Origin of the sequence: Geothrix oryzisoli (assembly GCF_022808865.1) — a bacterium.
In the GTDB taxonomy this organism is placed as follows: Bacteria; Acidobacteriota; Holophagae; order Holophagales; family Holophagaceae; genus Geothrix; species Geothrix oryzisoli.
On the sequence record NZ_JAKZLB010000003.1, the window covers coordinates 125,077 to 177,278 of the forward strand.

65 protein-coding genes (2 of these 65 only partly in view) are annotated in these 52,202 nt (G+C 69.7%); 18 read left to right on the forward strand and 47 right to left on the reverse strand.

The annotated features are described in order from the left end of the window. The 6 genes from MLE43_RS08645 to rplU form a co-directional block, all read right to left on the reverse strand. Positions 1-982, reverse strand: the 5' portion of a protein-coding gene (locus tag MLE43_RS08645) for a Glu/Leu/Phe/Val family dehydrogenase (protein WP_243303252.1). 272 nt of this gene lie to the left of the window's left edge; 982 of the gene's 1,254 nt are visible here — the first part of the coding sequence; it begins with the start codon at positions 980-982; its stop codon lies beyond the left edge, outside the window. A 12-nt stretch (positions 983-994) separates the two neighbouring features. Then, positions 995-1,369, reverse strand: a complete 375-nt coding sequence (gene rsfS, locus MLE43_RS08650) for a ribosome silencing factor (RefSeq protein WP_243303253.1) — start codon at positions 1,367-1,369, stop codon at positions 995-997. A 17-nt stretch (positions 1,370-1,386) separates the two neighbouring features. Next, positions 1,387-2,001 carry a nicotinate (nicotinamide) nucleotide adenylyltransferase gene (gene nadD, locus MLE43_RS08655; protein WP_338029078.1) on the reverse strand — a complete coding sequence of 205 codons (615 nt, stop codon included), beginning with the start codon at positions 1,999-2,001 and terminating at the stop codon, positions 1,387-1,389. After that, a complete protein-coding gene (obgE, locus tag MLE43_RS08660; RefSeq protein ID WP_243303255.1) occupies positions 2,001-3,050 on the reverse strand; it encodes a GTPase ObgE in 1,050 nt (349 codons plus the stop codon). The genes nadD and obgE overlap by 1 nt, the downstream gene beginning before the upstream one ends. Positions 3,051-3,160: 110 nt before the next feature. Next, positions 3,161-3,421, reverse strand: coding sequence for a 50S ribosomal protein L27 (gene rpmA, locus MLE43_RS08665; protein ID WP_243303256.1), 261 nt, complete (start codon positions 3,419-3,421; stop codon positions 3,161-3,163). A 119-nt stretch (positions 3,422-3,540) separates the two neighbouring features. Beyond that, on the reverse strand, positions 3,541-3,852 hold the full coding sequence (rplU, locus tag MLE43_RS08670; protein ID WP_243303257.1) for a 50S ribosomal protein L21: 312 nt from the start codon (positions 3,850-3,852) through the stop codon (positions 3,541-3,543). A 186-nt stretch (positions 3,853-4,038) separates the two neighbouring features. Here rplU and MLE43_RS08675 point away from each other — a divergent pair, with 186 nt between their 5' ends. Next, positions 4,039-5,508 carry a menaquinone biosynthesis decarboxylase gene (locus MLE43_RS08675; protein WP_243303258.1) on the forward strand — a complete coding sequence of 490 codons (1,470 nt, stop codon included), beginning with the start codon at positions 4,039-4,041 and terminating at the stop codon, positions 5,506-5,508. A 246-nt stretch (positions 5,509-5,754) separates the two neighbouring features. On the opposite strand, the gene MLE43_RS08680 is transcribed toward MLE43_RS08675, so the two are convergent. From MLE43_RS08680 to MLE43_RS08735, 12 genes are all read right to left on the reverse strand, one after another. Then, positions 5,755-6,288, reverse strand: a complete 534-nt coding sequence (locus MLE43_RS08680) for an outer membrane beta-barrel protein (protein ID WP_243303259.1) — start codon at positions 6,286-6,288, stop codon at positions 5,755-5,757. A gap of 213 nt (positions 6,289-6,501) precedes the next feature. Further along, the gene (gene rplS, locus MLE43_RS08685) at positions 6,502-6,861 is read right to left on the reverse strand and encodes a 50S ribosomal protein L19 (protein WP_243303260.1); all 360 of its coding nucleotides are present in this window, start codon (positions 6,859-6,861) and stop codon (positions 6,502-6,504) included. 147 nt (positions 6,862-7,008) lie between these two features. Further along, complete coding sequence (locus MLE43_RS08690) at positions 7,009-7,563, reverse strand: outer membrane beta-barrel protein (protein WP_243303261.1); 555 nt, start codon at positions 7,561-7,563, stop codon at positions 7,009-7,011. A 145-nt stretch (positions 7,564-7,708) separates the two neighbouring features. Then, complete coding sequence (gene trmD / locus MLE43_RS08695; RefSeq protein WP_243303262.1) at positions 7,709-8,494, reverse strand: tRNA (guanosine(37)-N1)-methyltransferase TrmD; 786 nt, start codon at positions 8,492-8,494, stop codon at positions 7,709-7,711. Further along, entirely contained in the window at positions 8,494-9,096 is a 603-nt protein-coding gene (locus MLE43_RS08700; protein ID WP_243303263.1) for an exopolysaccharide biosynthesis protein, read from the reverse strand. The genes trmD and MLE43_RS08700 overlap by 1 nt, the downstream gene beginning before the upstream one ends. A 34-nt stretch (positions 9,097-9,130) precedes the next feature. Beyond that, positions 9,131-10,231, reverse strand: a complete 1,101-nt coding sequence (gene rlmN, locus MLE43_RS08705) for a dual-specificity RNA methyltransferase RlmN (protein ID WP_243303264.1) — start codon at positions 10,229-10,231, stop codon at positions 9,131-9,133. A 1-nt stretch (position 10,232) separates the two neighbouring features. Continuing rightward, positions 10,233-10,496, reverse strand: a complete 264-nt coding sequence (locus tag MLE43_RS08710) for a hypothetical protein (protein ID WP_243303265.1) — start codon at positions 10,494-10,496, stop codon at positions 10,233-10,235. A 34-nt stretch (positions 10,497-10,530) separates the two neighbouring features. Beyond that, positions 10,531-11,955 carry a mechanosensitive ion channel family protein gene (locus tag MLE43_RS08715; protein ID WP_243303266.1) on the reverse strand — a complete coding sequence of 475 codons (1,425 nt, stop codon included), beginning with the start codon at positions 11,953-11,955 and terminating at the stop codon, positions 10,531-10,533. 16 nt (positions 11,956-11,971) lie between these two features. Next, on the reverse strand, positions 11,972-12,529 hold the full coding sequence (locus MLE43_RS08720; RefSeq protein ID WP_243303268.1) for a thiamine phosphate synthase: 558 nt from the start codon (positions 12,527-12,529) through the stop codon (positions 11,972-11,974). Next, a complete protein-coding gene (locus MLE43_RS08725) occupies positions 12,526-13,515 on the reverse strand; it encodes an aldo/keto reductase (protein ID WP_243303269.1) in 990 nt (329 codons plus the stop codon). Before MLE43_RS08725 ends, MLE43_RS08720 begins: the two co-directional genes overlap by 4 nt. A gap of 68 nt (positions 13,516-13,583) precedes the next feature. Then, on the reverse strand, positions 13,584-14,513 hold the full coding sequence (locus MLE43_RS08730; RefSeq protein ID WP_243303270.1) for an outer membrane protein assembly factor BamD: 930 nt from the start codon (positions 14,511-14,513) through the stop codon (positions 13,584-13,586). Continuing rightward, complete coding sequence (locus MLE43_RS08735; RefSeq protein WP_243303271.1) at positions 14,510-15,511, reverse strand: alpha/beta hydrolase; 1,002 nt, start codon at positions 15,509-15,511, stop codon at positions 14,510-14,512. The genes MLE43_RS08730 and MLE43_RS08735 overlap by 4 nt, the downstream gene beginning before the upstream one ends. Before the next feature lie 85 nt (positions 15,512-15,596). Here MLE43_RS08735 and prfB point away from each other — a divergent pair, with 85 nt between their 5' ends. Continuing rightward, a complete protein-coding gene (gene prfB / locus MLE43_RS08740) occupies positions 15,597-16,703 on the forward strand; it encodes a peptide chain release factor 2 (RefSeq protein WP_243303272.1) in 1,107 nt (368 codons plus the stop codon). Between the two features lie 4 nt (positions 16,704-16,707). Here prfB and MLE43_RS08745 read toward each other — a convergent pair whose 3' ends face one another. The 9 genes from MLE43_RS08745 to MLE43_RS08785 form a co-directional block, all read right to left on the reverse strand. Next, a complete protein-coding gene (locus tag MLE43_RS08745) occupies positions 16,708-17,208 on the reverse strand; it encodes a DUF6677 family protein (RefSeq protein WP_243303273.1) in 501 nt (166 codons plus the stop codon). An 80-nt stretch (positions 17,209-17,288) separates the two neighbouring features. Continuing rightward, positions 17,289-19,373 carry a M1 family aminopeptidase gene (locus MLE43_RS08750; protein WP_243303275.1) on the reverse strand — a complete coding sequence of 695 codons (2,085 nt, stop codon included), beginning with the start codon at positions 19,371-19,373 and terminating at the stop codon, positions 17,289-17,291. A gap of 486 nt (positions 19,374-19,859) precedes the next feature. After that, positions 19,860-20,126 carry a 30S ribosomal protein S18 gene (rpsR, locus tag MLE43_RS08755; RefSeq protein ID WP_026853069.1) on the reverse strand — a complete coding sequence of 89 codons (267 nt, stop codon included), beginning with the start codon at positions 20,124-20,126 and terminating at the stop codon, positions 19,860-19,862. Further along, positions 20,123-20,512, reverse strand: a complete 390-nt coding sequence (gene rpsF, locus MLE43_RS08760) for a 30S ribosomal protein S6 (RefSeq protein ID WP_243303276.1) — start codon at positions 20,510-20,512, stop codon at positions 20,123-20,125. The genes rpsR and rpsF overlap by 4 nt, the downstream gene beginning before the upstream one ends. 201 nt (positions 20,513-20,713) lie before the next feature. Beyond that, the gene (locus tag MLE43_RS08765) at positions 20,714-21,829 is read right to left on the reverse strand and encodes a hypothetical protein (RefSeq protein WP_243303277.1); all 1,116 of its coding nucleotides are present in this window, start codon (positions 21,827-21,829) and stop codon (positions 20,714-20,716) included. A gap of 248 nt (positions 21,830-22,077) precedes the next feature. Beyond that, complete coding sequence (gene pth / locus MLE43_RS08770; protein ID WP_243303278.1) at positions 22,078-22,680, reverse strand: aminoacyl-tRNA hydrolase; 603 nt, start codon at positions 22,678-22,680, stop codon at positions 22,078-22,080. 55 nt (positions 22,681-22,735) lie between these two features. Further along, positions 22,736-23,338 (reverse strand): DUF6448 family protein, encoded by a 603-nt coding sequence (locus tag MLE43_RS08775; protein WP_243303279.1) that lies wholly within the window; start codon positions 23,336-23,338, stop codon positions 22,736-22,738. Positions 23,339-23,364: 26 nt separating this feature from the next. Further along, on the reverse strand, positions 23,365-23,958 hold the full coding sequence (locus MLE43_RS08780) for a TetR/AcrR family transcriptional regulator (protein WP_243303280.1): 594 nt from the start codon (positions 23,956-23,958) through the stop codon (positions 23,365-23,367). A gap of 95 nt (positions 23,959-24,053) precedes the next feature. Continuing rightward, the gene (locus MLE43_RS08785) at positions 24,054-24,701 is read right to left on the reverse strand and encodes a 50S ribosomal protein L25 (protein ID WP_243303283.1); all 648 of its coding nucleotides are present in this window, start codon (positions 24,699-24,701) and stop codon (positions 24,054-24,056) included. Positions 24,702-24,921: 220 nt separating this feature from the next. On the opposite strand from MLE43_RS08785, the gene ppk1 reads away from it, so the two are divergent. After that, positions 24,922-27,054, forward strand: coding sequence for a polyphosphate kinase 1 (gene ppk1 / locus MLE43_RS08790; RefSeq protein WP_243303284.1), 2,133 nt, complete (start codon positions 24,922-24,924; stop codon positions 27,052-27,054). 190 nt (positions 27,055-27,244) lie between these two features. Beyond that, positions 27,245-28,279, forward strand: coding sequence for an Mrp/NBP35 family ATP-binding protein (locus MLE43_RS08795; protein WP_243303285.1), 1,035 nt, complete (start codon positions 27,245-27,247; stop codon positions 28,277-28,279). A gap of 3 nt (positions 28,280-28,282) precedes the next feature. Here MLE43_RS08795 and MLE43_RS08800 read toward each other — a convergent pair whose 3' ends face one another. Both MLE43_RS08800 and MLE43_RS08805 read right to left on the reverse strand, forming a co-directional pair. Continuing rightward, positions 28,283-28,813, reverse strand: coding sequence for a TraB/TrbI/VirB10 family type IV secretion system protein (locus tag MLE43_RS08800; protein WP_243303287.1), 531 nt, complete (start codon positions 28,811-28,813; stop codon positions 28,283-28,285). 7 nt (positions 28,814-28,820) lie between these two features. After that, on the reverse strand, positions 28,821-29,825 hold the full coding sequence (locus tag MLE43_RS08805) for a PstS family phosphate ABC transporter substrate-binding protein (protein ID WP_243303289.1): 1,005 nt from the start codon (positions 29,823-29,825) through the stop codon (positions 28,821-28,823). A 96-nt stretch (positions 29,826-29,921) separates the two neighbouring features. Between MLE43_RS08805 and MLE43_RS08810 the strand changes: the two genes are divergently transcribed. The 3 genes from MLE43_RS08810 to MLE43_RS14865 are packed head-to-tail and all read left to right on the forward strand — an operon-like array spanning position 29,922 to position 33,438. Then, positions 29,922-30,365, forward strand: a complete 444-nt coding sequence (locus MLE43_RS08810; RefSeq protein WP_243303291.1) for a PaaI family thioesterase — start codon at positions 29,922-29,924, stop codon at positions 30,363-30,365. A 1-nt stretch (position 30,366) separates the two neighbouring features. Next, positions 30,367-31,410, forward strand: coding sequence for a potassium channel family protein (locus MLE43_RS08815; RefSeq protein WP_243303292.1), 1,044 nt, complete (start codon positions 30,367-30,369; stop codon positions 31,408-31,410). Between the two features lie 3 nt (positions 31,411-31,413). Further along, positions 31,414-33,438 (forward strand): cation:proton antiporter, encoded by a 2,025-nt coding sequence (locus MLE43_RS14865; protein WP_275976145.1) that lies wholly within the window; start codon positions 31,414-31,416, stop codon positions 33,436-33,438. Between the two features lie 9 nt (positions 33,439-33,447). On the opposite strand, the gene MLE43_RS08835 is transcribed toward MLE43_RS14865, so the two are convergent. Beyond that, positions 33,448-34,938: a M20/M25/M40 family metallo-hydrolase gene (locus MLE43_RS08835; protein ID WP_243303294.1), complete on the reverse strand. Its 1,491-nt coding sequence runs from the start codon at positions 34,936-34,938 to the stop codon at positions 33,448-33,450. A 103-nt stretch (positions 34,939-35,041) separates the two neighbouring features. Here MLE43_RS08835 and MLE43_RS08840 point away from each other — a divergent pair, with 103 nt between their 5' ends. The 11 genes from MLE43_RS08840 (at position 35,042) to MLE43_RS08890 (ending at position 42,054) form a co-directional block, all read left to right on the forward strand. Beyond that, the gene (locus MLE43_RS08840) at positions 35,042-35,431 is read left to right on the forward strand and encodes an ArsR/SmtB family transcription factor (RefSeq protein WP_243303295.1); all 390 of its coding nucleotides are present in this window, start codon (positions 35,042-35,044) and stop codon (positions 35,429-35,431) included. Further along, positions 35,428-35,769, forward strand: a complete 342-nt coding sequence (locus MLE43_RS08845; RefSeq protein ID WP_243303296.1) for a carboxymuconolactone decarboxylase family protein — start codon at positions 35,428-35,430, stop codon at positions 35,767-35,769. Before MLE43_RS08840 ends, MLE43_RS08845 begins: the two co-directional genes overlap by 4 nt. A gap of 8 nt (positions 35,770-35,777) precedes the next feature. Further along, the gene (gene arsB, locus MLE43_RS08850) at positions 35,778-36,872 is read left to right on the forward strand and encodes an ACR3 family arsenite efflux transporter (RefSeq protein ID WP_243303297.1); all 1,095 of its coding nucleotides are present in this window, start codon (positions 35,778-35,780) and stop codon (positions 36,870-36,872) included. Positions 36,873-36,875: 3 nt separating this feature from the next. After that, on the forward strand, positions 36,876-37,289 hold the full coding sequence (locus MLE43_RS08855) for a rhodanese-like domain-containing protein (protein WP_243303298.1): 414 nt from the start codon (positions 36,876-36,878) through the stop codon (positions 37,287-37,289). Further along, entirely contained in the window at positions 37,286-37,768 is a 483-nt protein-coding gene (locus MLE43_RS08860; RefSeq protein ID WP_243303299.1) for an arsinothricin resistance N-acetyltransferase ArsN1 family B, read from the forward strand. Before MLE43_RS08855 ends, MLE43_RS08860 begins: the two co-directional genes overlap by 4 nt. Positions 37,769-37,778: 10 nt before the next feature. After that, on the forward strand, positions 37,779-38,198 hold the full coding sequence (locus tag MLE43_RS08865; RefSeq protein ID WP_243303300.1) for an arsenate reductase ArsC: 420 nt from the start codon (positions 37,779-37,781) through the stop codon (positions 38,196-38,198). A 71-nt stretch (positions 38,199-38,269) separates the two neighbouring features. Continuing rightward, on the forward strand, positions 38,270-38,605 hold the full coding sequence (locus MLE43_RS08870) for an ArsR/SmtB family transcription factor (RefSeq protein ID WP_243303302.1): 336 nt from the start codon (positions 38,270-38,272) through the stop codon (positions 38,603-38,605). 68 nt (positions 38,606-38,673) lie between these two features. Next, on the forward strand, positions 38,674-39,525 hold the full coding sequence (arsM, locus tag MLE43_RS08875; RefSeq protein WP_243303303.1) for an arsenite methyltransferase: 852 nt from the start codon (positions 38,674-38,676) through the stop codon (positions 39,523-39,525). A 7-nt stretch (positions 39,526-39,532) separates the two neighbouring features. Continuing rightward, positions 39,533-40,606 (forward strand): permease, encoded by a 1,074-nt coding sequence (locus MLE43_RS08880; protein ID WP_243303305.1) that lies wholly within the window; start codon positions 39,533-39,535, stop codon positions 40,604-40,606. 143 nt (positions 40,607-40,749) lie between these two features. Beyond that, positions 40,750-40,980 (forward strand): thioredoxin family protein, encoded by a 231-nt coding sequence (locus MLE43_RS08885; protein WP_243303308.1) that lies wholly within the window; start codon positions 40,750-40,752, stop codon positions 40,978-40,980. Positions 40,981-41,007: 27 nt separating this feature from the next. Further along, entirely contained in the window at positions 41,008-42,054 is a 1,047-nt protein-coding gene (locus tag MLE43_RS08890; protein WP_243303309.1) for a prephenate dehydrogenase/arogenate dehydrogenase family protein, read from the forward strand. Here the strand turns inward: MLE43_RS08890 and MLE43_RS08895 are convergent. From MLE43_RS08895 to MLE43_RS08975, 17 genes are all read right to left on the reverse strand, one after another. Continuing rightward, positions 42,036-43,088: an RNA polymerase sigma factor gene (locus MLE43_RS08895; protein WP_243303311.1), complete on the reverse strand. Its 1,053-nt coding sequence runs from the start codon at positions 43,086-43,088 to the stop codon at positions 42,036-42,038. The genes MLE43_RS08890 and MLE43_RS08895 overlap by 19 nt on opposite strands. 62 nt (positions 43,089-43,150) lie before the next feature. After that, positions 43,151-43,630 carry a QcrA and Rieske domain-containing protein gene (locus tag MLE43_RS08900; protein WP_243303313.1) on the reverse strand — a complete coding sequence of 160 codons (480 nt, stop codon included), beginning with the start codon at positions 43,628-43,630 and terminating at the stop codon, positions 43,151-43,153. Then, positions 43,627-44,568: a metallophosphoesterase family protein gene (locus tag MLE43_RS08905; RefSeq protein WP_243303317.1), complete on the reverse strand. Its 942-nt coding sequence runs from the start codon at positions 44,566-44,568 to the stop codon at positions 43,627-43,629. The genes MLE43_RS08900 and MLE43_RS08905 overlap by 4 nt, the downstream gene beginning before the upstream one ends. 116 nt (positions 44,569-44,684) lie before the next feature. Next, a complete protein-coding gene (locus MLE43_RS08910; protein WP_243303319.1) occupies positions 44,685-45,386 on the reverse strand; it encodes a DUF2461 domain-containing protein in 702 nt (233 codons plus the stop codon). A gap of 228 nt (positions 45,387-45,614) precedes the next feature. Continuing rightward, positions 45,615-46,193, reverse strand: coding sequence for a Fe-Mn family superoxide dismutase (locus MLE43_RS08915; protein WP_243303322.1), 579 nt, complete (start codon positions 46,191-46,193; stop codon positions 45,615-45,617). 195 nt (positions 46,194-46,388) lie between these two features. Then, on the reverse strand, positions 46,389-46,832 hold the full coding sequence (locus MLE43_RS08920) for a Dps family protein (protein ID WP_243303324.1): 444 nt from the start codon (positions 46,830-46,832) through the stop codon (positions 46,389-46,391). A gap of 9 nt (positions 46,833-46,841) precedes the next feature. Continuing rightward, entirely contained in the window at positions 46,842-47,405 is a 564-nt protein-coding gene (locus MLE43_RS08925) for a DUF3501 family protein (protein ID WP_243303327.1), read from the reverse strand. Beyond that, positions 47,398-47,871 carry a rubrerythrin family protein gene (locus tag MLE43_RS08930; protein WP_243303328.1) on the reverse strand — a complete coding sequence of 158 codons (474 nt, stop codon included), beginning with the start codon at positions 47,869-47,871 and terminating at the stop codon, positions 47,398-47,400. Before MLE43_RS08930 ends, MLE43_RS08925 begins: the two co-directional genes overlap by 8 nt. Positions 47,872-48,038: 167 nt before the next feature. Further along, positions 48,039-48,518 carry a HugZ family pyridoxamine 5'-phosphate oxidase gene (locus tag MLE43_RS08935; protein ID WP_243303329.1) on the reverse strand — a complete coding sequence of 160 codons (480 nt, stop codon included), beginning with the start codon at positions 48,516-48,518 and terminating at the stop codon, positions 48,039-48,041. A 105-nt stretch (positions 48,519-48,623) separates the two neighbouring features. Continuing rightward, positions 48,624-49,382 carry a YdcF family protein gene (locus MLE43_RS08940; RefSeq protein ID WP_243303330.1) on the reverse strand — a complete coding sequence of 253 codons (759 nt, stop codon included), beginning with the start codon at positions 49,380-49,382 and terminating at the stop codon, positions 48,624-48,626. After that, positions 49,379-50,266 carry a class A beta-lactamase gene (gene bla, locus MLE43_RS08945; protein ID WP_243303331.1) on the reverse strand — a complete coding sequence of 296 codons (888 nt, stop codon included), beginning with the start codon at positions 50,264-50,266 and terminating at the stop codon, positions 49,379-49,381. The genes MLE43_RS08940 and bla overlap by 4 nt, the downstream gene beginning before the upstream one ends. Before the next feature lie 48 nt (positions 50,267-50,314). Next, a complete protein-coding gene (locus MLE43_RS08950) occupies positions 50,315-50,485 on the reverse strand; it encodes a hypothetical protein (RefSeq protein ID WP_243303333.1) in 171 nt (56 codons plus the stop codon). 51 nt (positions 50,486-50,536) lie between these two features. After that, the gene (locus MLE43_RS08955; protein ID WP_243303335.1) at positions 50,537-51,013 is read right to left on the reverse strand and encodes a YaiI/YqxD family protein; all 477 of its coding nucleotides are present in this window, start codon (positions 51,011-51,013) and stop codon (positions 50,537-50,539) included. Beyond that, on the reverse strand, positions 51,010-51,537 hold the full coding sequence (locus tag MLE43_RS08960) for an NADPH-dependent FMN reductase (protein WP_243303336.1): 528 nt from the start codon (positions 51,535-51,537) through the stop codon (positions 51,010-51,012). The genes MLE43_RS08955 and MLE43_RS08960 overlap by 4 nt, the downstream gene beginning before the upstream one ends. Further along, complete coding sequence (locus MLE43_RS08965; RefSeq protein WP_243303337.1) at positions 51,537-51,752, reverse strand: hypothetical protein; 216 nt, start codon at positions 51,750-51,752, stop codon at positions 51,537-51,539. Before MLE43_RS08965 ends, MLE43_RS08960 begins: the two co-directional genes overlap by 1 nt. 96 nt (positions 51,753-51,848) lie before the next feature. Beyond that, positions 51,849-52,196 (reverse strand): GIY-YIG nuclease family protein, encoded by a 348-nt coding sequence (locus MLE43_RS08970; RefSeq protein ID WP_243303338.1) that lies wholly within the window; start codon positions 52,194-52,196, stop codon positions 51,849-51,851. Next, positions 52,189-52,202: the 3' end of a DUF2239 family protein gene (locus tag MLE43_RS08975; protein ID WP_243303339.1), read on the reverse strand. It continues 601 nt past the right edge of the window; only the last 14 of its 615 coding nucleotides appear in the window; the start codon falls outside the window, past its right edge — the gene reads right to left on this strand; its stop codon occupies positions 52,189-52,191. The genes MLE43_RS08970 and MLE43_RS08975 overlap by 8 nt, the downstream gene beginning before the upstream one ends.

Below are 52,202 nucleotides of genomic sequence, written 5' to 3' on the forward strand. Positions count from 1 at the left end.
TGGGGTCGGCTTCGGGGGTGGTGGGGCCGTTGGCGCCCTCCACGATGACCTTGGCCCGCACCTGGGCGGCATTGGATTCGGTGATCTGGTTCTCCGAGGCCGCGGGCACGAGGATGTCCACCGGATGGGTCAGGAGGGTCGCGGGATCGAGCGGTTCCGCGCCCTTGAAGCCGACGACGGTGCGGGTTTCGGCCACGTGCTTGAGCAGGGCGTGGATGTCCAGGCCCCGGTCGTTCTTGATGGCGCCCTGGATGTCGCCGATGGCCACGATGCGGGCCCCGGCCTCATGCAGGAGGCGCGAGGCCTGGCTGCCCACGTTGCCGAAGCCCTGCACGGCCACCGTGGCGCCGGCCAGGGGCTTGCCCAGGCGCTGCATGGCCTCCCGGGCGGTGATGAGGATGCCGCGGCCCGTGGCCTCGTTGCGGCCGAGGCTGCCGCCGAGGCCCAGGGGCTTCCCGGTGACCACCGCGTTCTCGGTCTGGCGGACGTGCATGGAGTAGGTGTCCAGCACCCAGGCCATGGTCTGGGCGTCCGTGCCCATGTCGGGGGCCGGCACATCGCGGTCGGGACCGATGATGTCCATGATCTCGGCGATATAGCGGCGCGTGAGGCGCTCCTTCTCCCCCAGGCTCAGCTTGGTGGGATCGCACACGATGCCGCCCTTGCCGCCGCCGAAGGGCACATCCACCACGGCGCACTTCCAGGTCATCCAGGCGGCGAGGGCCTTCACTTCGTCGAGGGTCACGTTCATGTCGTAGCGGATGCCGCCCTTGGCGGGGCCGCGGGCGATGTTGTGCTGCACCCGGTAGCCGGTGAAGACCTCCCACTGACCGTTGTCCATGAGCACCGGCAGGCTCACGATCATCGACCGGCTGGGAGCCATGAAGACCTTGAAGAGCGCGTCATCCAGGCCGTACAGCTGGGAGGCGACCCGCAGGCGGGCCTGCATGGCTTCAAAGGCGTTGGTCTGGTCGGTCGGCATGGAGGTCATCTCCTACGGACGGGCGTCGGATGCGGGATGGGTCTCGGGGGGCAGCTCCAGCTCACGGCCGGCGCCCCAGAGCCCCTCGAGGTTGTAGTGGCGGCGGGTGTCCTCGTCCATGACGTGGACGACCAGGTTGCCGTAGTCGAGCAGCACCCAGTTGCCGTTGGCTTCGCCCTCGCGGGAGATGGGATGCTCGCCGGCCAGCTTGAGGGCGTCCTCGATGGACTCGGCGATGGCGCGGTTCTGGCGGTCGCTGCCCCCGCTCATGAAGGCGAACACATCCGTGAAGCTGGCGATGTCCTTCACGTCCACGAGTCGGATGCGGAAGGCTTTCTTGGACCGGGCGGCGTCGACGACGGTCGCGAGCCGGGAATCAAGGGTCATGCGGGCTCCAGAGCAGGCTAACGATACAGGTTTTCGGCGCGGATGGCAGCCAGAACTTGGGCTGGGATGCCGGCGGGATCCTCGGCAGGATCCGCCGCCAGGCGGTGCCGGAGGTCGGTGGAGGCGAGGTCGGTTTCGGTCGAGGGCAGCCAGACCAGCTCGCCGGGCCCCCCGGACCAGGCGGATACGACCTGGAGTCCCGGAATGCCTGGAACCTCGGTGGGGGCGCCGGGCCTCCGGCCCACGGCCAGGGAGGCCAGCTCGAGGATCCGCTCCGGGCGGCGCCAGGCGGCGAAGCCCGCCAGCTGGTCGCTGCCCATGACGAGGATCCAGGCCGTGCCGGGCTCAAGGGAGGCCAGCGTCTCCAAGGTGTCCACCGTGTAGCTGGTGCCGCCGCGCGCCACCTCCGCCCGCTCCACCTTGCAGCGGGCGTCGAAGGCACGGAGAGCCTCGGTCAGCAGGTGCAGGCGCGTCTCGGCCCCCGGGCCGCCCGGATCGGGCTTGTGGGGGCTGAGGGCCGTGGGCACGAAGCGCAGCTCGTCCAGGTCCAGGTGCTCCAGGGCGAGGCGCGCCAAGCGCAGGTGCCCCTCATGCGGAGGGTTGAAAGCCCCACCGAGCAGGCCGACGCGCACTACCAGACCTCGTCCTTGGGCACGGCTTCTTTCTGTCCGGCCAGGATCTTCAGGGCATCGTCGACCGCGAAGGCCAGCTCGCGGAGCCCTTCGCCCGTGACCCCCGAGATGAAGACGGGCTTCTGCCCCCGGTCGGCGCAGATGGCTTCGAAGGCGGTCCGGCGCGCCTCGTCCTGGAGGGCGTCGAGCTTGGTGCCCACCAGCCAGCGGGGCTTGGCGGCGAGCACGGGGCTGAAGGCCAGCACCTCGCCCTCGATGACCCGGACGGCCTCGGCGGGCTCGGTGATGGGATCCGACAGGTCCACCAGGTGCAGCAGCATGCGGGTGCGTTCCACATGGCGCAGGAACTGGATGCCCAGGCCCGCGCCGTCCGCGGCGCCTTCGATGAGGCCCGGGATGTCGGCGATGACCCAGCTGTCCATGATGTCGCCGCCGAAGCGGTCCAGGCTCACCACGCCGAGCTGGGGCTCCAGGGTGGTGAAGGGGTAGTCGGCGATCTTGGGCCGGGCGGCGCTGAGGCGGCTCACCAGGGTGCTCTTGCCGGCGTTGGGGAAGCCCACCAGGCCCACGTCCGCAATGAGTTTCAGCTCCAGGTCGAGGGCGCGCTCTTCGCCTTCCTCGCCGGGCTGGTGGTGGCGCGGGGTGCGGTTGGTGGAGCTCTTGAAGTTCGTGTTGCCCAGGCCGCCGCGGCCACCGCGGGCCACGCAGACGGATTCGCCGTCCGCCAGCAGCTCCGCCAGCACCTCGCCGGTCTCGCCATCCTTCACCACGGTGCCGAGGGGCACTTCCAGGGTGATGTCGAGGCCATCCTTGCCATGGCGCATGCAGCCCTCGCCCTGGCGGCCGCGCTCGGCGGCGAAGTCGCGCTTGTGGCGGTAGGGGTTGAGGGTGTTCAGGGCCCGATTGGCCCGGATGAAGATGGAGCCGCCCTTGCCGCCGTCGCCGCCGTCGGGCCCGCCCTCGGGGGCGAACTTCTCGCGGCGGAAGCTCATGGCGCCGGAACCCCCGTGACCGGCGGCGACGCGGAGCTGGACGTAGTCAAGGAACATGGTGGGGGGTCACTTCAGGAAAGGGGTGGAATAAGCACAGGCCGGGCTCCGCCCGGCCTGTGCGAGGGGGCCCCGGGGATGTGCGCGCAGCGCAGACCCCCCGGACAACATCAACCCTCGATGGGATCGATGTGGATGAAGCGGCCGGACTGGCCCTTGTCCTGGAACCGCACCTTGCCGTCGATCTTGGCAAAGAGGGTGTGGTCCTTGCCCATGCCGACGTTGATGCCGGCCTTGAACTTGGTGCCGCGCTGGCGGACGAGGATGGAACCGCCGGGGACGACTTCCCCGCCGAACTCCTTCACGCCGAGGCGCTGGGAATGGGAATCACGACCGTTGCGGCTGGAACCGACGCCTTTTTTATGAGCCATGGAAGAACCTCTTCAAAATCAGGATTCGTGAATGGGGGGAAGGATGCGGGTGCGGGCTTGGCCCGGGCGAGCATCGGGGGTCCGGGGGTGTGCGCGCAGCGCGGGATCCCCGGAGAGCATCATCCCTTGATGGCCTTGATGCGGACCTCGGTGTAACCCTGGCGGTGGCCCTGGGTGCGCTGGTAGGTGGTGGTCTTCTTCTTCTTGAAGATGATCACCTTCTTGGCGCGGTCGTGGGTGATGACCTCGGCCTCGACCTTGGCGCCCTTCACGATGGGCTGGCCCACCTTCAGGTCCCCGTCGTTGTCGATGAGCAGCACATCCTCGAAGGTCACGGCCTGCTTGGGATCCTTCTCCAGGAGCTCCACCCGGAGGATGTCGCCCTCGGCGACGCGGTACTGCTTCCCGCCGGTCTTGATGATTGCGAACATGGAAACCTCTTTGATTGGGGCGTGTGGGCGGCAGTCCATCGGACGCGCTTGGGGGGCCCACGGCCAGGGCAAGGCCCATCAGTATGCGGGGAAAGTCCTGTCGCCTCAAGGGAAATTCATGAAGCAAGGGGGATTGGGTTCCAGATACCGGCCCGGGGATGGGATGATCGGGGGCCGGAGATTCCCATGGGCCGTGACTTCCAGACCTTCCTGAAGCAGCTCGAGGCTGCGGGCGAGCTCCACCCCGTGGCCGCCGAAGTCGATCCATTCCTGGAGATGGGCGCCATCGCCGACCGGGTGTCCAAGCAGCCCGGGGGGGGGAGGGCCCTGCGCTTCGACCGGCCCAAGGGCAAGGCCATGCCCGTGGCCATGAATGCCTTCGGCAGCCTCAAGCGCATGGAGATGGCCCTGGGCGTGGATCGGGAGCCCCGGGGCCTGGATGCCATCGCCGACCGCATCGAGAAGCTGGTGCAGGAGGCCATGCCCAAGCCCGGCACGGGGTTGTTCGAGAAGCTGGCCAAGCTGCCCGTGCTGGCCGAGGTCTCCAACTGGATGCCGAAGACCGTACGCAAGGGGATCTGCCAGGAGGTGGTGCTCAAGGGCGACCAGGTGAGGCTCTCGGACCTGCCCGTGCTCACCACCTGGCCCGAGGACGGGGGCCCCTTCATCACGCTGGGCATGAGCCACACCCGCAACAAGCAGACGGGGCACCGCAACACGGGTCTCTACCGCCTGCAGGTTTTCGATGACCGGACGCTGGGCTTCCACACCCAGCTCCACCACGATGGGGCGCGGAACCGCCACGGCTACGGCCGGGACGAGCGCATGCCCGTGGCCGTGAGCTTCGGCGGCGACCCGGCCCTGACCTACGCCGCCACGGCGCCCCTGCCACCCTTCCTCAGCGAGGTGATGTTCGCGGGTTTCCTGCGGGGCGAAGGCATCGAGATGGTCCCCTGCGTGACCAACGACCTGGAGGTTCCGGCGGATTCGGAGATCGTCATCGAGGGCTACGTGAACCCCGGCGAGCTGCGCCGCGAGGGCCCCTTCGGCGACCACACCGGCTACTACTCCCTGGCAGACGACTATCCCGTGCTGCACGTGGAAGCCATCACCATGCGGAAGAACCCCGTCTTCCCCGCCACCATCGTGGGCCGCCCGCCCCAGGAGGACGCCTACCTGGGCCTGGCCACGGAGCGGATCTTCCTGCCCCTGCTCCGCATGGTGCTGCCGGAAATCCGCGACATGCACCTGCCCGCGGCCGGGGCCTTCCACAACCTGGTGATCCTCTCCATGAAGAAGGAGTATCCGGGTCACCCGCAGAAGGTCATGAACGCCATCTGGGGCACGGGCCAGATCATGTTCACCAAGGGCATCGTGGTGGTGGACGAGGACATCGATCCCCACGACCTGAACGAGGTGCTCTTCCGCCTCACCAGCAACGTGGACCCCAAGCGCGACCTGCTCTTCACCGAAGGCCCGCTCGATGTGCTGGACCACAGCGCCGACCGCTTCGCCTTCGGCAGCAAGGTGGGCCTCGACGCCACCCGCAAGAACCGCCCCTGGGATGGTTTCCCCCGCGAGTGGCCGCGCGACCTGGTCTTCCCGGAGGAGCTCCTCGATCGCATCGGCCAGCGGTGGAAGGACTACGGGCTCTGACCCGCGCGACGGCGGGACTTCCCCCAGAGCAAAGCGAAGCCCGGCTGGGCCGGGCTTCGCGCGGGGGTCCGGGGGGAGGCTCCACCTCCGCGAGCCTGAAGGGCGAGTGGAAGCCCCGTCCGCGTGGCGTCAGGTGGAGGCGCGCAGCGCGACCTTGGCTCCCGGAGAGTAAAGCGAAGCCCGGCTGGGCCGGGCTTTGCGCGGGGGTCCGGGGGTGTGCGCGTAGCGCGTAAACCCCGGAGAATATTAAAACCGGATGGTCACGCCCGCCTGGAGTCCGTCCGCGGTGAAGCCGGAGTCGACCTTGCTGTAGGTGTAGCGGAGTTCCGTGCCCACGGTGGCGTTCCACTGGTAGCCCACGCCGGCGGCCAGGCCCAGCTTGGTGGTGTTGGCGGTCACCTTCGTGAAGGCGTCCTTGGTCTCGAAGGACCAGCGCACCACGGCGAGGCCACCGGTGACATAAAGCCCCTCGGGCTTGCCGGCGATGAAGTAGAGGTAGTCGCCGCCCAGGCTCAGGTCCCAGGCGCTCTGCTTGAGGCTGCCGAAGGAGGCCTCGGGGAACACGCTGTAGTCCAGGCGGGGCCGCAGCATGTGGCCATCGCCCAGATCGAAGGTGCCGTGGACGCCGACGCCGGGTCCGGGCTTGCTGTCCACGAAGTCCTTCAGATCGCCCAAAGGGATGTTCACCAGGCCCTGCACGCCGTACCGGGGGGCTTCGGCCCGGAGGGATAGCGCAGCAGCAGCCAGGACAGCCAGGGTCAGTGGGGACGAGATCTTCATGGTTCCTCCGGAATGGCGCGCGGACCCAGGATGGGACGACCGGGCGCCCGGGGCCATGGTGCCACAAAAACCGGGTGCGCAGGCCTCGGCAAAACCCGTGAAAGCGAGACTAGAAATAAAGATCTAGTTCGAGTTAAACCTGTCCTGAACGAGATCTCCACCAACGAAGAAGGCGCCCGTCCGGGCGCCTTCTTCGTTGGTGGAGAATGGAATCTACTCGCCGTTCTCGGTGCGGCGCTCCTTGAGGCGGCCGGCCTTGCCGAGCTTCTCGCGCAGGAAGTAGAGCTTGGCGCGGCGGACCTTGCCGTGGCGCACGACTTCGAGCTTGTCGATGGTGGGGCTGTTGAGGGGGAAGATGCGCTCCACACCCACGCCGCTCGCGACCTTGCGGACGGTGAAGGAGGTGCGCATGCCGCCGCCCTTGATGCCGATGACGATGCCCTGGAAGAGCTGGATGCGCTCCTTCTCGCCTTCCTTCACCTTGACGTGCACCTTGACGGTGTCGCCGGGGGTGATGCGGGGCAGGTCGGACCGAAGCAGGCTCGCTTCAAGCTGGTCGATGATGTGGCTCATGTGGGCTCCTGGGCCAGCGGTCCCGGGCCGGAATCGGCGGACATGGCTCGATGTCCCCGGAGTCGGGGAGTCCATCAGTGTATCGGAAAAGGCTGGAAAGGAAAGGGGGCATTCCCGGAGGAAGCCCCCTTGCCCCTGAACCTCAGCCTAGAAGCGGAAGGTGGCGCCCACCTGGATCATGTCGAGGTCGCCTTCCCAGGCGCTGCTCTTCAGGTAGCGGACGTCAGCTCCGACCGTCTTGTTGAACTGGTAGCCCATGCCGGCGGCTAGGCCCAGCTTGGTGGTGGTCTCGCTGGTGGATGCGCTGGCGCCCAGGTAGGAGGTGCTCAGCTCGGCCTTCCACTTCACCAGCGCGAGGCCGCCGGTGACATAGAAACCCTGGGGCTTGCCTTCCACGAAGTACAGATAATCGGCGCCAAGCGCAATGTTGGAGAGCTTGTGGTTGGTCGAGTAGCCGCCCCAGCCCCAGGAGTACTCGGGGAACCAGGTGTAGTCCAGGCGGGGGCGGATCATGTGGCCGCTCTGGAGGTCGAAGGTGGCCTGGGCGCCGACGGTGAAGCCCACCTTGCTGTCCACCGCGTCCTTGAGGTCGCTCTGGGGGATGTTGAGGCCCGCCTGGAGCCCGAAGCGGGGGCCTTCCTGGGCGCTGAGGGCGGGGGCCACCAGCGCGGCGGCAGCCAGGATGAGTGCGCGGATCGTCATGAGATCTCCTTGAGGCCCATGGGGGGCCGGGGTTCATTGGGCGGATCCGGGGCCTCTGAGGCCGCGGTCGCCCGATGGGGCTAAATGTTACCTACGCATCTTGTATCTGGAGGTCTAGTCCGGATCCAAGAAAATCGACCTGGTTCTACTTCCAGCCCTTCCAGCCCTTGGGTTTGGACCGGTTCCAGTCCTCGGGATGCTCCACCTGCCAGGCGCACCACTGGGCGGGGCGATCCAGGGAGGGCAGGCGGTCCCGCAGGTAGGCGGTCCAGAGGTCCGGCCTCAGGCGCTTCGTCCGGGCCATGGCCTCCCGCAGGCGCCAGAGGCGGATGGCGCCGTGGTCGCCGCCCTGGAGGACCGCCGGCACGTCGAGGCCTTCGAAGGTCGCGGGCCGGGTGTAGTGGGGGTGGTCCAGCAGGCCCGTGGCGAAGCTGTCCGCCTCGGCGGAGGCCTGGTTGCCCAGGACGCCCGGCAGCCAGCGGCAGACCGCGTCGATGAGGTAGAGGGCGGGCAGCTCGCCGCCGCTGAGGACCGCCTCGCCCACACTCAGCTCCTCGTCCACGCAGTGGGCCACGGCGCGCTGGTCCAGGCCCTCGTAGCGCGTGCAGACCAGGATCAGCTGATCGAGGCGGGCCAGCTCCAGCACCTTGGCGTGGGTGAGCGGCGGGGCCGCAGGGCTGAAGTGGATGACGCGGCCGGCGCCTTCCCGGGGGACGGTGGCCAGGGTGTCCCGCAGCACCTCGGGCCGCAGCACCATGCCGGGTCCGCCGCCGAAGGGGGTGTCGTCCACATGGCCGAACGGGTTGCCCGCGAAGGGCCGGTAGCTGTGGGTGTGGAGGCCGTGGCCCAGCTCGCGGAAGGCCCGGCCCGTGATGCCGAGGCGCGCGGCCTCGAAGAACTCCGGGAAGAGGGTGAGGGCGTCGATGCGCATCACTTCACCATCGCGTGGAAGGCCCTCGTGAAGGTCCGGAGGATGAGGTCGAAGCTGAAGGCGAAGTACAGGGTGTTGGCCAGGGAGGCGATGGCGCCGATCCAGGCCCAGGTGGGGCGCTCCTCCAGCAGGGCCGCCCCCATGAGGCAGAGGGTGGCGGCGGGCAGCTGGTTGCCGAAGGGCAGGGGCACGGGGATGGCCAGCAGGAAGCCGGTCCAGGCGATGCAGGCCCCCGCCCAGCGGTGGTGGATAGGCCGGCGCCCGGCGCCGCGCCAGCGGAGGCGGTCCAGCTGGGTCTCCAGCCTGGCCAGGGCGTTTTTGATGCGGCCCTTGTGGATGGGCTGGGCCTGGATCCGCCGGGGCACCCAGGGGTGGGGCGTGCCCCAGGCCATCTGGACCCCGAGGGCCATGAGGCCGATGCCGCCCACGGGGGCCAGGCCGAGGTTGAGGCCGGGCACCAGGTTCGGCAGGGAAAGCAGGAGGGTCAGGAAGCCGTAGGTCTGCTCCCCGGCGGCATCCAGGAGTTCGCCGAGCGTGATCTCACCTTCCGCGTCCAGCAGGGCGTGGAGGGTCTCGAAGAAGGGTTTCGGCGCGGGCTGCACCTCACCAGGATGACGGGAAAAGAGCCCCCAGTCTTCAGGCCCCTGCCTTCGGTCCCCGGGCCTGCCCCTCCCGCACCAGCTGGCCACAGGCGCCGGCCACGTCCTGGCCCCGGCTCCGCCGGACGCTCACCGGCAGGCCCGTGTCCGACAGCAGGCGGCAGAGGGCGCCGACGCGGGCTTCGTCCGGGGGCTCGAAGCCGCTGCCCTCATGGGGATTGAAGGGGATCAGGTTCACCTTGGCGGGGAAGCGCCGGGCGAAGGCCGCCAGGCGCCGGCCATCCTCCAGGCTGTCGGTGACACCCTTCAGCAGCACGTACTCGAGGGTGATGCGCTCGCCGGATTGCAGGGGGAAGGTGGCCAGGGCCGCGGCCAGGGCATCGAGGTTCCAGACCCGGTTCACGGGCATGATGGCCGAGCGGTGGGCGTCCGTGGTGGCGTTGAGGCTGAGGGCCAGGCGCGGCCGCTTCGGGAAGGCGGCCAGCCGCTCGATGCCGCTCACCAGGCCGGAGGTGGACACGGTGATGCGCCGGGGCGGGATGGCCAGGCCTTTGGGATCCGTGAGGAGGGCGAAGGCGGCCATGAGGTGGTCGAGGTTGTGCAGCGGCTCCCCCATGCCCATGAACACCAGGTTCACGGGGCGGCCTTCGGGGTGGCCGTGGTGGTTCAGCATGGCCACCACCTGGCCCACGATCTCGGCGGCCGAGAGGTTCCGCACGATGCCCATCTGCCCCGTGGCGCAGAAGGTGCAGCCCATGGCGCAGCCCACCTGACTGGAGAGGCAGAGGGTCACCCGGTCGTTGTAGGGCATGAACACGCCTTCGATCTGCTTCCCGTCCGCGAGCTCGAACGCGTGCTTGGTGGATCCGTCCTCCGAGGCCTGGCTCTGGACAAGGGCGGGCCAGACCAGGTCCACCTCGGCCTCCAGGCGGGCCCGCAGGGCCTTGGACAGGCTGGAGAACTGCTCCCAGCGGGTCCAGCGCTGCCGGTAGAGGCCCTCGAAGAGCTGGCCGCCCCGCCAGGCGGGTTCGCCCAGCGCCGTCGCGAGCGCCTTCAGGCCCGCCGCCCCCAGGCCCGCGGCGTTGGGACGCCCGGCGGTGCCGGCCTCCGGGGCTGGCCGGTCCCAAAGCTGGGGCATCTCAGTCCATCCGGATCTTGAAGGACTTCATGAGGCGCTTGTCATCCTCGGAGAAGGGCTGTTCCGGCCCCTCCTGCGGAAAGGTCTCGTCGGACCCCTCCCCGCGCAGCCGGATGGGCGCCGCCTCCAGGATGAGCATGAGGCCGTAGCCCTGGGCCTGGATCTGGAAGGTGAGGTCACGGCAGTGATCGTCCTCGGCCAGGGCCTTCACCAGTGAATCGCCCAGTTCGCTGACCAGGTGATGCAGGTTCTCAGGCAGATCCATGGGGCCTCCGTCTTCCAGGATACCAGCGCCGTCCCTAGGCCAGGCTGAACCAGGCGCGGACCTGCCGGGCCCACTGGGCGCGGCGTGATTCCTTGGGCAGGCCCGCCTCCGCCTCGCCCTGGGCCCGCTGCTCCATCAGGTCCACCAGGCGCTCCAGGAGTTCCGGTTCGCGTCGGAGGGAGGTTTCGAAGGCCTCCTTGGGGACCTCCACGATCTCGGCTTCGGTGCGGGCCACCACGGTGGCATTCCGGGGGGCCCCGGTCAGCAGGCTGGCCTCGCCGAACCACTGGCCCGGGCCCAGCTCCGCCACGGGTTTCCAGAAGAGGCCGGTATAGGGTTCCAGGCGCTCCTCCGCCCGCACCACCTGGAGGGTGCCGCGATGGACGGCGAAGAGGGAATCGCCAGGCTCGCCTTCCCGGATGACGCCTTCCCCCGGCGCCAGGCTCCGCAGGCGGAGGCGCCCGCGGAGGTCTTCCGCCCAGTGTTCGGGAAGGCCCAGCTGGCGGACGAGATCGTGCATCAGCGCGGGGTCCGGGTTGGCCTCGGGCCGCACCACCAGCGGGCTGGGGCCATGGGGTCCCATGAGGCGGAAGCCCTCCCTGGGCAGGACCGTGGCGGCAAGACGGGTGGCCTGGAAGGTGGCCTGGCGCCCGTGCCGGAAGCCCAGGGCCCAGAAGCGCAGCTCCAGCACGGCGCCGCCCAGGTCGGAGCTGTGGACCACCACCTCGGGGCAGCGGTCCGGGGGATGGGGCAGGCCCGCCAGGGCGAGGGTGAGGGCCTCCAGAGCCCGGTGCAGGTCGGGACGGGGCTCGACGACGACCTTGGCCGTGCGGCGGTGGAAGCCCGAGGGCGCGTAGAGGTTCGTCACCACGGCCTGGGCGATGGCCCGGTTGGGCAATACGTCCATGTCGCCGTTCTCGGTGCGGAGCTGCACCGTGCGCCAGGTCATGGCCTCCACCTGCCCGATGAGGGTCTCGCGGCCCGGGCCGCCCCGCAGGTTCCCGGTGATCTCCACCCAGTCGCCCACCTGGAAGGCGGGGTCCAGATGCAGGGAGATGCCGGCGAACAGGTTCCCCAGGACCTCCTGCAGGCTGAGGCCCACCACGGCCGCCGCGATGGCGCCCGTGCCCAGCAGCTGGCCCAGGCTCACCTGCAGGACTTCGCGGAGGATGCCGCCGGCCGCCACCAGGTAGAGGGCCACCACGATGAGGTCCCGCGCGAAACCCGGGGTGGCGGTCTTCCGCTGGCTCAGCAGGGGATCGAGCAGCAGGAAGGAGACCAGACGCACCGCCCCGTAGGCGAGCAGGGCCCAAAGGACGAAACCCGCGACCCGATGGAGGGCCGGATGGGCGTTCAGGCGGGGCAGCACCAGGGCTGCCAGCAGCAGGAGCAGCCCGAGGAGGATCCAGGCCGCGATCCGGCGCGGCGCGCTGACCTTCTCCCTCAAGTCGCGGAACATGGGGGAGAGGATACGCCTATTCGAGGGCGCGGAAGGCCGCCACCGCCCGGCGGGGATCGCCCTCCCAGAAGGGCCGGATGGCGGCGATCCCCGCGAGGCGCGGGTGGCTCAGCGACCCGGCGTTCGACGGATCGACGCCGCCCAGCGCGAGGAGGCGCGGGCCCTCTGCGGGCAGCGTGTCCAGGAACCGCCGCAGGCGCCCGGCTCCCCAGGGGCCGCTCTTGCCGGGGCTGGGGAAGATGGGGGAGACGAGCAGCTGGTCCGTGTGGCACCGCCGGGCCCACTGGTTTTCGTCGTGCAGGGGGCGGGAGAGGGGGACCAGCCCCGGCTCCACCTCGGGATGGGCTTCCGGCGCGTGGAGGCCGCACCCCGCTGCGAAGGCCACATCCAGGCGGCCGGTCACCCAGAGGGGCACCCCCGGTGCGGTGTCCTGGCACCAGACCGCGGCCTCCAGCAGCGCCCGGGCCCCCAGCTGCTTCTCCCGGATGAGGAAGCCGTCCACGCCCGCGCGCAGCACGGCCGCCCAGCGGGAGCGGTCGAAGCCGAGGCCGGGGGTGAGGGCGAGGAGGATCATCCGAAGAGGCCCGAGAGCAGGGCGGGGTCCACCTTGGGGAGGCCCAGGACCGCGGCGTTCTCCACCACATGCTCCGGCCGCCCCATGCCGCAGAGGGCCACGGTCACCCCCGGGCAGGAACGGGGGAACTGGAGGGCGGCCTGCGCCGGGGTCGCGCCCCCCAGCGCCGCCACCAGGTCCGCGGGGAGCTGGGAGAGGATCCTGGCCTGCATGATCGAGGCGGATGTCTGCACGGAGAGCCCCGCGGCCCGGGCCGCCTGGAGGGGCGTCATCCGCTCGCCCCTGAACGCCTGGGTGGGGGCCAGGAAGGCTTCGGGCAGGGCGAGGTTCAGGGGCAGCTGGATCCAGCGGAAGTGGTGGCCGGCCCCCCCGACGGCTTCCGCGGCCAGGAGCAGGCGCTCGAGGCTGAGATGGCCGGGCTGTCCCGGGGGCACCCGGAATCCGTTCCAGGTGGCCACGCCGTAGGCGCCGATCTTCCCGGCTGCGACGAACCCTTCGCAGGCTTCGAAAGCCTGCTGGATGCGGGCATGGAAGGCCTCGGGGCCCAGGTGGGGGAGTTGTTGCTCCGGGTTGTGGAGGTGGAAGAGGTCCACCGCGTCCACGCCCAGCGCGCCCAGGCTCACCCCGAGCTGGTGGGCCAGGTAGCGGGGCGCCAGGGCGTGGCAGCCATCCACCACCTCCTCGGCCCGGAGGATGCCGGGGGCTTCCAGGACCCGGTGGAACCAGGCCCCGGGGTCCTCCCCGGTGCTCCCGTCACCCATGGGCAGGTAGCCGGCCTTCGTGGAGATGAAATAGCCGCTCCGGGGCTGGCCGGCGAAGGCGGCGCCCAGGGCCCGTTCCGAACGGCCGCCCCGGTAGTTGGCGGCGGTGTCGAACACTGTCCCGCCCGCCGTCAGGAAGGCCCGGGCGGCCTGCGCATAACCCGCATCCGCCTCGGCCGTGGCGGGGCCCAGGTAGGTGCCGAGACCGAGGCTGCTCAGTTCCATGGCGTGCCCCGAGGTTGAGTTGAAGCGAGGCCGGGGGTGTGCGCGCAGCGCGAAAACCCCGGACAGCCTCAACTATCCAGGTCTTCCTTCACGTTGCCGGTGCCCATGGTCACCAGGCGGTCCGCCGCGCGGCGCGCCCACTCGGAGCCGGGGTAGCTCTCCACCAGCTTCTGGTAGTAGCTCCTGGCCTCGTCGCGGAAGCCCTTGATCCGGTCGGTGGTGTAGGCGGTGAACTCCTTCGAGAACTCGATCGCCTGTTCCCGGGACATGTCGCTCAGATCGGTCTTCTGGAGTTTGGCGGCGTAGTCCTTCTGGTACTGCGCCACCTCTTCCTGGGTGAACAGGCGCTGGCGCATGGCCTCGCCCAGGTAGAAGTAGGCGCGCTCGCGGTCCACATAGTCGGGGTAGGTCTCCAGCAGGGCCTTCAGGCGTCGCTCGGCCCCGGGATAGTAGTAGATGTTCACGTAGAAGATGCCCACCACCAGCTCGTGCTCGGCAATGCGCCGCCAGCACTGGAGGACCTTGGCCTTGGCCTCCCGGGCGTAGGGACTGCCGGGCGACTCGGTCAGCAGCTCCTGGAAGCCGTCCAGGGCCTTGCGGGTCTCGGTCTGGTCGCGCTCGGCGCTCTCGATGGAGGAGAAGTGGCAGAGGGCCCGGTGGTACAGGGCGTAGTCCCGCCATTCGTGGCGGGGGAAGTAGTTCAGGAAGCTGGTGTACTCCACCTCGGCCTCGGGGAAGCTCGGGCTCGGCTGGAAGAAGAAGCTGTCGCCCAGCATGAGCTTGGCCTTGGGGAACTCGGGCGAACCGGGGAGGTACTGTTCCAGCTGACGGAGGGTCACCCGGGCCTCGTTGAACTTGCCCTGCTTCATCTGCTTGTCCGCGGTGGCCAGCAGCACGGTCGAGACGACGGTTTTGTCCACCGTCTTCGGTTTGCGGCAGCCCAAACCCAGCCCCAGGACGAGGAGGCTGAGGGAGAGGGCGGTGAGGATGCGCTTCATGCGGACTCCGGAGACAGCATTTCAGACATGGCGGGACGGAGCGAAGGGTTCCACGGACGAAGAGAAGGATCCCACGCCTGGCGGAGCTTCTCGAGCCACGGCTCGACCAGGGCCTGGGCCTGGGCCCGCCGCCGGTCGTGGAAGACTTCATGGTAGAAACCGGCCAGCCGGTGGCGTTCCAGCAGGCCCGGCCTCACGGCGGACCACAGGGCCTCGGAGGCGTCGGGGTCCACCACCGTGTCCTCGCCGGATTCCAGCAGGAGCATGGGACGGTCCAGCTCCTGGCCCAGGGGCAGGAGCTCGGCCCGCCCTTCGTCCAGGGCGGCGCCGAAGGCGGCGGTGGCCCAGCGGTGGCAGAGGGGGTCCGTCTCGTAGCGCTGCACGAGGACCGGGTCCGAGCAGACGCGGCTCTTGTCGCCGTGCAGCTGGATGGGCCGGTGGGGCAGGAGCCAGCGCAGGAGGCGGGAGAGCACGACCAGGGCCCGGGAATTGGAGCGTACGGCCACGCTGGGGCTCGACAGGATCAGCCCATCCAGTGTGTCCGCATGCCAGAGCAGGGTCAGCAGCGAGACCAGCCCGCCGAAGCTGTGGCCCAGCACCACCTGGGGGCAGACGGGCAGGGGCGGCATGGGCACGCCGTCCACGATCCGGGCCGTGGCCCCGGTGCGCTCGGCGTCGTGGCGCCGCTCCTGGCGGAGGAAGAGGGCGAAGTCGTCCACGAAGGCGCGGATGCCGTCCGCATCGCCCCGGATGCCGCCGGACCGGCCGAAGCCGCTGTGGTCCATGCTCGACACGGACCAGCCCAGGCCGTGCAGCCAGTGGGCCGTATGCCGGTAGCGTTCGCCATGCTCCCCGTATCCGTGGGAAATGACCACCCGGCCCCTGGGTTCCGGGTGCTCCCAGCGTGCCCAGGCCAGGGTCACGCCCCCATGGCCGGACAGGACCCCACGGGCGGTGGGCTCCAGATCGGCGGGCAGCACAGGGGTCGTGTCATGCATCCGATCAGAATACCTTGGGGACGGCCGATCCCCGATCCGCTTAAACTTAAAGGTTCCCCGGAAGGTCGGGCTGGAGAGGCGGACGATGGATTTCGAGACCCTGGTGCGGGCCAAGAATGAACTGGAGCCCCGGGTCCGGCAGCTGGTCGCCCACCTCGACCCCGAGCGCAAGGCCCTGGAACTGGAACAGATCGAGGAGCGGACCACGGCCCCCGGCTTCTGGGATGATCCGGATGCCGCCAAGCCCCTCCTCCAGAAGCGGGGCTCGATCACCGATGACATCGCCCTGGCCAAGCGCCTCTCGGGCGGACTGGAGGACCTGGAGACCGGTCTGGAGCTGGCCCGCGAGGATGCGGACATGCTGATCGAGGCCGAGAGCGTCGAGGGCAGCCTCCGCAAGGCCATCGAGGACGCCGAGCTCCGCATGATGCTCAGCGGCGACCTCGACGACAACCACGCCATCGTGGCCATCGCCCCCGGGGCGGGCGGTACCGAGAGCCAGGACTGGGCGGCCATGCTGCTCCGCATGTACCTGCGCTTCTGCGAGTCCAAGGGCTGGGCCACGGAGATGATCGACTACCAGGACGGCGAGGAGGCGGGCATCAAGGGCGCCACCTTCATCGTCAACGCCCCCTTCTCCTACGGCTACCTGCGCGCCGAGGCCGGCGTCCACCGCCTCGTGCGCATCAGCCCCTTCGATTCCGCCAAGCGGCGCCACACGAGCTTCGCGGCGGTGTACGTCAGCCCCGAACTGGACGACACCATCAACGTCGACATCCCCGAGAAGGACCTCAAGATCGACGTGTTCCGGGCCAGCGGGGCCGGCGGCCAGCACGTGAACCGCACCGAATCGGCCGTGCGCTTCACCCACCTGCCCACGGGCATCGTGGTGAGCTGCCAGAACGAGCGCAGCCAGATCAAGAACCGCGCGACGGCCCTGAAGGTGCTGCAGGGGCGGCTCTACGAGCTGGAACAGCGCAAGTTCCTGGACAAGGTGGCCGCCGCCAGCGGCGACAAGGCCGACGTGGCCTGGGGCAGCCAGATCCGCAGCTACGTGCTCCAGCCCTACCAGATGGTGAAGGACCACCGCACCGGCGAGGAGACGAGCCAGACCCAGAAGGTGCTGGACGGGGACATCGACGCCTTCATCCGGGCCCAGCTGCTGGCCAAGTCCCTCAAGACCGAGGGCTGAGCCGCTACTCGCCCTTGGCGATCTTCTCCTGCTCGTCCTTGGGGAGACGGAAGACCCAGCGGCCCGTGATGCGGTCCCAGAGGTCGAAGCAGCAGAGCCAGTTGAGGAGACCGGCGACCATCACATAGGTGGCCCCGTACTCCTGCGTGAGCGTGCGCACGGGCTCGGTGCCCGCCCCGCCGAAGGCCCAGGCGAAGGCGCCATAGACCGGTCCGATGCCCAGGGTGCCGAACGCGCCGAGGGTGGGGAGCCAGGCTCCCGCCACGGGCACGAAGACGCCGCCCTTCACGCCGTCCACGGCGCCGGCCTGCAGCTGGAACGCCGCCAGCAGGCAGAAGAGCAGCCAGACCCCGAAGAAGGCCTTGGCCCGGCCCTTCTCGCCGATGACCCAGTACCCCGCTCCCGGCACCAGCCACTGCAGCAGCAGCGGCTTCCAGGCCGCCAGGATGGCCTTCTTGCGGCGGAGGGGCATGGGGAGCCTGGGCGCGGGCGTGGGTTCAGACATGCCTCCAGCTTACCCCAGCCCGGCAGGCAAGGAGGGTCCGGCCCCACCCCTGGCGGGCGGGCTGCCGGGAGCGATGCGGGTCATGGCTTTGCGGGCGGCAGACCGAGGCCCCAGAAATAGGTGTCGAGGAAGGGCGTGTAGTCCTTCTTGGTGATGAATTTGAGGAGGTCGAAGAGCCGCGCCGTGCTGGCGAACTTCCAGCGGAAGTTGGTCTGGCTTGATTTCAGCCAGGTGAGGAAGACCTGGTCGCCCAGCTCCTGGTGGAGCGCATGGAGCAGGACCGGCCCCTTGGCATAGAGGAGGTCCCTCCGGGCCAGGAAGGACTCGTAGCGGTCGTCGAAATGGATGTCATTGGCGAGCGGGATGGGCCCCTGGTCCTTCGAGCGTTCCGCGTCGGACCTCCAGGTGGCGATGTCCTTGTCGAAGCGGCCTTTGCCCTTGTAGTCCCGTTCGTAGAGACCGGCGCAATAGTCGGCGAAGGATTCCGTCACCCACTGGTCGTGCCGGCTGGGCATCTTCACCACGATGCCCCAGTACTGGTGGGCGATCTCGTGGGCCAGGACATGGCGCACGTCCATGGTGCTGATGGAGATGTTCCTCCCCCGGTAGCGCCCGACCAGGTCGGCGAGCTCCTGCATCTGCCGGATCGTCTGGGCCTGCTCGAACGCGTCCCGGGTGATGTACATCATCCCCGGCGGCGCCTGGCCATAGCCCCATTCGTTCTTCTCGATGATCAGGAATTCCTTGAAGGGGAAGGGCCCGAGGAAGGTCTCGTAGTAGCGGATGACGTTGCGGGTCTGTTCCTTGAAGACCTTGTTCACGGCCCCTGGCTTGAAGCCGTAGGTGGCGATCCTCACCGTCAGCCCATCGCGGACCTCCTCATCCACGGAATATTTCCCGCCCAGGATGGTGGCGAAACAGATGGGCCGGTCCGTCCGGGTCTCCACGAGGTTCCAGACCCCATCCTTCTCCCGGCGGACGGTGTCCCCGGGGAGGAAGGCCTGCCATTCGCCCTGTGTCCGGACCGTGCCGTGGAAGGTGTACCACTCGCCGCTGAGGTTCTCGAGGGTGGGATACCAGCCTTCCTTGACGCCGAGCTGCCAGTAGTTGTCGCCCCGGGGCCGGATCAGGAAGTCGCCGTCGTATTCCAGCCGGAGCGTGAGTGGCACCCCGCGGGTCGCCGGGGCCGGAAAGCACACCGCGAGCTTGTCGTGGGAGTGGCTGAAGGCCAGGGCGGCCCCCGTCCCATCCACCACCCGCTTGATCCGGAGATGGCGGGTTCCGGTGGGTTCCGCGAGGGTGGACCAGAGGTCGAAGGTGACCACCCGCAGCCCATCCTCGAGCGGCATGAGGGTCTCCTGGACCGTCATTGCCGCCTGCCGGTTGTCCGCGGTCCGGAGGTCCACCTCCAGGGCGTTGATCCGGACATGCACGGGCGTCGGGTCCTTGCGGGGGTTCCACCCGAGGAACTGCCGGGAGACGGTCACCGGATCATGCCAGTCCCCGAGGTCCGGGATGGAACTCCTGAGCGGGCGCACGACGGCCAGGGTCTCTTCCATGGCGTCGACGCCGTCGTACCGGTAGAGCCAGCGCTGGTCGTTCCTCTCCAGCTCGATGAAGGCCACCATCCGGCCCGGAGCGTTCATGGCCTGGGCGGCCAGCAGATGGTCCGGGAAGTACCCATCCACCTTCTGCCACCGCTCCACGAAGGCGGCCAGGCCCGTCAAGTCTCCCGAGCTGTCGCCGCCCCAGGTCGGGAAGGAGGCCCCGGCCAGCAGGATCCGGGCCCGGGTGAAGGGGAAGGCGACCATGCGGGTCTGGCCTTCCCGGGTCGGGGTGACCATCCCCAGGTCCTTGCAGTTGCGCTCGAGGATGGGCCATTCGGGCTCGAAGGATGAGACGTAGGTCAAGCTGCCATTCCCTTCCAGGAAGAGCCCGACCTTCTGGTCCCCACGCAGCAGCGGGGCCCAGTGTCCCGTGAACTGGATGTGCGCGTTCCCCACGGTGAAGGTGGCCTGCTGCTCGAGATTCCGGACCGGCCCGGGCTTGAGGGCCGCCACGGCCCCGAAGGGATCCGGGACTTCCTGGCCGGCGAGTCCCGCGCCGCCGAGGCACAGCCCGAGGCTCAACAGCATCCGCAACCACAGGGATTCCATGACGGTCATGACGCCTCTTGTTCGTGAGCAGGGGGATGGACGGCCCATTGCGTGAAGGTACGATCCCCGGTTTCCCTGCTCCGGGCAATCGTGTCCCCCCGAACGGGCTCATATCGCCTCCAAACGGGCGGCCTCCCTGCAGGGCGCCTCCTCCTCGGGAGGCTTTCGTGCGGAAACGAAGAGGGGGCCGATTGGCCCCCTCTTCGTTGAAAGTCCGTCAGCGCCAGGACTAGTCCGTGGCGAACGGCGGCAGCGCGATGCGAGGGAGGATGCGGGTCGCTCCGAAGGCTCTGGGGGAGCCTTCGGAGCGGGGCCCCGCCGGCCCGCGGGCGCGCGGTATGGGTTAGACGAGGGCGCGCTGGTGGACGGCAGAAGGCGACCGGCCCCGAAGGGGCGGCGGGGCTCCAGTGGAGCCCTGCCGAGGGAGGCTTTCGTGCGGAAACGAAGAGGGGGCCGATTGGCCCCCTCTTCGTTGAAAGTCCATCAGCACCAGGGCTAGTCCGTGGCGAACGGCAGCAGCGCGATGTTGCGGGCGCGCTTGATGGCTTCGACGAGGGCGCGCTGGTGGACGGCGCACACACCGCTGGTGCGGCGGGGCAGCACCTTGCCGCGCTCGGGGGTGAAGGCCTGGAGGGTCTTCACGTCCTTGTAGTCGATCATGGTGGACTTCTCGACGCAGAACTTGCAGAACTTCGCGCGTCGTCCCCCAAAAGCCTTCTTCTTCTTGGGCTTGCCCTTCTTGGCGTCAGCTCGGCGCTTCATCCGACCACCTCCTCAGGTGCGCGATCCTTGATGCCGGCCTGGGCCTTGCGCTTGGCCTCGCGCTCGATGCGCTGCTTGGCGCGGCCCGCGGCCTTCTCGGCCTCGTCCATGCGGACGCTCAGGTACTTGATGACCGAATCGTTGTTGCGGAAGCGGCGCTCCAGCTCGGCGATGAGGTCGGGCCCGGCGTTCATCTCGAAGAGCGTGTAGTAGCCCTCGCTGAACTTCTGGACTTCGTAGGCCAGCTTCTTGCGGCCCCACTTGTCGGTCTTGAGCAGTTCGCCACCCTGCTCCGCAATGATCCCCTCGAACTGCTTGACGAGCTCATCGCTCTGCTCGTCCGTCAGCGTGGGGGAGGCGATGAAGATGGTCTCGTAGTGACGCATCTGTCCTCCTTGTGGATGTGAAGCCCCCCAATGGGTTCCGGGGAGCAAGGAAGACGCCCTCCAGCGGAGGACGCGAACAGGTAGTTTCGCGTGGAAAGGGCTTGAGATCAATGGAAAGTCTGGAACCAGCCCCGCCTGTCCAAACGCCAGGAAAGCGGGGGTGGGGCCCCCGCTTTCCTGGCTCACCCATTGGGGGGGCCCTCAATCCGTCACAGCGAACACCACGCGGTCGTTGCGCAGGCGCTCGGGATCGAGGATGCGGATGGTGGCGTTCTTCCGGTCATCGGCGAGGATCACGGTGTAGTCCTTGTCCTTCTGGAGGGAGCCGGGCACCACGTTCACCTTGCTGATCTTGGCGAGGCCCACGTCGGAAGCCTGGATCTGGACCGTGGGATTCGGCTCATCCAGGGGCAGGTCCTTCTCGAAGCGGGAGGCGACGGCCTTGGGACCCATGCGGTCCTTGGCGAAGACCGGCACCACGATGACGCCCTCGTTGACCAGCTGCCGGCGCTGGCCGACCAGGTAGTGCATCGAGTTGAGCTTGGCCTTCTGGGCCTGGCTCAGGGTCGTCAGCTCGCTCACCTGGGACATCAGGGTGCTCTTCTCGGTGTGGAGGGCGTCCACCTCCTCCTGCACCTTGGTCCGCTCAGCCTGCAGGTCCTGCACCTGGCCGGAGAGGTCATCGCGATCCTTCTGCAGGGCCGCCCGCTGGTTGTGCAGATACTCGGTGGGGCCGATGGCGGCCTTGCCCTGGGTGACGGCCGTGAGGTAGGCGCCGCCAGCATACTGCTGGTAGACCTGCCAGCCAGGCTGGAGGTCTTCCAGGATGTTCGCCCGGGCGGCGAGCGTCCTGGCCTTTTCCTCCGAGAGACCCTTGCCCTTCAGGAAGCGCAGGGCCATGGCGAAGTGGTTGTCCTTCTCGGTGGCGATCTGGGGCTTGGGCAGCTGGGCCTGGAGCCGGGCCACCTTGGCATTGAGTTCACCGATCTGCTTGTCGCGGTCCAGGATCTCCTGCAGGAGGGCGGCGGTGCTGTTGTTCTTCTCGGCCTTGACGCGCGTCTCCAGGAGGGCGCGCTGGTCCTCCGTCAACGGGATGCCCGTGGCGTTGGGTTGCAGCCCGGCCTTGGCCATGGCCTCGGCCTGGGCCTTGGCGGCGCCCTGGGCCTGACCTTCAGCCTGCTGGGCCTCGGCGACCTTGCTGGCGAAATCCTTGGATTCGGTGGATTCGGACTGGGCCTTCTTGTCGCATCCAGAAGTGATGGCCAGTGGCAGAGCTGCGAGGGCGAGGCCGAGGGTGAAGGTCTTCAGGAAGGTCATGCACACCTCCTCAGGGAACATTGGACCTGAAGGGTGGTGCCGCCTCTGGATTCATGCAAGTCAATGTAGATACACCATTTGTTCTATCGACTGCCCCTCCCTGCGGAGGTGTGCCCGGCCTAAGCGCCATGATCTCTTCACTCAAGGGAGGCCGGTCCGAGCCACGGCCATGAAAGTTTTTCCGTGGCGACCGCCCGAGCAGGCTGGAGGGAGCCCTTCGACCAGGGTTCCCGTCGGCACCAAGTGCATCACCCGAGGTCTGCGGGCACTCTCTGGTCTCCGGCCGGTTCCCAGAAGGTCGCCGGGTTCACCAGGTTCGCCAGGCCACCCAGATCCTCGGTGGCGTCCAGCAGCTCCAGGAAGCGGGCGAAGGGATCGTCCAGGGCGTCGATGCGCGCCCATTCCGGGTCGGTCCAGGGCTCCAGCACGAAGTCCACCAGGGGCCGCTGGAAAGGGCCGATGCCCAGGCGCAGGCGGGCGATGTCCGTGGTGCCCAGGCACTCGAAGACGGAGCGGAGGCCGTTGTGGCCGCCGGCCGAGCCGTCGAGCCGGAAGCGGCCCGTGCCCAGGGGCAGGTCCTTGTCGTCGTAGAGCAGCACCATGCGCCGGGGATAGAGACCCGCGGCCCCGGCCTGGGCGCAGGCCTCTCCGGACAGGTTCATGTAGGTGGCGGGGACCAGGGCCTGGAGGTGACCCGTCAGCGGATAGAGCGCGCCGGACGGAAACCGCTTCGAAGGCGACGGCGCCAGGCCCCGGTCCGCCATCCAGCGCTGGAGCATGAGGCGACCCAGGTTGTGTCGGGTGTCCTGGTAGTCGGGGCCGGGGTTGCCGAGGGGAACGAGGGTCCACATGGGTTGAAGCTATCAGCTATCAGCGGTCGGCTGTCAGGCGGACCAGTTCACGGCCTCAGTGCTGGTGGTGGGCTTCCGCTTCGGGGCCTTCGGCGGGGGAACCGCCCCGGGCGGCCGTCTGGTAGACGCCATCCACGTAGTGGAGGAAGGTCACGTAGGCGGCCACGGCCTTGCGGCCGGAGGCGGGATCCGGCGTGGCCTGGCTCCGGGCGGCCCGGGCCTCCTTGAAGCGGGCCTCGAGGCCCGGCTTGAGGACGCCGTGCATGAGCTCGAACACGGGCTTCAGGTCGCCGGAGGCCAGCGCCTGGTCCGCGGCGGGGATGGCAAGGCCGAAGTCCAGGCCCGCGGGCTTGAGGCCCGTGTAGGGGGCGCCTTCGCCGGCGCGGTGGATCCGCACCAGCGTTTCAAAGAAGTAGGCTTCGGCCAGCTCCTTCGCCTCCGGGCCCAGGGCGCCGACCTTGAGGGTGCGGGCGAAGGCTGCGCGGATCTGGGCCTCGTCCTCCGCCTTCACCCAGGCGAGAACGGGGTTCACGTCGCCCTTGGCCAGCGCCTGCCGGGCGGCGACGACCACGGGACCGTCCAGGGCATCGCAGTGGGCGCCCAGGGGCAGGGCGACCAGGAGGGCCGTCAACAGGGCCGGGAAGGGGAACCTTCGCATGGGAAACTCCGAGGGATGCCGCCGGTTCAGCGGGTGGAAGGGGGTTGGAGGAGGGCGAGCAGGGTCGCGCAGGTTTCGCCGGGATCCGTGGCCCGGCCCTGGCCGGCGGCCTGGGCGTAGACGAGGTGCATGAGCAGCCCGAAGACCACGGTCACCAGGGCCTTCGGCGGCAGGTCGGTGCGGACGGCCTCCTGCTGCTGGGCCTCCCGGAGCGCCTCCAGGAGGAAGGCCTGGGTCCGGGTGACCACGCCCCGCAGGCGCACCGCGGCGGCCTCCGGCAGGGCCAGGGCGAACTGCTCGGAAAACATCAGCCGCCCGATGCCCCGGTGGCCGCCGATCACCTTCGCGCGGGCCCGGATGAGGGACTGGATGCGCTCCAGGGGCGGGTCCGTCGCCCGGGGGAAGGTGCCGAGGATCAGCTCCTCCACCCGCAGGACCACGGCCTCCAGCAGCTCCTCCCGGTTGGCGATGTGGCGGAAGGGCGCCCCGCTGCTCACCCCTAGCTCCGAGGCCAAGGCGCTGGTGGTGAGGGCGGCGATGCCCCGGGTCTCGATGATGCGCAGGGCGGCGTCTGCGATCTCCGCGCGTTTCGGGGTGAGCTCCAGGGTTGATCGGTCCATGGTTCGAATGTAAGTAAGTACTTACTTTTGTCAAGCACTCAAAAAAACGGGCACCGCGAGGCGCCCGTTTCTGGCTGACGGCTGATCGCCGGAAGCTACTTCTTCTCTTCCTTCTTGCCCTTCTTGGCCACTTCCGGCTCGGCAGCAGCCGCGGCGGGAGCGGCGGCTTCCTCTTCCTCGGCAGCCTTGCCGCGGACGGAGCAGACCGTCTGGTGCGCATCGCCGATGAAGGCGACATTGGGCATGAGAGCGATCTGCTCGAAGCGGATGCTGTCACCCACGGCCAGGTTGGTCACGTCCACGTCGATGTGGGCGGGGATGATGCTGGGCAGGCACTCGAGCTCGATCTCGCGGTGGGCGAAGTCGAGGACGCCGCCCATGCTCTTCACGCCGATGGAGGTGCCGACCAGGCGCACGGGCACCTTCACGCGCACCTTGTGGGTCATGTCCACACGCATGAAGTCCACGTGGGCCAGACGGCCGGTGATGGGGTCGCGCTGCAGGTCCTTGATGATGACGTGGCGCTTGATGTCCGTGCCCTCGCGCTGGAGGAACATCACGGAGTTCATGCCGGCATCGCTGGCCAGCACACGGGCCACGGCCTTGGGGCTGATGGCGATGGCGATGGGGGCTTCGTTCAGGCCGTAGACGACGGCCGGGATCATGCCGCTCTTCTTGAGGTCGCGGATGGCGGCCTTGCCGAAGGTCTCGCGCTTGGGAACGATCAGGACTTCCTGGGACATGGGATTCCTCCTACCTGGCAGCCCCGGCACGGGCCTGGCTGCCCTCTCGTTGGTGGTGGGTCCGGGCGGACCGTACGGCGTCTCCTCATGGAGGGCCGAATCCCCGATTCTGCCCTAGAAAGCCCGGAAAACAAAGGAAGTTCTTGGCGAGTGGCACTCTATGGCCTGTACCATCAGGGCGTTACATCCGGACGATACGCTCCGGACCCAGAGGCCTCCCGTGTTCCACCCCATCCCCCGCCCCGAGGAACTGCTCAATCGCGAACTGAGCTGGCTGGATTTCAACGCCCGGGTCATGGAGGAGGCGGAGGATTCCACGGTGCCCCTGCTGGAGCGGGTGAAGTTCCTCAGCATCGTGTCCAGCAACTGGGACGAGTTCTTCATGGTGCGGGTGGCCGGCATCTGGCGGCAGATCGACGCCGGCATCAACCAGCCCGGCCCCGATGGCCTCACGCCCCGCCAGCTGCTGGAGCGGGTGTCCTCCCGGATCCACGCCTACTCGGCCCGCCAGCATGAGCTCTTCCACGCCATCCTCGAGCCCCAGCTGGAGGCCGCGGGCATCCGCATCCTGGATCCGAGGCACCTGGACGAGGCCCAGGGGGCGTTCCTCCTGGACTACTTCGAGCGCAGCCTGCTGCCCCTGATCACGCCCCTCGCCGTGGACACCGGCCATCCCTTCCCCCGCCTGGGCAACCGGGCCCTGGTGCTGGTGGTGGAGCTGGAGCCGGATGAGGACCTGCTGGACGGGGACCTGCCGGCCTCGGAGCTCTCGTTCATCCATGTGCCCACGGGCCTGGCCTCGCGGTTCCTGCGGGTGCCATCGGCCCCCGGGACGCATGCGTTCGTGATGCTCGAGGACGTGGTGCGCCACCACCTGTCCCGCCTCTTCCTGGGCTACACGGTGAAGAGCTGCCACGCGATCCGGGTGACCCGCGACTCGGACCTGCCGGTGGAGGAGGACCCCTCCGAGGACCTGCTCAAGACCGTGGAGGAGAGCCTGCGTGACCGCCGCCGCGGCGCCGTGGTCCGCCTCCAGTACGAGCACGGTCTGTCGGCCAAGGTGCTGGACATGCTCATCGAGGAGATGGAGCTGAGTCCCGAGGACCTCTATCCCAGCCTGGGCCTGACGGCTTTCTCGGATCTGATGCAGCTCTGCAGCCAGCTGGACCTTCCGCACCTCAAGGATACGCCGCTGCCCCCCCTGCCCGTGCCCCAGCTCGACCAGGCGGGGAGCCTCTTCGACGTCATCGCCCGCAACGACATCCTCCTGCACCACCCCTACCAGAGCTTCGACGACAGCGTGGTGCGCTTCGTGCGGGAGGCGGCGGAGGATCCCAAGGTCCTCGCCATCAAGATGACCCTCTACCGCGTGACGGCCAGCAGCCCCGTGGCGGCGGCCCTGGAGCGCGCCGCGGAGCGGGGCAAGCAGGTGGCAGCCATCGTGGAGCTGCGGGCGCGCTTCGACGAGGCCGCCAACATCGCCTGGGCGCGCCGCCTGGAGAAGACCGGCGTGCATGTGGTCTACGGCCTGCCCAACCACAAGATCCACTGCAAGGCCTGCCTCGTGGTACGCCAGGAGGCCGGCGGCATCAAACGGTACTGCCACCTGGGCACGGGCAACTACAACGAGCGCACCAGCCGCCTCTACTCGGACCTGGGCCTCTTCACCGCCCGGCCGGAATTCGGCGAGGATCTCTCCAACCTCTTCAACATGCTCACGGGCTATACCCGCCCGCCGCGGTTCAACCAGATCCTGCTGGCCCCCCAGTACCTGAAGAAGGCCCTCAAGGAGCGCATCCAGCGGGAGATCGGCCATGCGCGGAAGGGGCGCTCCGCCCGCATGGTGCTCAAGATGAACGCCCTGGTGGATCCCCAGCTCATCCAGCTGCTCTACGAGGCCAGCCGCGAGGGCGTGAAGGTGGATCTCATCGTGCGGGGCACCTGCTGCCTGCGGCCCGGCGTTCCCGGGTTGTCGGAGAACATCCGGGCGCTGTCGATCCTGGACCGGTTCCTGGAGCATGCCCGGGTGTACCACTTCGCGAACGACGGGCGGCCCGAGACCCTTCTCTCCAGCGCCGACCTCATGCCGCGGAACCTCGACCGCCGGGTGGAGCTGGCCTTCCCCCTTGTCGATCCCATCCTGGCGGCCCAGGTGATGGAGATGGTGGAGCTCCAGCTGCACGACACGCTCAAGGGCCGGGTGCTCGGGCCGGATGGCGAGGTGCTGCGCCGGGGCCTGGACTTCCAGGACCCCCCGCTCCGCAGCCAGCTCCGCATCTACGAGCACACCCTGCTGGCCAGCGGCGTGGGCGCCCTGACCCAGAAGCTGGGGCCGCTGGACCCGGACATTTGAGCCTCTCCGGGGGTTCCCCTCGCAACACATGCGTTGCGAGGAGCTAGGGTCGCGCTGCGCGCACACCCCCGCGGTCCCCCACGCCGAGGCCAGGGGACCTTGCCTCGGCTGGAACTCTGACGGGAGAAGACCGCGCCGTGCGGTGTCGGCCATTCATTCCCCGTGGCAGACTAATGGGCTGGAGATCCGCATGACCAAGATCAGCCGCGCCGCCCTGTTCGAAGCCCTGAATGCCTACACCGTCCCCGGGACCAACGCCACCCTCACCACGCTGAAGGCCGTGAAGGGCATCGATGTCACCGAGGGCAAGGTGACGGTGCTGCTCCAGCTCATGGACGCCTACCGGGATCGCGTGGCGGCCATCAAGGAGGCCCTGGAGGGCCTGATCCGCCGGCAGCCCGGGGTCACGGACGTGGAGATCGAGATCGGCTGGGAGAAGACCGCCCAGGTGGAGTTCAAGAACCTCATCCCCGGCATCAAGCGCTGCGTGGTGGTGGGCTCCGGCAAGGGCGGCGTGGGCAAGAGCACGGTCACGGCCAACCTGGCCATCGCCCTGTCCCAGCTGGGCCTGAAGGTGGGGCTGCTGGACTCGGACATCTACGGTCCCTCCATCCCCATGATGCTGGGCCTCAAGGACTCGCCCCTGGGCACGCCGGACGGCCAGATCCTGCCCCTCGAGAAGTTCGGCATCAAGGTCATGTCCATGGGCCTGCTCATCGAGGAGGACCGGCCGGTCATCTGGCGCGGCGCCATGCTCAACAAGGCCCTCCAGCAGTTCCTGAAGGACGTGGCCTGGGGCGACCTGGACGTGCTGCTCATCGACCTGCCGCCCGGCACCGGCGACGTGCAGCTCACGCTCATCCAGAACGCCCAGGTGGACGGCGCGGTCATCGTCAGCACGCCGCAGGACGTGGCCTTCCTCGACGCCAAGAAGGCCATCGGGATGTTCGGCACGGTGAAGGTGCCCGTGCTCGGCATCATCGAGAACATGAGCAGCTTCATCTGCCCCGGCTGCGGGAAGGAGACCCAGATCTTCGGCCACGGCGGCGTGAAGGCCGCGGCCATCCGCATGGAGCTCCCCTTCCTGGGCGAGGTGCCCATCGACCTGGCCATCCGCGAGGGTGGGGACAGCGGCAAGCCCTTCGTGGCGGAGCATCCCCACAGCATCCAGACCAAGGTCTTCCAGGACATGGCCGAGACGCTCAAGGGCGTGCTGAAGCTCTAGGGTCTAAGGTCTCCCGAACGCCTCGAGGCGGAGCGGCCGGGCCACGGTGAGCGTGGCCCGGCCCCCATCCTGGATGGTCAGCCGGCTCCCAGGTCCCAGGCGGAACCCCTCGTCCGGGGCCGCGAGGGTGCGGCCATCCGGCAGGGTCAGGGACTGGAAGGCCACGAAGCGGTACTCGCCGCGCAGCAGATGGACCAGCCCCACCAGCCGGGTGCCCGCGGGCAGCAGCAGGGCCCGGTGCCGGGAGTCGTACACCGGTGCCTCCAGGCTGAGGTGGAGGAGGGTGCGCCCGGGATCGGTTGGGGGCGCTGTGAGGTCCCCCTCGATCCGCAGGGGCAGCTCGAGCCCGGCCGGCACCGCATAGACCGGCTCGCCCTCCTGGAGCCGGAGCTCCGCGGCACCCTTGGCCGGGGCCGGGGAGGGCAGCTGCAGGATGGGGGCGCGGGGCGACGGCGGTGGCAGGGGCGCGGGGCCCGCGCTCAGCAGGCCCACCCTCAGCAGGCACGGGATCATCAGCGGGAGCAGGATCGGCATGGGGGCCTCAGTTCAGCTTGCCCGCGCCCATGGCGGCGAGGTCGCCGGGAATGGCCACGGCGCCGAAGCTGGTCACGGCCGCCTGGCCCTCGCGGGACAGCACGAAGCGGAGGAACTCCTTCACGGCGGGATCCAGGGCCCGGCCCGGGGCCTTGTTCACGTAGATGTAGAGGAACCGGGTCAGGGGATAGGTCGCGTTCTGGATGGTCTCGAGGGTGGGTTCCACGAAGCGGTCGCTGCCGAAGGAGGCCACGGGCACGCCCTTCACCATGCGGTTGGCGTATTGCAGGGGACCGTAGCTGATGCCGCCCCCGTCCACCGCCGGGGCCTCCACCACCGCGAACTGGTCCATGAAGGCCTTCACGCCGGGCTTGAAGTCGCCCTTCTTCATCACGTGCTCGCGGAAGAACGCGCGGGTGCCGGAGTTCTCGTCGCGGCCGTAGGCCTGGATGTCCCGCTGCTTCCAGTCGCCTCCGAGGCCGAGGTCGCCCCACCGCTGGATGTCGCGCTTGGCTCCGGCCTTGCGGGTGGTGGAGAAGATGGCGTCGATCTCCTCCATGCGGAGCTGCTTCACCGGGTTGTTGGCGTTGACGTAGACCACGAGGGCGTCGACGGCCACGGGGATCCGGGTGGGCGCGTAGCCGTACTTGGCCTGGAAGGACGCCAGTTCCTGGTCCGTCATCTCGCGGCTCATCTGCCCGACGAGGGCGCTGCCGTCCAGGAGGGCCCGCGGCGCCGTGGCCGAACCCTTGCAGATGAAGTTGGTGGTCAGGCGCGGATGGAATTTCTTGAAGTCCTCGCCCCAGAGCACCATCAGGGGCTCCATGGAATCCGAACCCACGCTCTTTAGCTCGCCGGAGACGGTGTGCTCGGCCGCGTAGGCGGGCAGATCCACCGGCTTCGCGGCGACCGGGGCTGCGGCCGCCTTCGGCTTGGCGGGGAGCTCCTCCACCGGCTGGCAGGCCAGGCCGAACAGGAGCAGGGACGAGGCGGCGAGCGCACGAAGGGACATGGGATCCTCCGGATCCATTGCGCCATGCGGAGGTGACGGCGCCGTGAAACCGGGGCTCCTTCGCCGTGACCGGCCGGAATGGAGCTATCCTGGGCCATGGCCAAGCCGCACATCCCTGAGACCCTCGCTCCGGATCTCCTGGAGCGCCTGCGCGAACGGTTCCACCCCTGGCCGCTCATCAGCGGCTGGGGGCTCACCATCGAAAGTGTGGCGCCCGGCCAGGCGACGATGGTGCTCCAGCCCACCAAGGCCGTGATCAACGGCTCCCGGGGGACGGTGAACGGCGGCGTGCTGGCCACCATCGCCGACATGGTGAGCGCCCTCGCCCTCAGCACGGCCTTCGATGGGGCCATGCCGTTCGCCACCTCCGACCTGCACATCCGCTACCTGGAGCCCGCCCGGGGCGAGGTGCGCGGCGAGGCCCAGGTGGTGCGGATCTCCGGCCGCAGCGGCATCCTGGCCTGCCGGCTCACCTGCGGTGAGCACCTGGTGGCCCACAGCACGGCCAACTTCGCCATCAAGCCCGGCATCGGCGGCTGAGGTGAAGGGCCGGGCGCCATTCCCCGAGGCGCGGGACGCGCGGCAGGATGGACCCATCAGGCGCCTGCGCTACACCCTGGCGCTGCTGGTGGCGGTCATCGTGTGCGGCGGGCTGGGCTACCACTGGCTGTCGCACCTCAATGCCCTCGACAGCTTCTACATGGCCATCACCACCCTGTTCACCGTGGGTTTCCGGGAGCTGGGGGAGGTGAACGCCCGGACCAAGATCTTCACGATCTTCTACCTCATCGTCGGTCTGGGCGTGGCCACCTATGCCCTCTCGAACCTGACCGCCCTGCTCCTGGAGGGCGACCTCAAGGGCTACATCATGGAGCGCCGCATGCAGAAACGCCTGGATGACCTCAAGGACCACATCATCGTCTGCGGCTTCGGGAAGATGGGCTTCCAGGCCGCCTGGGAACTGAAGAAGGCCGGCGTCCCCTTCGTGATCATCGAGCAGGATGAGACCAAGGGCCGCAGCCCCCGCTTCGCCGGGGAGCTGATCCTCTACGGCAATGCCATGGAGGAGCTGATGCTGGAGCGCGCGGGCGTCCGGACGGCCCGGGGGCTCATCACGGCCCTCACCACCGATGCCGACAACGTCCTGGTGACGCTCACCGTGAAGCAGCTGCGGCCGGATCTGCCGGTGGTGGCCCGCAGTGCCAAGCTGGGCACCGAACGCCAGCTGAGGGCCGCCGGGGCCGATCACATCGTGAGCCCCTACGAGATCGGCGGCCGCCGCATGGCGGGCCTGCTGCTCAAGCCCGAGATGATGAACTTCTTCGACATCGTGCTGCAGCAGGAGCAGCTCGAGCTTGGGCTGGAGCGCATCGCCATCGCGCCGGACTCCCCGCTGGTGGGCCAGACCCTGCGGGAGGCCCGCCTGCGCCATGCCACGGGCTCGTTGCTGGTGGGCCTGGTGCATCCGGGCTCGGGGCTGCGATTCAACCCCTCGGGCGAGGAGCGTTTCCAGACGGGGGACGAGCTGCTGGTCATGGGGCCCGCGGACGCCCTGGAAATCCTCACGCGGCTGGCCAAGGGCTGAGGCATGGAGGGGCATGCGCGCCTCCTGCTGGATCTGGCGACGGTGTTGGGCGTCGCCGCACTGACGTCGGTGCTGTTCCAGAAGCTGAAGCAGCCGGCGGTCCTGGGCTACCTGCTGGCGGGCATGATCGTGGGCCCCCATGTGCCCGTGCCGCTGGTGGCGGACCTGGGCAATGTGCGGCTCATGGGCGAGCTGGGTGTCATCCTGCTGATGTTCACCATCGGCCTGGAGTTCAGCCTGCCGAAGCTGCTCCATGCGGGACCGCCGGCCCTGCTCACGGGCACCCTCCAGGTGGGCACCCAGCTGGTGGTCGGCTTCCTCGTGGCCCGCCTGCTGGGGTGGACCCCCCTGGAGAGTGCCTTCTTCGGGGCCAGCCTGGCCATCGCCTCCACCATGATCCTCGCCAAGCTCTTCGACGAGCGCGGCATCCGCGGCCCGCTGAAGGAGACCGTGCTGGGCGTCCTGCTGGTGGAGGACCTCCACGCCGTGCTGCTGCTGGCGGCCCTCACGGCGGCGGCCTCCCTGGGCGGCCCCAGCGCCGGGGCCATCGCGGGCACCCTGCTGAAGCTGGCGGTGTTCCTCGCCGTGTTGGTGGGCGCGGGGCGGCTGGTGGTGCCCCCCGCCGTGCGCTGGGTGGCGGATCACGCGCGCGACGAGGTCCTGCTGGTGGTGGGTGCCGGCCTCTGCTTCGGGCTGGCGCAGCTCGCCGCCTGGGCGGGCTTCTCCGTGGCCATGGGCGCCTTCGTGGCGGGGATGCTGGTCTGCGAATCCGGCCGGGGGCGCAAGGTGGAGCACCTGGTCCATCCCCTGCGGGACCTCTTCGCGGCCATGTTCTTCGTGGCGGTGGGCATGCTGATGGAGCCCGCCGCCGTCTGGCGCGACTGGCCCCTGGTGCTGCTCTTCACCACGCTGGTCATCGTCGTGAACGCGGTGTCCGTGATGGTGGGGGCCACCCTGGCCGGCCTGCCTCTGGCCCTCGGCGTGCGCGCCGGCCTCGCCCTGGGGCAGGTGGGGGAGTTCGGCTTCATCCTCCTGAGTGCCGGCATCGGCCTCGGCGTCGTGGATCCCTCCCGCTACGCCCTGCTGGCCGCCATCTGCGTGGCCACCGCCCTGGCCACGCCGGCCCTCCTGTCCGCCGGAGAGCCCGCGGCCCGGTTCCTGGACCGGCACCTGCCGGCCCCGCTGAGGACCTACCTGAGTCTCTACCAGTCCTGGGCCGCGGCCCTGCGGGCGCCGGCCTTGCGCAAGGCCCCCGGGGCCGCCGTGCGCCGGACCTTCCTGCACCTGCTGCTGGATGCCGTCCTCATCGGCCTGGTGGGGGCCCTGGCGCCGCGGGTGATGCGGCTCGGGGCCGCCTGGCTCGAGGGGAGCGGCACCTTGGGGCACACCCTGGCCCAGGGCGCCGTGCTGCTGGCTGCGGCCAGCCTGGTGGCCCTGCTGGTGAGCCGCATGGTGCGCCGCAGCCGAGTCCTGGCGGAGCGTCTTCTGGACTTGCCGGGCCCCGGCGGCCTGGGCGCCCGCCCTGACACCCGCCGCGCCTTCCGCACCGGACTGCGCCTCGGCGTGCTGCTGCTCACGGGCCTGCCCGTGCTGGCGGCCGTCTCGGCCCTCATCCCCCTCGCCTCCATCGGAGCCCTGGGCGCGGCCTCGGCGCTGGCCATTCCGCTGCTGCTCTGGCGCCGGGCCCGGGGCCTCCAGAGGGATCTCGAGGCGAGCTCCGACTGGATGGGCGAGGACGCCCGAGATCCTTGGGGCACCTCGGAAGCCGCTGCGGCCACCCCCTCCGGGGGCTGGCGCACCCTTCGCATCGGGGCCCGCTGCCCCTCCCTGGGGCGGACCCTGGAGGAGCTGGACCTGCCCGGCGGGGCGGGTGTGGCCCTGGTGGCCCTGCTGAGGGAAGGCCACCTGCTGGAGCCGCGGTCCGAGACCCGGCTCCAGCCCGGGGACCTGCTGGCCCTCAGCGGCCCGGCCTCGGCGCTGGATGAGGCCGAGGCCCTGCTGGGGCGGGAGCCGGGCCCGGGGATCTGAGCGACAGGATCAGCGGGATCCGGAAGGATTCACGGCCCCAGTGACGGGCAGGGCCACCTTGCCGTGCGGCAGCCGGGCCGGCATCTCCGCCAGTTCCCAGGCGGTGACGGCCATGGCCTGGGCGCCCTGCACCAGCTGGTCCGGCACCAGGTGGTCCGGGTAGTCCATCTGGCTGTGGTGGGTGCCCAGGAAGTAGTCCACCGGTTCCTGGATGGCGGCGAAGGCGGGCACGCCGGCCCGGTCGAATGGCGCGTGGTCGGTGCTGCCCATGACGCGGAGCGAGAGGTCCTTCACGCCCAGGTCGTTCAGGGGGGCGATGGCCTGGGCCATGAGGCCGCGGCAGGCCTCGCGGCCCTGCAGGGTGAATCCCTTCACCATGCCGGTGCCCATGTCGTCCACCAGCACGGCCTGGATGGCGTCCAGTTCGGCCTTGTGAGCCTCCACGTAGGCGCGGGAGCCCAGCAGGCCCTGCTCCTCGCCGCTCCAGAGGACCACGCGGAGGGTGCGCCGGGGCTTGAGGCCCGTGGCCTGGAAGGCGCGCAGCACCTCCAAGGCCACGGAGCTGCCCGTGGCGTTGTCCGTGGCGCCGGTGCCCAGGTCCCAGCTGTCCAGGTGGCCGCCCACGATGACGACTTCACCGGGTTTCTCCCGACCGGGGATTTCGCCCACCACGTTGTGGGCCTGGACGGGCGTGGCCGAGAAACCGCCGCCCAGGGTCAGCTCCAGCTTCACCGGCTCCTTCCGGGAGAGGAGGCGCAGCAGCATCTTGTAGGGCTCCTGCGGCACATAGGCCGCGGGGAGCGCGGGCTTCTTCGGATCGCGTCCGGCCCCGCCGCTGGTGAAGCTGAGGCCGTTCTTGCGGCCCGACATGGACAGGGTGGCCAGGGCGCCCTCGTCGAGGAGGAACTGCGCCATGGCGGCCTGCTCCGCCTGGTAGGCCTCGAAGTCACCGCCCCGGCGGGGCAGGGGCGGGCGCTTGTCGTCGGGGTTGGTGCGCAGCAGGATGCGGCCCTTCAGCTGCCCCCTGAAGGCTTTCAGTTCCTCCAGGTTGCGGGCGTCCACCAGGAGCAGGTCGCCCTTCACGGCGCCCCGGGTGCCCGGGGTCCAGGCCAGCTGATCGACCCGGAAGCGGATGCCGTTGTGGGTGAGCAGGCGGGCGCTGTCCACCCCGCGCGTCCAGGCCAGGCCGAAGTCGTAGGCCTCCTCATGGACATTGACCGCGCCGAGCCGCTTCATCTCCCCCATGGCCCAGGCCTGGGCCTGCCGCAGCTGCCCCGATCCCGTGAGGCGGGGTCCGATCACGTCGCACAGGTACTCCACTCGGGCGACCAGCTCGGCGTGTTCCTTGATGTCGCGCAGCAGCCTGCCGGCAGGGGTGTCCGGGTAGTCCTTCAGCACCGGCACGGGCGAAGGCGTCGGCGGGGCGGCCGCAAACGGCGACTGGGCCTGGAGGAGGGCGGCCAGGGTCAGGCCGAACAGGGCGGCGGGGATCCGCGGCATGGGAACTCCTGATGGGAAGGCTGGAACCAGGAAACATCAGAAAACGAGGTATGGCAAGCCGAGAGTCCGGCGGTATGATGACGATGTTTCGGGAAATAGCGAAATGACCTCCGACCCCCTCCGTCCCCTCGTGGACACCCTCAAGACCCTGGCCCATCCGGTGCGCCTGCGCATCCTGGCCCTGCTGCATGCGGGCGAGCTTTGCGTCTGCGAGGTGGCCGAGGTGCTGGGTCTGGCGCCCTCCACCGTGTCCGAGCACCTGACCGGCCTGCGCCGCACGGGCCTGGTGCGCGAGTGGAAGGTCGGCCGCTGGGTTCACGTGGCCCTCTCCGACGAGGCCGCCGTGCGCCCCCTGCTGGAGGCCCTCTGGCCCCTCATGGCCGGCGCCGAGGCCGAGCTTTCCCGCGACCGCGCCCAGGCGCTCGCCCTGCGCTGCGATCCCTGTGACCCCACCGCCTGTCCCCCTGCACGAACCCCCAAGGAGCCCGCATGACCACCCAGCCCCAGACCGAGGCCGCGACCGAAACCACCGGCCTCGATGAGACGACCCTCAACCTCATCGCCCTGGGCGCCGCCATCGGCGCCAACGCCGAGCGCGCCTTCCGCGCCCATCAGAGCCGGCTGGCCGAGCTGGGCGTCTCCAACGACGACATGATCGAGGCCGTCAACATGGCCCTGCGCGTGAAGGGCGATCCCCACTCGCAGATCATGGCCCTGGCCCAGACGACGCTGGTGGGCGAGAGCGCCGGCGGCTGCTGCGGCGGTTCCTGCGCCTGCGAGGAGGCGGGCGGCCAGAAGGGCGACTGCGGCGACGACTGCGACTGCAAGTAGGAGGATCCATGTCCACGGGCCGGCTGTCCTTCCTCGATCGCTTCCTCACCCTGTGGATCTTCCTGGCCATGGGGCTCGGCGTGCTGCTGGGCTTTGCCGTGCCCGGCTTCAACCGCGCCATCAACGCCTGGAACGTGGGCACCACCAGCGTGCCCCTGGCCGCGGGCCTGATCCTGATGATGTATCCGCCCCTGGCGAAGGTGAAGTACGAGGAGCTGCACCTGGTCTTCCGGAACAAGAAGGTGCTGGGCCTGTCGCTCCTTCAGAACTGGATCATCGGACCCCTGCTCATGTTCGGGCTGGCCGTGCTCTTCCTGCGCGACCGGCCCGAGTACATGCTGGGCCTCATCCTCATCGGCCTGGCCCGCTGCATCGCCATGGTCATCGTGTGGAACGACCTGGCCAAGGGCGATACCGAATACTGCGCGGGCCTGGTGGCCTTCAACTCCATCTTCCAGGTGCTCTTCTTCAGCGTGTACGCCTGGTTCTTCGCCACGGTGCTGCCCGCAAAGCTGGGCCTGCAGGGCGCAGTGGTCGCCATCACCATCGGCCAGATCGCCGAGAGCGTCTTCATCTACCTGGGCATTCCCTTCATCGCGGGCTTCCTCACGCGCTTTGTGCTCGGGAAGCTCAAGGGCCTGGACTGGTACCACCGCGTCTTCGTGCCGAAGATCAGCCCGCTGACGCTCGTCGCGCTGCTCTTCACCATCGTGGTGATGTTCAGCCTCAAGGGCGACACCATCGTGAAGCTGCCCTTCGACGTCATCCGCATCGCCATCCCGCTGCTGATCTACTTCGGGGTGATGTTCATGGTCAGCTTCTGGCTGTCCAAGAAGGCCGGCGCCACCTATCCCCAGAGCGCCACGCTGAGCTTCACGGCCGCCAGCAACAACTTCGAACTGGCCATCGCCGTGGCCGTCGCCACCTTCGGCATCGCCCATGGTGCGGCCTTCGCCGCCGTCATCGGGCCCCTGGTGGAGGTGCCCGCCCTCATCGGCTTGGTCAACGTGGCCCTCTGGCTGAAGCGGAAGTGGTACCCCGAGGCCCCGGAGGACCTCGCCAGCGCCGGCTGCTGTCCGGCGGTGGATCCCGCCAAGAGGTAGGCCATGGGCATCTTCGAGGGCAGGGGCATGGTGATCCAGGGGCTGCGCTTCCTGGCGCCGAAGGACGCGCTGGCCGTGCTGAACGAGGGCGCGGTCCTGGTGGACCTCCGCCTCGACGAGCTGGCGGAGATGAAGGCCTTCCAGGTGCCGGAGACGATCCGCATCCCCCACGAGGAACTCCCCGGCCTGCTCGCCGAGCTGCCCGCGGACCGGCCCCTGCTCCTGGCCGACAGCTCTGGCGTCTACACCAAGGAAGCCGCGCACCTGCTGCTCGACCACGGCTTCACCCAGGTGGCCTGCCTCAACGGCGGCATGCTCCTCTGGGACCAGGAGGGCCTGCCCGTGGCGACCGACGCCGCGGCCCTCCTCTACGGACCCTGCCCCTGCGTCCTGCGCCCCCGGAAAGGCCACCGATGATCCGCCCAGTCCTGCCCACCGACGCCCCGGCCCTGGCCGACATCTACAACCCCTACGTGCGGGACACCATCATCACCTTCGAGGAGGAACCGGTTTCCGCGGCCGAGATGGGGGCGCGCATCGCCAAGGTGACCGCGACCTATCCCTGGCTCGTGTGGGAGGAGGACGGCGGGGTGATCGGCTACGCCTACGGCGCCACCTGGCGGACCCGGCACGCCTACCGCTTCGCCGTGGAGACCACGGTCTACCTGGCCCAGGGCCACCACGGGAAGGGACGGGGCGCCGCGCTCTACCAGGCGCTGCTGGACGAACTCCGGCAGCAGGGCTTCCACTCGGCCCTGGGCTGCCTGGGCCTGCCCAACGAGCCCAGCGTGCGGCTGCACGAGAAGCTCGGCTTCCGGAAGGTGGGCCACATGACCGAAGCCGGCTGGAAGTTCGGCGCCTGGGTGGATGTGGGCTTCTGGGAACGGATGCTGTGAAGGAGCCACGGTGACCTCGATCCTCTTCCTCTGCGTGGCCAACAGCGCCCGGTCCCAGCTGGGCGAAGGTCTGGCGCGCCTCCTGTTCCCGGACTTCCGCATCCAGAGCGCCGGCAGCCGGCCCAGCGGCGTGAACCCGTACGCCATCGAGGTCCTGGCGGAGCGGGGCATCGACGCCTCGACGCACACCTCCAAGCCCGTGTCGGCCATCGATCCGGCCTCCGTGGACCTGGTGATCACGCTCTGCGCCGAGGAAGTCTGCCCTGCCTTCCTGGGCAAGGCCGAGCGCCTGCACTGGCCCATCCCGGATCCCGCCAGCGATGATCCTTCGCTGACGCCCGAGGACCTGCGGGCCCGCTTCCGCGCCGCCCGGGACGAGATCGCCCGCCGGTTGGAGGCGCTCGGGCGGGAGCGGGGCTGGATTTCTTGAATTTCGAAAAAAATCGAAATTAGGGCTTGCGCGCTATTTCGACAAACCTAGAATTAAGCCAGGAGGAGACCATGACCGGGCGTGTGGAACAGGCGGCAGAGCGGCTGAAAGCCCTCGGACACCCCGTCCGCCTGGCCATCCTGCGCCGCGTGGTGCAGGGCCCCGAGGCGGGGACGCCCGCCGGAGAGCTGCAGTCGCGCCTGGACATCCCGGCCTCCACCCTCAGCCATCATCTGGCCACCCTCGCCGACGCCGGCCTGGTGCAGGTGGCCCGGGAAGGCACCACGCTCCGCTACCGCGCCGACTTCGGCGTGCTGCATGCGCTCACCGACTACATCTGGCAGGACTGCTGCGCCGGTGGCGCCGCGGAACCGCCGCCCCCTTCGCCCTGCTGCGACAGGGACTGACCTTCCATCGTCCTGGGACCTGGATGCCGCCGGCATCCCCGGGGACCGTTCATCTGAAAGGCACCGCCATGGATTCCGAAACACTCAAATCTGCCGTCCGCGACCGCTATGCGGGCTTCGTCACCAAGAACCAGAGCTGCTGTGGTCCTTCCACTTCCTGTGGTTGTGCGCCCGGCGACGCCAGCCTGGAACTGGGCTACGACCCGAAGGACCTGGCCGCCGTGCCCGAAGGCGCCAACCTGGGCCTGGGCTGCGGCAATCCCGTGGCCCTGGCCGCGCTGAAGCCCGGCGAGACCGTGCTGGACCTGGGCTCCGGCGCGGGCTTCGACGCCTTCCTCGCCGCCCAGCGCGTGGGCCCCGGAGGCCATGTCATCGGCGTGGACATGACGCCGGAGATGATCGCCCGGGCCACGGCCCTGGCCCGGAAACACGGCTACGGGAATGTCGAGTTCCGCCAGGGCGACATCGAGGCCCTGCCCGTGGACGACGCCAGCGTGGACGTCATCCTCTCCAACTGCGTGGTGAACCTCGCCCCGGACAAGGCCAAGGTCTTCCGTGAGGCCTTCCGCGTGCTGAAGGCCGGCGGCCGCCTCCATGTTTCCGACCTCGTGCTGGCCCGGCCCCTGCCCGAGGCGCTGCTCCAGGATCTGGACGCCTACGCCGCCTGCATCTCCGGCGCCATGCTGAAGGACGACTACCTGGCCGCCATCCGCGCCGCGGGTTTCGAGGGCGTGACCGTGGCCTCCGAGCGGGGCTTCGGCCTGGCGGAACTCTCGCCGGAATTGATGGCGCTGGCGAAGGAGCGCTACCCGGGCATGAGTCCGGAGGAACTGGAGCGTCTGGCCAGCTCAGTGCTCAGCGTCCAGGTGGAGGCCACCAAGACTGTGAAGGCCTGCTGCGCGCCCGGCTGCTGCGGGTGAGGGTGCCATGACGGATGCTTCGAAAAGCTGTGCTTGTGCTGCGCCGACGCCGACTCCGCGCGGCGGCTTCTGGACCTCGGGGGGGTGGCTGCTGGCCGCCCTCCCGGTCTGGGTCGGGCTCTACCTGATCCTCCAGCCCATCGCCGGCTGGCTGGCCTTCCGGGCTCTGGGGCTGGCCCCCGGCAGCCGCCTGGGCGAGGCCGTGGCCTTCTTCGCCTATGACGCGCCCAAGGTGCTGATGCTCCTCGGGGCTGTGGTGCTGGGCGTCAGCTTCGTGCAGACGTTCATCAGCCCCGAGCGCACCCGCGACCTGCTGGCGAAGCGCACCGGCGCCTGGAGCAACCTCCTGGCCTCGCTGCTGGGCATCGCCACCCCCTTCTGCTCCTGTTCGGCGGTGCCGCTCTTCATCGGCTTCGTGCGGGTGGGCGTGCCCCTGGGCGCCACCTTCAGCTTCCTGGTGTCGGCGCCCATGGTGAACGAGGTGGCGCTGTTCCTGCTGTTCGGCCTCTTCGGCTGGCGCATCGCCCTCCTCTACACCGTGACGGGCGTGGCGGTGGCCTTCGTGGCGGGCTGGATCCTCGGGAAGCTCCGCATGGAGCGCCATCTGGAGCCCTGGATCCTGGAGATCCCCTTCGAAGCGTCCAAGGCCTCCGACGCCCCCATGCGGCTCGCCGCGCGCCTGGACCTGGCGCTCCAGGCGACGAAGGACATCGTGGGGAAGGTGTGGATCTATGTCCTCATGGGCATCGCGGTCGGCGCCTTCCTCCACGGCTATGTGCCCGCGGAGCTGCTGGCCCGCGTCATGGGCAAGTCCGCCTGGTGGAGCGTGCCCCTGGCGGTGCTCATCGGCGTGCCCCTGTACTCCAACGCCGCCGGCATCATCCCCATCGTGCAGGTGCTGCTGGCCAAGGGCGCGGCCCTGGGCACGGCCCTGGCCTTCATGATGGCCGTCACGGGCCTGTCGCTGCCGGAGACCGTCATCCTGCGGAAGGTGCTCAAGCCCCGGCTGCTGGCGGTGTTCCTGGGCGTGGTGGCCGCGGGGATCGTGCTGGTGGGCTTCCTGTTCAACGCGCTGCTATGACGGGCAAAGGAAACCACCTACGCAGAGAGCGCGGAGAAAGCAGAGGTGCGCGGAGAAAGTCCGGCCCTCCTTCTCTGCGTCACTCCTGTCCCTCCGCGTTCTCTGCGTGTGTTTTTTGACCCGAGTAACCATGAGGTGATGCCATGAAGATCGAAGTGCTGGGCAGCGGCTGCGCCAAGTGCAAGCTGCTGGCGGAGCGGGCCGAGGAAGCCGCGAAGGGGCTGGGGGTGGACTTCACGCTGGTGAAGGTGACGGAATACCCGGACATCGTGGCCCGGGGCGTGATGTCCACGCCCGGCCTGGTGGTGGATGGCGTGGTGAAAAGCCAGGGCCACGTGCCCACGGTGGCAGCCATCAAGGACCTGCTGCGGTAGGATTTCCCCACACCACGAGGGGCGTTCATGCGCATCGGCATCCTGGGTTATGGCCGCTTCGGGCGCGCTCTGGGCGAGCTGCTCCGCGAGGCCGGCCATGGCTATCGGGCCTGGGATCCCGCCGTGGAGGTCCCCGTGGAGCGCCGGGCGACCGGTCTCCAGGATCTGGCGGACGCGGAGGCCCTGGTGCTGGCGGTCCCCGTGGCCGCCCAGGCCGCGGCCCTGGCGGGCCTTCGCCCCCACCTCCGGCCGGACCAGCTGGTCTTCGACGTGGGCAGTGTGAAGTCGGGCCCCTGCGCCCTGATGGACGCCCAGCTGGGGGCCGCCATCCCCCACGCGGGAACGCACCCCCTCTTCGGGCCCGTGAGCCTGGCCCGGGCCGAGCGGCCGCTGCGCGTGGTGCTCTGCCCCTCGGCCCACCATCCTGCCGCCGCAGACCGGGTGCAGGCCCTGTTCGAGAGCCTGGACTGCGAGGTGCTGCGCCAGAGCCCCGAGGACCACGACCGGGTGATGGCCACCACCCATGCCCTCACCTTCTTCATCGCCAAGGGGCTGCTGGCGGTGGGCGCCGGGGCCGAGCTGCCCTTCACGCCGCCCTCCTTCCACGCGATCGCCCGCACGCTGGAGTCCGTGCGCGAGGACGCCGGCCACCTCTTCGCCGCCCTCCAGAACCAGAATCCCTTCGCCGCCGGGGCCCGAGAGGGCCTGCTGGAGGCCCTCTCCGCCATCCACCAGACCCTGGCGGAAGCCGTGGCCGAGGGTGCGGACGAGCAGCAGCTGGCCATCCCCAGCCTGGGGGAGCGCTCCCCCATCCTCCAGGAGACCCGCGACCACATCGACACCCTGGACCAGGAGCTGGTGGCCCTCCTGGCCCGCCGCACGGAACTGGTGCTCCGCGCCGGCCGAGCCAAGGCCGAGCTGGGCCTGCCCGTGCACGATCCCGAGCGCGAGAGCGCTCAGCTCCAGGCCCGCCGTGCCTGGGCCCTGGAAGCGGGCCTGGACAGCCAAGGGGTCGAGGAGGTCTTCCGGGCCGTGCTGCGGGCTTCGCGCTCCGCTCAGGGCGCCAAGGGCTGACCGCCCTCCGCCGCGCCCGCCCAGGCCACCACCAGGATGCCTGCGGGCCGGTCTGCGGGCCGGGTTTCTCGGGTGATCTGGAGCTCCAGCGGCCAGGCCTCCGCCAGCCAGGGGGCTTCCAGGATCTGGAGGGCCTTCCCGTCAGGACCGGGACCCTGGAGATCCAGGTGCCTCCAGCCCTGGGCCGTCCTGATCCAGAGGACCGGATGCTCTCCAGCGGGGAGAGCCGGGAAGTTCGAGAGGGTGAGCACGGCGATCCCGGCGCCGGGGGCGCTGCGGAAGCTGGCGTGGAGGCCCATCTCCCCTGGGGCGGCCCCGGGCGGGGTCAGGCGCAGGGCCTTCGTCTGGCTGTCGGCCAGCAGGTGGAGGGCCCGCTGCTCGCTTCGGTCCTGGACGGCGTGCCGCTGGTAGATCCAGGTTCCCGTGACTCCCACGGCGGCAGCCAGGATGGCCACCAGGCCGCCCAGGTGCCGCTCCAGGCTCCGCAGGCCGCTGCGGATCCGGGTCTTCGCGGTGCCGAGGGGGACCTGGAGGGCCCGGGCCACCTCCTCGTGGGTGAGGTCAGCGAAGAAGGCCAGCCGCAGGGCCGCCCGTTGGGGTTCCGGCAGGGCCGCCAGCGCTTCCGACACCGCGTCCCGCTGGACTTCGCGCCAGAGGGCCTCGTCCGGAAGGGGGTCCTCCGCGGAGAGGGCCGCCTGCTCGAGGGGATCGCCGGCGGCCTGGGGGCGTCGGGCGCGGGCCCGCAGCTCGTCCAGCATCCGGTGGCGGCTGATGCCGAGGAGCCAGGTGCGGAAGGATCCTTTGGCTGGGTCGAAATCAGCCGCCTTCCGCCACACGGCGAGGAAGGTGTCCTGCACGACCTCCTCGGCCGCCGCCCGGTCCAGGGAGCGGCAGGCCAAGTGGAACACCAGGGGCGCATAGCGCCGGTGCAGCTGCTGCAGGGCCTCCTCCCGGCCCTCCCGGACCCGCTGGACGAGGATCGCGTCCTCCTCACCGGGGGGGCTGGCAGGGGAAGGGGGGACCGGGGCGGTCATCGTGGCTTCATCCTCTTCCCTCAAGCCTTCCTGGGCCAGTCCCGGCGGCCTAGGAATCCGGGTCAAAGCCGGGTCTCGGGGGGGACGGTGCTGGCGGTGTCCACCAGCAGCAGCCCCTGCGGGTCGGTCTCCTTCACCTCCAAGTGCCGCAGGTGGCGCTTGGCGGGCCCTTGCGTGACCTCGCCGTGGCCGTCGTACTCGCTGCCGTGGCAGGGGCAGGCGAAGCCGGCGGCGCCGTCCGCATGGACGATGCAGCCGAGATGCGTGCAGATGCCGGACAGGGCGTAGATCCCGCGCTCGTCCGCCATGAGGAAGAAGGCACCGAGCCGCCGGTAGTCCAGCACCTTGCCGGGTGTCAGGTCCGCCCGCGTGGCCTCGGTGAGCTTCAGCGGGTGGGGATCGGGCGGCAGCTCCGGCGGAACGGCAGGCTGCGCCCCGCCCGGGAGGGCCGCGCCCGCCAGCAGGAGGCCGAGGGTGGCGCAGAAGGCGCGTCGCGGGTGGACGGAGACCAGGGGTGGGCCGTCGGGATGCGCCATCGTCATGCCGGTGTCCCCGCGCCCTTCAGCGACTCGGCGAGAGGCTTCTCGGCCAGCACCAGGAGTCCCTCGCCGGTCTTCAGCTGGGGTTGGGTGTGGATCTGCCGGAAGCCGAGGCCCCGGTAGGGGTGGGCCGGGTCCCAGGGTACCGGCGCCCGCTTGGGGGCGGAGCCGGGGGCCGGCAGGGGGAAGATGAGCGAGGTGGCCGCGTGGTGCTGGATGTGGCCCGTGCGGTGGTGGTGCTCCTGGTGGATGTGGCCGTAGAACACCGTCACGAAGCGGTGGTCCTTCAGCAGGTCCAGGGCCTTCTGGCCGTCCAGGGTGGCCCAGTCCCAGTCGGGATAGAGGTCGAAGAGGGGCCGGTGCGCGAAGATCACCAGGGGCTCGTCCTTGGGCGTGTGGCTCAGCTCCCCCGCCAGCCACTTCAGCTGCTCGGCGCCGAGGATGGAGCCCACCTGGGACACGTTGTCCAGGGCGATGAAGTTCACGCCCCGGTGCGTGAAGGCGTAGTGCGAGATGCCGAAGGCCTCCCGGTAGGCTTCGCCGCGGTCCTCCGCTGCGTCATGTTCCCCCGGCAGGTAGCGGATCTGCCGGACCCGCAGCCGGCTGGCCTGCTGCTTGAACTCCGCCATGCGCTTGCGGCGGAGGAGCGGATCGTCGGTGTCGTGGGTGAGGTCGCCCGTGAAGATGACGAAGTCCGGCTGGGGATCGAGGGCATTCACCGCGTCGATGGCCTTGCCCAGGGTGCCGGTCGCATCCGGGTTGACCTTGGGCCCCTCGAAGCCCCAGTGGGTGTCTGACAGCTGCACCCAGTAGAAGTCCGAGGCTTTGGCGCCGCCCGCGGGGCCGAGCGCCTCCGCGAAGCCCGGAAGCCCCGTGGCGAACACGGCGCCCCCGATGCCCATGACCTTCAGGAAGGTCAGCCGATCCATCTGCGATCCCATGCGCCCCTCCTCCCGGGCTCGGCCCGGCGTTCCGTTCCCTCACTCGAGGGGACACAGAGGGATACGCCAGTCTTGGGGGATTGGATGTCGGGTCGGAGGATCGACCCCGATTTGGCCTACCAGGGCAGGTCCAGGGCCTTGCAGAGGAAGGCGACCAGGGGGGAGGCCTGCCGGCAGGCGGCGGCCACCTGGTCGACGAAATCCGGCGCCAGCACCTGGGCGTTCGTGAAGCCGACCGAGGTGTAGAAGTCCTTGAGCTTGAGGTCCTCCGCGCAGGGGTGGCCGGGGTCGAAGCCCTGGGGAACCCGCTTCAGTGCATCGCCTTCGATCTCCAGTCCGGACTTCCGGAGGGCCTTCCAGGCGGCGGGCTTGGCGGCGATGGCCTGGCGGACCTTGAACAGCGCCTCGGGATCCGGATGCCAGAGGCCGCCGCCCGCGAAGCTGCCGCCGGGCTCCAGGTGGAGGTAGAAGCCAGGCCCGTGGACGCCGCCGGCCTGCGCGGTCCGGTGGGGGAAGTGCGCCGCGACGTGAGTCTTGTAGGGCGTCTTGTCCTTGGCGAACCGCGTGTCGCGGTAGATCCGGAACAGGGAGCCACCCGAGGGCCGCGGATCGGCGAGGAAGTGGCGGCTGAGGGGGGCCAGGGGGCCGCTGAAGGCGGCGATGAGCCGCAGCATGGGCTCCCGGGCCTCAGCCTCGTACCGCGCCTTGTGCTCCAGGAACCACGCGCGCTCGTTGTGCGCCTTCAGGTCCTTCAGGAACCGGAAGAGGCCGGGTCCCAGCGGGTTCTCCAGTCCAGAAGGAGTCGTCTTGGCCGCCACATCGCCTCCGGAAGGGGGCCTTCAGGTTACGCCCAAAACAAGGCGGGCCCCATTTCGGGGGCCCAACCGCGAGCACGCGTTGAAAGGCGCCGAGGCGCCAGCGCGCATGGGCTTGCTTGAACGACGAAGGCCGCCTTTCGGCGGCCTTCTGCGTCGGTGGCATAACCTCCTCGCCGGGTCCCGACTACGCAGGCTGCCCCGCAGCCTGCTTCGTCACCCGGCGGTCGGTCACTTGCCGAAGCGCTTGCTGACTTCGCTCCACTTGATGTTCTCGACGAACGCCTCGAGGTACTTCGCGCGGGCGGTGCCGTAGTCGACCATGAACGCGTGCTCCCACGAGTCCAGCACCACGAGCAGGTCCTGCTCGATGGGCAGGCCCAGGTGGTGCTCGGCCACGAAGTAGGTGTGCAGCTTGCCGTCACGGCGGTTGCGGGTGAGCAGGGCCCAGCCGGGGCCGCCCATGGCGGTGGCCTTGAGGTCGGCGAGGACCTTGTCCTTGCCGCCCGCGGCCTCCAGGGCGGCCTTGAGGCCGGCGCTGATGTCGCTGTCGGCGCCCAGGTTCTCGAAGTAGAGCTCATGCAGGAAGGAGCCGTTGAAGGCCACGGCCTCGCGGCGCTTCAGCTCGCTGTACTCGTTGTAGGAGTAGTTGGGCTTGGTGTTGTCGGCGGTCGCCAGCCGCTCCTCGATCTCGTTCAGCTTGGTGACGTAGCCCTTGTAGAGGCCGAAGTGCTGATCCAGCTGGGAATCGCTGAGCCCCTTCAGGGCGCCGCCCTTCAGATGGTCGTAGTTCTTCGCGGTGTAGGCCATGGTGTCTCCTTGGCTGCGCTGAGCGCGGATGATTAGTTTACTGAAAAAGTCGGAAATTGGATGAAACAGACCCAATGTTCAGGTGCGGGTCCGGTATCCGACGCGGTGGCCGGGCTTGGCCCGGACACCGCGTCGGGGTGCATGAGGGGGGATGCAGAGGACGCGGAGCGGCCGGGCGGTCCCCCCTCGTTTGGATCACCCCAGCATCTCCCGGAGGAACCACGCCTCTTTCTGATGGACCTGCACGAAGCGGGTGAGCAGGTCCGCGGTGCCGGGATCGCCGGCGCCGCCGGCCAGTTCGATGCCCTCGTGCATGAGGGAGATGGTGGTCTCTTCGTTGGCCAGGGCCTCCTTCAGCATGGCCTCGGGATCCAGGCGGGCGGCGGGGTTGGAGATGTCGGCCTTGGTCTGGGCCTCGATCTGGGCCGGGGCGTGGATCGGCACGCCGCCCAGCATGCGGATGCGCTCCGCCAGCTCGTCCACCGTGCCGTCGGCGGCGGTGTACAGGTCCTCGAAGCGCAGGTGGTAGTCGCGGAAGTGGGGGCCGGTGACGGTCCAGTGGTAACGCTTGGCATTCAGGGCCAGCACGAAGGCGGTGGCCAGCTCGGTGTTCAGGTGGTCGATGACGGAACGGTTCATGGTCTCTCCTCAGGAAGGCCAGGCCTCCCAGGCGGCTGGCGCGGGCCAGCGGCCGGGGACCTCGGCGTGGTTGGAGACGAGGGCGGCGATGCGGCGGCCGTCCGGAATCAGGTAGCGCAGGGCGAGCACCGAGGGCAGGCGGTCGCTGGGGCCGGCGGTGCCGCGGTCCACGGACGGGGCCACGAGGGTGCCGTCCGAGAGCTCCAGCCGCAGCTGGTCCGGGAAGGTGTGCAGGGCCGCCAGGCGGCGGTCCCGCAGGTCATCCGGAAAGCCCAGCATCAGGGTGGCGGCGATGCTGCGGCCGGTCCCCTCGCGCCGCGGCGCCAGCACCGCGAAGGAGGCGCGGGCCTCGGCCAGGTCCCCCGCCGGGGCGGAGTCCAGCGTCATGCCCTCGGCCCAGAGGGTCTCGGCCACCTGGTCCGCCACGCTCTCCGCCGTTTCCGGCTGGAAGCTGATGCCCTCCGCCAGCTCCAGCCGCAGGGCCGCCTGGCGCGCCAGAAAAGCCTGGCGGGCCTGGAAGCGGGCGCGCTCGGTGGCGGGGTCGAAGGCGGGCGTCACCGGCAACTCAGACATGTTTCGCGATGTCGGCCGCGGGCTCGGCAAAGGTGGGCTTGGCGCCGGCCTGCAGCTTGGTGAGGGCCTCCTGGAAGCGGCCGGCGTGGAAGCGCTCCACCTTGGCCAGGGTCTCGAACCAGGCGGCGATCTCGGGGTAGCCCTCTTCCTTGGCCAGGCGGGCGAACTCGGGATACATGTCCGTGTACTCGTAGGTCTCGCCGGCCACCGCGGACTTCAGGTTGGTCAGCGTGTCGCCCAGGGGCAGGCCCGTCGCGGGATCCGCGGCCTTCTCCGCCAGGAACATCAGGTGCTTCAGGGCGTGGCCCGTTTCGCCATCAGCGCTGTGCTTGAAGAGGTCGGCCACTTCCTTCAGGCCTTCCTTCTCGGCCACTTGGGACATCCAGGTGTAGCGTCGGTTCGCCTGGCTCTCGCCGGCAAAGGCAGCCTTGAGGTTCTGGTGGGTCTTGGAGTCGGTGAAGGACATGGGATCTCCTCTTGGGCCGCAATCGGCGGCATCAAGGTAGAGCCATCCCCGTGCCAAAGCAATAAGTCAAATCATTGAATTAATTCTGGAAATTCCAAGGGTCGCGATCGCGCACCATCCTCGACCGGCCGGGAGCCGGATCCACGATATGTCGAGAGGTCCGAGGGTCAGCGGACCTTGGAAAGGCTGCTGCAGATCTGGGAGGCATCCACGCTGAGGGCCCGGCCGAAGCCGAGCACCAGGCGCCCGGCCGAGGGGCGGAGGAGGAAGAAGGAGAAGTCCCCCAGTTCGAGGGTCGGTTCCGCTTGCGGGAACCGCGCCAGGTAGGCTTCGGCCGCCGCCTCGTGGCGATCCGAGCCCCTGGGGATCTCCTCGGCCCGTCCCTGCACCGTGACGCGGGGCAGGGCCAGGGGATCCTGGCCCTCCTCCACGGGCACCATGAGCATCAGGCTGACCCGCGCATCGGCCCGCATGTCGCGGGTGTGCTGGGCCAGGCTGCTCACATGGACGAGGAAGCCCGAGCCATCCGCGGCCGGAACCACGGGCGCCATGGACACGAAGGGCCCGCCGTCCCGCAGGGTGCCGAGGGCGGCCACGGGAAGCCCGGTCAGCAGGGCGTGGAGCGTCGCTTCCGTGTTCGGATCCATGCAGGTCTCCTTCCCCGGGGCGGGACCCTCCATCATCCTCCGGACGGGAAGGGCGGTCTGCACCCCAGAGTGCGGCGGGGCCATACCCCGCCATGAACCCGGATCCTAGTGCCCCACCCAGTGTCCGAGGTACTCCCAGCAGGCCCGGTGGACCTCCGCGAATCCCTCCGCCTGGGGCACCAGGAACTGGAGCTGAAAGGGTCGGGGCCGCCCCTGCCAGTCGGCTCCCACCGGCGTGGGCTCGAACCCCTCTCGACGGGCGAGGGCCATGGCCCGGGGCAGGTGCCAGGCCGAACTGACCAGGGCCACGCGATGCCAGCCGAAGCGGCCCTGGAGCCGGCGGTAGGCGACCAGTTCATCGCGGGTGATCCAGCAGGGCTCCTCCACCACCAGGATCGCGGAGTCGGGGATGCCCAGGCCCCGCCAGAGGAGGCGGGTCTCTTCGCCGAGGTTCCGATCCCCGCTCACGGCATCATGGGTGGCGCCGCTGGCCACGAGGACCCGGGCCTTCCCGGCATGCCAGAGCCGGGCGGCGAGAACGATCCGGTCCCCCGCGTGGTTCGCCTGGGGCTGCCCAAAAGGATCTACCTGGCTCCCCCCGCCGAGGACGCACACCGCATCGAACGGCTGGACCGTGGTCATCTGCAGGGGAGGGATCGGGGCCTCCAGGCGTCTCGTGAGGATGGAGCCCAGGTAGACGTTCCCCGCGATCGCCTCCAGCACCGCGGCGCTCAGGAAGAGCAGGGCCGGAACCCGCTGCCGCCGGATGAAGCAGCGGAGGCAGCCGGCGAACAGGAGCAGCCAGAGGAGGCCCGCCGGCATGACCAGCAGGGCCAGGGTCTTCTGCAGGGAGAGCAGGGTCATGGTGCCTCCGGAGCGGCTTCGGACAAGAACGCCCCGGCCACGATGCGTCCCACGTCTGCCAGTGCGGCCTCGCGGTCGCGGGCGGAGGCGGTGGAGCCAGTGAGGTAGGCGGCTACGAGGATGGGTGCCCGGCCGGGCGGACGGAGGATGGCCACATCGTTCACGGTGCCCCGCGCCCCGGTGCCGGTCTTGTCGCCGACGATCCAGCCCGCGGGCAGGCCCGCCCGCAGCCGGGTCACACCTGTGGTGCAGCCCCGCATCCAGCCCTCCAGGCGCTGGCGGGAGGCCGGATGGAGGGCTTCGCCCAGGAGCAGGAGCTTCAGAGTGTCCACCATGGCCGACGGGGTGGTGGTGTCCCGGGGGTCGCCGGGGATGGCGGTGTTCAGGGCGGGCTCTGTGCGGTCCAGGCGGGTCACGGGATCGCCAAGCGAGCGGGCGAAGGCCGTCACGGCCCCGGGCCCGCCGAGGTGGCCCAGCAGCAGGTTGGCGGCGGTGTTGTCGCTGACCTCCACTGCGGCGGCGCAGAGGTCCGCGAGGGTCATGCGGCCCTCCGCCACCCGCGCGGTGGTGATGGGCGCGTACTCGAGCAGGTCCGCCCTGGTGTAGCGAAGGGCGCGGTCCAGCCCATCGGGGCCCCGGTCCACCCGGGCCAGCACGGCCCCGGCCAGCAGGACCTTGAACGTGCTGCACATGGGGAAGCGTTCGCCCCCCCGGTGGTCCAGGCGGCGGCCTGAGCCCGTGTCGAGCGCCGCCACGCCGAGGCGCCCCCCGACCCGCGCCTCCAGGGCTGCCAGAGGGTCCGAAGCAGAAGAAGCCAGCGGCGCTGGCGGGGCCGCCAGGAGGGGCAGCAGCGCGAGGATGGCCGCGAGCAGGGTCCGGACCATGGGGGCTCCATGAAAGCCCCCCGTTCTACCACGGAGAGCCGGCGCGGCCTACTCGGGCTGGCCGCCCTCCGGCGTGTCGTCCTGGCCTTCGGGTTCCGGAATGTCGTTGCCCTGGGCGTCCTTCTTCAGCGCCTTCTTCTGCAGCTTCTCTTCCTTCTTCTTCTGGCGGGCCAGGTCCTTCTGCCGCTTCTCGAAGTTGTAGTTGGGCTTTCTGGCCATGGCGCGTCCGATCTCAAAAAAGGTTGAAGCCTGTGAAGCCCTTTCCTTAGTCTACCGCCTCGTCCGGCGAAGTGCCTGGATCAGGTCGTCCAGCCGCTGGAGGAAGGTGGAGCGGTCCCGCGCCGTGAAGGGGGCCGGGCCGGTGCCCAGCTCGCCCATGGCCCGCAGGTGCGTCATCAGCTCGCGGCTGGCCAGGGCGTCGCCGATGGAATCCGGAGAGTACACCCGGCCTTTGGCATCCAGGGCCCGGGCGCCCTTCTCCAGGCAGCGGGCCGCCAGGGGGATGTCCGCCGTCACCGCGATGTCCGAGGCCGTGATGCGCTCCACGATCCAGTCGTCGGCGCCATCGAACTGCCCCCGTGCCACCACCACCGACTCGAACAGCGGATTCCGCGGCACCCGCAGGGGCGTGTTGGACACCAGGAGGACCCGGAGCCCGCAGCGGGTGGCCACGCGGAAGACCTCCTCCTTCACGGGGCAGGCGTCGGCATCCACGAAGATGCGGATGGCGGCCGGTTCGTCGCTCATGCTCCGGTCCCGAGCAGGGCCTGGATCGCCGCCGCGACGCGCCCCGCCTGGGCCGGGTCCGCCAGCCGCCCCTCCGCGTCCAGGCTCGATGCCGCCAGCGTGAGGCAGAGCGAGGCCTCGGGCACCACCCGCGCCGACATCACCGCCAGGGTGTGGGCGAGGGAAGCCTGGGCCTTGGCACCGCCCTCCGGCGATGGCGACGCGCTCCAGGCCGCCGCGGGCTTGCCCACGCAGGCGCCCGAGGAGACCACCCACTCCAGCAGGTTCTTCAGCACCGCGGGCATGGCGTGGATGTATTCGGGCGTGCAGATGAGGAGGGCATCCGCGGCCTGGATGCGGGCCCGCAGGTCGGCCACGGGCTCCGGCGCGGGCTCGAGGTCCCGCTCGGGGCTGAAGTGGGGCAGGTCGTCCAGCCGCTCCCAGAACTCGAAGGCCGCGGCCGGCGCCAGGCGGGCCGCCTCCCGCAGGAGCCGCGCGTTGAGGGAGCCGGGCCGCAGGCTCCCGGCCAAGGCGAGGATCCGCATCAGGCCTTCCGCCGCCAGACCAGCACCACGCCCACGGCGATGGCGGCCAGGCCCGCCCAGGACGGAATGCGCACCGTCTCCTTCTCCTTCAGGGTGAACTCCAGCGGGCCCAGCTTGGCGTCGTGGCTGCCCTTCGTATAGCTGAACTCCGGCCAGGCCAGGGCCGCGGCCCCGAGGGCGATGAGGGCCAGCCCGACGAGCGGCTTGAGACGCATGGGACCTCCAGGGGACGGTTCCATTCCAGCATGACGGGTCCCGGAAGGGGGCAGGCTCCGGGCGGAACCTCCCGGCCCGGGCGAGGGGACTTGGCCTCACGGCCCTGTGAGCGGCGCCTCGGCGAGCCGGCGCGCCCATTCGGCCTGCCGGGTCTTGAGGGTCTCCTTCAACGCCCAGGGGCTCAGATCCTCCTCGAGGACCTCCAGGAGCACGAACTCGAAGGCGGCCTCCCCCAGGCGGGTCCAGGCCGCCTGCAGGTCCCGGTCCAGGTGACGGCCGGCGTTGAGGGTGTGCCAGAGGCCGTTCTGGGTGGTGTCGAGGTTCGGGGCCGAGCCGGCCCAGGCGCGGCCCGTGGCCCGTTCCCGGACGGCGTAGATCCCGGGGCGCGGCCGGCGCTCCTTGTAGGCCCTCCGCGCCGCCTTCCGGTCGAAGGGCTCAGCCATGGGCGC

Bases quoted from the DNA above. Each gene is read 5' to 3' on its own strand.
- MLE43_RS08720 (WP_243303268.1), bottom strand. From the start codon at position 12,529: ATGATCCTCCTCGCCCTCACCCCCGGCCTCGGCTTCGACCGCTCCCGC.
- MLE43_RS08890 (WP_243303309.1), top strand. From the start codon at position 41,008: ATGCGCATCGGCATCCTGGGTTATGGCCGCTTCGGGCGCGCTCTGGGC.
- MLE43_RS08730 (WP_243303270.1), bottom strand. From the start codon at position 14,513: ATGAAGCGCATCCTCACCGCCCTCTCCCTCAGCCTCCTCGTCCTGGGG.
- MLE43_RS08725 (WP_243303269.1), bottom strand. From the start codon at position 13,515: ATGGAACTGAGCAGCCTCGGTCTCGGCACCTACCTGGGCCCCGCCACG.
- MLE43_RS08880 (WP_243303305.1), top strand. From the start codon at position 39,533: ATGACGGATGCTTCGAAAAGCTGTGCTTGTGCTGCGCCGACGCCGACT.
- MLE43_RS08950 (WP_243303333.1), bottom strand. From the start codon at position 50,485: ATGGCCAGAAAGCCCAACTACAACTTCGAGAAGCGGCAGAAGGACCTG.
- MLE43_RS08920 (WP_243303324.1), bottom strand. From the start codon at position 46,832: ATGAACCGTTCCGTCATCGACCACCTGAACACCGAGCTGGCCACCGCC.
- arsM (WP_243303303.1), top strand. From the start codon at position 38,674: ATGGATTCCGAAACACTCAAATCTGCCGTCCGCGACCGCTATGCGGGC.
- MLE43_RS08715 (WP_243303266.1), bottom strand. From the start codon at position 11,955: ATGTTCCGCGACTTGAGGGAGAAGGTCAGCGCGCCGCGCCGGATCGCG.
- MLE43_RS08855 (WP_243303298.1), top strand. From the start codon at position 36,876: ATGGGCATCTTCGAGGGCAGGGGCATGGTGATCCAGGGGCTGCGCTTC.
- MLE43_RS08885 (WP_243303308.1), top strand. From the start codon at position 40,750: ATGAAGATCGAAGTGCTGGGCAGCGGCTGCGCCAAGTGCAAGCTGCTG.
- MLE43_RS08710 (WP_243303265.1), bottom strand. From the start codon at position 10,496: ATGGATCTGCCTGAGAACCTGCATCACCTGGTCAGCGAACTGGGCGAT.
- MLE43_RS08930 (WP_243303328.1), bottom strand. From the start codon at position 47,871: ATGTCCTTCACCGACTCCAAGACCCACCAGAACCTCAAGGCTGCCTTT.
- MLE43_RS08795 (WP_243303285.1), top strand. From the start codon at position 27,245: ATGACCAAGATCAGCCGCGCCGCCCTGTTCGAAGCCCTGAATGCCTAC.
- rsfS (WP_243303253.1), bottom strand. From the start codon at position 1,369: ATGACCCTTGATTCCCGGCTCGCGACCGTCGTCGACGCCGCCCGGTCC.
- MLE43_RS08835 (WP_243303294.1), bottom strand. From the start codon at position 34,938: ATGCCGCGGATCCCCGCCGCCCTGTTCGGCCTGACCCTGGCCGCCCTC.
- MLE43_RS08860 (WP_243303299.1), top strand. From the start codon at position 37,286: ATGATCCGCCCAGTCCTGCCCACCGACGCCCCGGCCCTGGCCGACATC.
- MLE43_RS14865 (WP_275976145.1), top strand. From the start codon at position 31,414: ATGGAGGGGCATGCGCGCCTCCTGCTGGATCTGGCGACGGTGTTGGGC.
- MLE43_RS08915 (WP_243303322.1), bottom strand. From the start codon at position 46,193: ATGGCCTACACCGCGAAGAACTACGACCATCTGAAGGGCGGCGCCCTG.
- MLE43_RS08780 (WP_243303280.1), bottom strand. From the start codon at position 23,958: ATGGACCGATCAACCCTGGAGCTCACCCCGAAACGCGCGGAGATCGCA.
- prfB (WP_243303272.1), top strand. From the start codon at position 15,597: ATGGATTTCGAGACCCTGGTGCGGGCCAAGAATGAACTGGAGCCCCGG.
- MLE43_RS08765 (WP_243303277.1), bottom strand. From the start codon at position 21,829: ATGACCTTCCTGAAGACCTTCACCCTCGGCCTCGCCCTCGCAGCTCTG.
- MLE43_RS08840 (WP_243303295.1), top strand. From the start codon at position 35,042: ATGACCTCCGACCCCCTCCGTCCCCTCGTGGACACCCTCAAGACCCTG.
- MLE43_RS08960 (WP_243303336.1), bottom strand. From the start codon at position 51,537: ATGCGGATCCTCGCCTTGGCCGGGAGCCTGCGGCCCGGCTCCCTCAAC.
- MLE43_RS08940 (WP_243303330.1), bottom strand. From the start codon at position 49,382: ATGACCCTGCTCTCCCTGCAGAAGACCCTGGCCCTGCTGGTCATGCCG.
- MLE43_RS08895 (WP_243303311.1), bottom strand. From the start codon at position 43,088: ATGACCGCCCCGGTCCCCCCTTCCCCTGCCAGCCCCCCCGGTGAGGAG.
- MLE43_RS08970 (WP_243303338.1), bottom strand. From the start codon at position 52,196: ATGGCTGAGCCCTTCGACCGGAAGGCGGCGCGGAGGGCCTACAAGGAG.
- MLE43_RS08955 (WP_243303335.1), bottom strand. From the start codon at position 51,013: ATGAGCGACGAACCGGCCGCCATCCGCATCTTCGTGGATGCCGACGCC.
- rpsR (WP_026853069.1), bottom strand. From the start codon at position 20,126: ATGAAGCGCCGAGCTGACGCCAAGAAGGGCAAGCCCAAGAAGAAGAAG.
- trmD (WP_243303262.1), bottom strand. From the start codon at position 8,494: ATGCGCATCGACGCCCTCACCCTCTTCCCGGAGTTCTTCGAGGCCGCG.
- MLE43_RS08785 (WP_243303283.1), bottom strand. From the start codon at position 24,701: ATGTCCCAGGAAGTCCTGATCGTTCCCAAGCGCGAGACCTTCGGCAAG.
- MLE43_RS08805 (WP_243303289.1), bottom strand. From the start codon at position 29,825: ATGTCCCTTCGTGCGCTCGCCGCCTCGTCCCTGCTCCTGTTCGGCCTG.
- obgE (WP_243303255.1), bottom strand. From the start codon at position 3,050: ATGTTCCTTGACTACGTCCAGCTCCGCGTCGCCGCCGGTCACGGGGGT.
- MLE43_RS08750 (WP_243303275.1), bottom strand. From the start codon at position 19,373: ATGACCGTCATGGAATCCCTGTGGTTGCGGATGCTGTTGAGCCTCGGG.
- rlmN (WP_243303264.1), bottom strand. From the start codon at position 10,231: ATGCCCCAGCTTTGGGACCGGCCAGCCCCGGAGGCCGGCACCGCCGGG.
- MLE43_RS08800 (WP_243303287.1), bottom strand. From the start codon at position 28,813: ATGCCGATCCTGCTCCCGCTGATGATCCCGTGCCTGCTGAGGGTGGGC.
- MLE43_RS08925 (WP_243303327.1), bottom strand. From the start codon at position 47,405: ATGTCTGAGTTGCCGGTGACGCCCGCCTTCGACCCCGCCACCGAGCGC.
- MLE43_RS08810 (WP_243303291.1), top strand. From the start codon at position 29,922: ATGGCCAAGCCGCACATCCCTGAGACCCTCGCTCCGGATCTCCTGGAG.
- pth (WP_243303278.1), bottom strand. From the start codon at position 22,680: ATGTGGACCCTCGTTCCCCTCGGCAACCCCGGCCCCGACTACCAGGAC.
- rplS (WP_243303260.1), bottom strand. From the start codon at position 6,861: ATGAGCCACATCATCGACCAGCTTGAAGCGAGCCTGCTTCGGTCCGAC.
- rpsF (WP_243303276.1), bottom strand. From the start codon at position 20,512: ATGCGTCACTACGAGACCATCTTCATCGCCTCCCCCACGCTGACGGAC.
- MLE43_RS08690 (WP_243303261.1), bottom strand. From the start codon at position 7,563: ATGACGATCCGCGCACTCATCCTGGCTGCCGCCGCGCTGGTGGCCCCC.
- rpmA (WP_243303256.1), bottom strand. From the start codon at position 3,421: ATGGCTCATAAAAAAGGCGTCGGTTCCAGCCGCAACGGTCGTGATTCC.
- MLE43_RS08935 (WP_243303329.1), bottom strand. From the start codon at position 48,518: ATGGATCCGAACACGGAAGCGACGCTCCACGCCCTGCTGACCGGGCTT.
- rplU (WP_243303257.1), bottom strand. From the start codon at position 3,852: ATGTTCGCAATCATCAAGACCGGCGGGAAGCAGTACCGCGTCGCCGAG.
- MLE43_RS08775 (WP_243303279.1), bottom strand. From the start codon at position 23,338: ATGCGAAGGTTCCCCTTCCCGGCCCTGTTGACGGCCCTCCTGGTCGCC.
- MLE43_RS08845 (WP_243303296.1), top strand. From the start codon at position 35,428: ATGACCACCCAGCCCCAGACCGAGGCCGCGACCGAAACCACCGGCCTC.
- MLE43_RS08735 (WP_243303271.1), bottom strand. From the start codon at position 15,511: ATGCATGACACGACCCCTGTGCTGCCCGCCGATCTGGAGCCCACCGCC.
- MLE43_RS08905 (WP_243303317.1), bottom strand. From the start codon at position 44,568: ATGGGATCGCAGATGGATCGGCTGACCTTCCTGAAGGTCATGGGCATC.
- arsB (WP_243303297.1), top strand. From the start codon at position 35,778: ATGTCCACGGGCCGGCTGTCCTTCCTCGATCGCTTCCTCACCCTGTGG.
- MLE43_RS08680 (WP_243303259.1), bottom strand. From the start codon at position 6,288: ATGAAGATCTCGTCCCCACTGACCCTGGCTGTCCTGGCTGCTGCTGCG.
- MLE43_RS08965 (WP_243303337.1), bottom strand. From the start codon at position 51,752: ATGCGTCTCAAGCCGCTCGTCGGGCTGGCCCTCATCGCCCTCGGGGCC.
- MLE43_RS08675 (WP_243303258.1), top strand. From the start codon at position 4,039: ATGGGCCGTGACTTCCAGACCTTCCTGAAGCAGCTCGAGGCTGCGGGC.
- MLE43_RS08900 (WP_243303313.1), bottom strand. From the start codon at position 43,630: ATGACGATGGCGCATCCCGACGGCCCACCCCTGGTCTCCGTCCACCCG.
- MLE43_RS08870 (WP_243303302.1), top strand. From the start codon at position 38,270: ATGACCGGGCGTGTGGAACAGGCGGCAGAGCGGCTGAAAGCCCTCGGA.
- bla (WP_243303331.1), bottom strand. From the start codon at position 50,266: ATGGTCCGGACCCTGCTCGCGGCCATCCTCGCGCTGCTGCCCCTCCTG.
- MLE43_RS08745 (WP_243303273.1), bottom strand. From the start codon at position 17,208: ATGTCTGAACCCACGCCCGCGCCCAGGCTCCCCATGCCCCTCCGCCGC.